Consider the following 55,817-nt stretch of genomic DNA (forward strand, 5'->3'; position numbering starts at 1 on the left):
CCCGCCCGCCCGCCCCGCCGAGGGAAGGGCACGCAGCCACACCCAGCCCCGCCGGCGATTGAGGCGCGGGGTCTGGGGCAGAGCCCCAGCACCACCGGCCGGAGCCCGCCCCCCGCCGCGGGAGCGGAACGGCGTGGCGGGAACTCCACCGGCCTCCCAAGAGTCGGATGCTATGCAGACAAAACCGGCGCCCCCGGGGGAAGGCAGGACCACGTGGACAACCGCAACCCAGCTGGCGGCACAGCTGGCGGCACAGCCGACCGCACGGCCGGAGGCACCGCCGCGCCGGCGGCACCACCCCCATCGCCCCCCGCCCGCGGAGCGTTCGTGTTCAACGCCGTCGACGAGGAGCGCCGCCGCGGCGTCCGACGGATGAAGACCATCGCGACCGGCCTGCTGCTCCTGGTGGCGCTGGTCTACGTACTGGCCACCTACGCCGAGCACGCCTGGGGCGCCGGCGCCTGGGCCGGCTACGTCGCCGCCGCCGCGGAGGCCGGCATGGTCGGCGCGCTCGCGGACTGGTTCGCCGTCACCGCCCTCTTCAAGCGGCCGCTCGGCCTGCCGATCCCGCACACGGCGATCATCCCGACCAAGAAGGACCAGTTCGGCGCCACTCTCGGCGAGTTCGTCGGCGAGAACTTCCTCTCCTCCGACGTGGTCCGTACCCGCCTTCACGCCCTCGGTATCGGCGGCCGCCTGGGCGCCTGGCTGGCCGAGCCCGCGCACGCCGACCGCGTCACGGCCGAACTGGCCACCGCCCTGCGCGGCGCGCTGACCGTCCTGCGCGACTCCGACGTGCAGGCCGTCGTCGGCGAGGCCATCACCCGGCGCGCCGAGTCCGCCGAGATCGCGCCGGGCCTGGGCAAGACCCTGCAGAAGATCGTCGCCGACGGCGGCCACCGCCGCGCCGTCGACCTCGTCTGCGCCAAGGCCCACGACTGGCTGATCACCCACGGGGACTCGATCACGGACGCCGTCCAGGGCGGCGCCCCCGGCTGGACCCCGCGGTTCGTGGACCGCAAGGTGGGCGAGCGCGTCTACAAGGAGCTGCTCCGCTTCGTCACGGAGATGCGGGACATGCCCGAGCATCCGGCGCGGGCGGCGGTGGACCGTTTCCTGCGGGACTTCGCGGCCGACCTCCAGTCGGACACGGCGACGCGCGCACGCGTGGAGCGCCTCAAGTCGGAGATCCTGGCCCGGGACGAGGTCCAGGACGTCATCGCCTCCGCCTGGTCCGCGATCCGCTCGATGATCATCTCGACGGCAGAGGACGAGCAGAGCGAGCTGCGCCTGCGGGTCCGCGCCTCGCTGATCTCGCTGGGCGCGCGCCTGGCCACCGACGGCCGCCTGCAGGCGAAGGTGGAGGGCTGGATCGAGGGCGCGGTCGTCTACGTCGTCACCACCTACCGCAGGGAGATCACCTCGCTGATCACCGACACGGTGGCGGCCTGGGACGCCGAGCACACCTCCCGCAAGATCGAGGCCCACATCGGCCGCGACCTGCAGTTCATCCGAATCAACGGCACGGTGGTCGGCGCCCTGGCCGGCCTACTGATCCACACGGTGTCGCGCGCCCTCGGCGCCTAGAGCCACCCCTACGGCGTCCCGGCGGATCTGGGGAGCGGCAGCTCCAGCTGGGCGTGGCCGCGGGCGGTGACGCGGGGTGGGGCGGGGCGGGCGGCGCCCAGGGCGAGGAGCGCGCGGAGCGCGGCGATCAGGCCGGCCGGTTCCTCTCGCAGGATCCCGGGCGTCGTACTGACCACCAGGACGCCGCGGGCCTCCATGCGCAGTCTCCGGCGCAGCGTGGCCTGCCAGGAGTCGCGCGTGTAGTGGTACTCGGCGGAGTCGATCTCCAGAGCGACGCCCTCCTCCGGCCAGTACGCGTCCGGGCTGGCGAGGAAGGCCCCGTCGGGTCCGTAGAGCCGGGCGTTCCACAGCGGAGCGGGCAGGTCCGTGGCCGTCAGGGTGTCGCGTGCGCGGCCCTCGGCGATCGACCGGACTCCGGCGACCAGCTCGGCGGCCGCCGTTCGGACGGCCGGGCGGTGCCGGACCCGGCCGGCGCGCAGTTCGGCGTGCAGGTCGTGCGGGTGGCACCAGCCGCCCTGGACGACGTTCGCGAGGACGGAGCGCACCAGGTCGGGGTCGTCCGTACGGGCCGCGAAGTCGGTGGCCGCCCGGACCGGTCGGGTGCTGGGCACCCCGGCGATGGTGATGGTCGCGGGCCAACGGGCGGTCGAGAGGGGCCGGACGCGGCCGGTGGCCGCCACCGACCGTGGAGCGCGGACGAGTACGTCCAGTGGTTCGGGTGGCGCGTCGCGGATGCCGAGGAGTGCGAGGGCCGCGCCGCCGGTGAGTGCGGCGGCGGTGCCGGAGAGCGGGTCCGCGGTGGGCGGGGCGGCGTAGAGGACGGTGGCGAGGGCCTGCTGCCGGGTGTCGGGTGGGCCGGTCTGCAGGAGGTACACCCGTGGGAGGAGCCGTTGCCAGGGTCCTCCCCGGCGGCTGCGGCCGCTGATGGTGGCGGCCGGGATGCCGGCCTGGCGGAGCTGGTGGTGGGTGGCCATGTTCAGCTGGCGCTGGGCGATACGAGTGATCATGCCCCCGGTATGCCCGGTGGCGGGCGGCCGACGCTCAGGCCGAAGGGTGGTTCGGGGCGAGGAAGACGACGACGCCGTTCTCCGTGCCGGGCAGCGGCTTGACCTCGTGCCAGCCGAGCCGGTGGTAGGTGGCCACGGTGTCGGTGGCCACGCGGGCGGTCAGCAGCCAGGCCCGGTCGTCGGGGGCGTCGGCGGTGATCTCCGCGAGCAGGGCGCGCCCGGTGCCGTGCCCGCGCGCGTGCGGGCGTACGGCGAGCTCGTCGATCTCCAGGGCGCCGACGAGGAGCTCCCGTACGCGCTGGCGGCCGAGCTGTGCGGTGACCTGTCCGTAGCCGCGGTCCGCGGGGAAGGTGCGGGGTGTCAGCCAGGCGGTGGCGAATCCGTCGACGCCGAGGGGCGACTGCGCGAAGGCGGTGCGGAAGCCGGCGCGCCGGCTGTCGGCCTGCAGTCGGACGGCGAACTGGCGAATGGTTTCTTCATCTTCGTTCCACGGCGGGGCGGAGAAGACCTCGCCGTAGGTGTCGGCGAGCTCGTCCGTCAGGTCGAGGACGGCCGGTCCGTAACAGATCACGTTTGCAGCTCCTTGGGCCGGCTTGGGTGGCTTGGGTCGGATCGCCCCTATCGAAGACCGAATCTACGCCCGTGACGTTCCCCGGAGGGGAGGTCCGCAGATCCGGAGGGTGTGCGACAAATCCGACTTCCGTACGGTGTCGTGGGCCACCCGTATCGACCCGCCCGGCCGGGCGTTGAGCCCGGCGTGCGCAACAACCTCGTGAGCAGAGCCCTGATGGGTCTGGCCGCCTGCGCGGTGGCGTTCTTCGTGATCCTGGGGGTCATGGCCGTGCTCCCGCGGGCCCTGCAGGACGCGCTCCCGGACAACGTCCTGGGCGGGGCCGCCGTCGTGCTGGCAGTGGCGGCCGCACGCCGCTTCGCCCGCCGGGCGCGTTAGCCTCGTCCGGTGACGTTCGAACGGCTGGAGGCCCGCACCATGGCGCAGTTCCCCACCTCGCTCGTAGCCGCGGGCGGTCTCGTCGGCGGATAGGCCGCCGCCCGCTGGACCGGGAAGCGGCCGCTCGGCGGTGTGGTCCTCGCGGCGGCGGGCGCCGTCGCGGCCCGCGAATGGCACCGCCGCACGTCGCCGACGACGACGGCCCTGCTGGGCGCGGCCTACGTCGCCGCCTTCGCGGGCTCCCACCCCCTGGCGAAGAAGATCGGCGCCTGGCCGGCGGTCTTCACGGCAGCCGCCGCAATGGCCGCCACCACCTACGCCACGGCCGACCGCTAGCCCGAGGCTCGCTCGCGCCGAGCAGCGCCTCCAGCGATCGATCCGGCCGGTTCACAATGGTGGCGTGGAGAAGTTGGTTACGACGACGACCGTGCGTGCTCGAATGAGTCGCCAGAAGAGGCGCGACACGGGCGTGGAGATCGCATTGCGCAAGGCGCTGCACGCCAAAGGAGCTCGATACCGGATCCATCGAAGGCCGGTGAAGGGCGTGAGGCGCGAGGCCGACATCGTGTTCGGGCCGACGCGTGTGGCGGTCTTCGTGGACGGCTGCTTCTGGCACGGCTGCCCGCTGCACGCCACGTGGCCGAGGAACAACGCCGAGTTCTGGCGAGCGAAGATCGAGGGCAACCAGCGTAGGGATCGCGACACGGATTGCCGTCTGGCCGAGGCGGGATGGTTCTCCGTGCGCGTCTGGGAGCACGAACAGGTGGACGAAGCGGCGGCGCGAGTGCTCGCCGTGGTCGCGAGCCGTCGGGCCGGCTTGCGGACCAAGTCCCGGATGCAGGGATCCGTCTCGGATATTTGACAACGGCCTACATGTCAAATGACTCCTGTTAAGGTGATCAAGACGTAGGCCTTGCGAGCCGAACAGCGGAGGGCGATGCATGGAGCACCCTGGCGAGGAATTCGGCCCTTGGCTTGCAAGGCAGTTGAACCGTATGGACATGTCCCAGTCGGACCTGGCTGTCCGACTGGGACTGACCCGTGCGGCGGTTTCCGCCTGGGTGAACGGACGAGCAGAACCTCGGGAGGAGACCAAAAGGGCGCTGGCGGAGGTGTTCGGCACCAACCCGGCCTTGGTCGACAGTCGTACCAGCGACGTGGCGTCCGCCCGTCCGTTGCGGTGGCACCATCGCAGGGCTCACGCCGACGGCGGGCGTGAGTACGGTAACGCCGCCGCCTTCGCCTTCGACGCGGACATGTCCGTGCTGGCCAGGGAGGCCACCCAGAACGCGCTTGACGAACGATGCGATGTCGCAGCGCCGGTTCGCATGCACTACACGCTGCACGAGTTGACGGGTGAACACCTCTCCTCGTTCCTAGCCGCACTCCAGTGGGACGAGTTGCGCCCTCACTACGATCGCGCGGCCTCGGCGGAGCAGAAGGTGTCGAGGAGTCTACGGGCGGCGTTGGACGAACTGGAGTCGAGGAACTCGCTGCTCCTCCTCCGGGTGGATGACTTCAACGCCAACGGGCTCACCGGGCCGGAGTACCAAGACGGTCGATTCGCCGCCGTCGTAAGGCGCCAGCTCGACAGTCACAAGCAGTCCGGAGGCCGTGCGGGTGGCTCGTACGGGCTGGGCAAGGCGACTCTGTGGGCAGCCAGCCGGTTCGGTCTCGTTCTCATCAACTCGACCCTCTCCGAGCCTCATGAGGGCAGGACCGAGCGACGCGTCATCGGACGGCTCGACCTGCCGTGGCGGCAGGTCGACGGAGAGGCCTTCGCGGGACCGGCCTGGTTCGGCGAGCCGGACACCGACCCGGCGCACAAGGACGTGTCGCGCTCCTGGTGGGCCGACGAAGAGGCGGTGCGCAGCCTGCACCTCGATCGGTGTACGAACGAGCCGGGCACGTCCTTCCTGGTGGTCGGCGCCCATGATGCGTCGGGGGACGCCGAGGAGTTGCGTGATCTCCACGACAAATTGGTGCGCTCACTGGCCGACGGGTTCTGGGCGGCGATGATCGGAGGCGTCGCTGCAGGCCCGTTGTTGGAGGCGCGCGTTTCCACCTTGCGCGACGGGCAGGTGATCGTCCCCGAAGAGCGGGTCGATCCGTATACCCGCCATCCTGCCCTGAGCCGCGCACTGCAAGCCCACCTCGACGGCCACACGGTCGACAGCCTCACCTCGGAGGATCAGGTGGCGCGTGCCGAGGTGCCGTTGATCGTGACGCCCCTGAAGGGGCATGGAAGGGCGCGGGACAAGGGTCGCGAGCACCTGGCGGTCCTCCTGCTCACTCCTGCCGCGGACGCGGACGAGCGGCACAGCCGGGTCGTGTGCATGCGGGGAAACCGTATGACCATCACGGAGCGCCGCCCCCGCGAACTGCCCTTGGGGACGATGCCGTTCCAGGCCGTGTTGCTGGCCGGCTACGCGACGGACCGGGACGGCGAGGACGTGGCCTTGGCAGAAGAGTTCCTGCGCGCCTCGGAACCGCCCGAGCACGACCGCTGGGACCGGACGGAGGAACTCACTTCGCTCTACGAGCGTGGTGCCGTCACTCGTCTGAAGGAGTTCCGCAGCGATGTCGACAACGCCGTGCGTGCTCTGGTGGGCAGGCGCGAGACAAAGCGCCCAGGCGGCCCTGCCGCGCTGCGCGAGCTCTTGACCTGGGACGCATTCAACGGCCCGACGCGGCGAACCCAGGCGTTCCCGACGGTACGCGGAGTGACGGCACATGTCGTGGAATCAGGCGCCTGGAGCGTGACCGTGGAGGTCAAGCTCCCTGTGACCGAAGACCCTTGGCGACTGACGCCAGTGGCGAAGTTCGACGTTCGGTCGGGCGGTCGTCCGGTGGTCGGATGGGCGGCGCTGGAAGCCGACGAGGACTGCCGAGTGGAAAACGGTGACCTCGTGGTTGAGGCCGGAGTGCGCAGGGCGTTGTTCCGAGGCGTTACGAATCCCGCCACCCACCCGGTGCGCAGTGGGTACGCGCGACTCGTGGTGGAGGTACAGAAGGCTCGCGGAGGTTCGTTGTGACGGCGGTGTTTCCCTATCCGACGATCTTCGGGGACGTGGAGCTGAGGATCCTGTCCGTCTCGGTGGACAACCGGGAACTGCCCTACGCGATGATCTCTGCCAAGGACCGGGCGGTTGCCCTCCACCAGGCCGGGCGGGGTGCCTGGGAGCGGGCACGGCTTCGACTCTCGGTGAGCTTTCCGGAGGCGGAGATCAGTGCGGGACCGTGGTCCGACGTGGTGTTTCTCGCCGTGCTATCGGAAAAGGCGACCAATGCCCGGACGACTGCGGTCCTGTCGCGGTCGGCGGACGGGACGATGCAGGGAACCATCGAGCTGGACAGTGTGGCGCACCTGCGTCGAGCCACGCTCGGAGTCTTGGTGGTGGCGACGGTGGAGGGCGTGGCAGGCCGGCTGGTGGGGTCCGCCACACAGGACTGGTACGTCGACCTGAAGGCTTCGACGCCTGCCCGGCAACGCCAGATCGAGATCGTCGAGGTGGACTTCAAGGAGGGGGAGCACGAGTGGCTTCGGCCCTACAAGGAGTCCGCCTGGATCGTCGAGACTACGGGTGACGTTCCGACCGTTTACCTCAACACCGGAGCCGTCGAGGGCTTGACGGCGGCGCTACGGGTTGCCGGTGGTAGCCCGGCAGAGCGGATGCTGCGGGACCTTGCGGCCACACAGATTGCCCAGGACGCGTGGACCGCGATGTTCCATACGGCTGTGAGCGATCTGGACATGGACGAGGACGGAACCCCGATGCTGCCGAATGGGTGGCGGGAGTCGGTCTTGCGGTCGATGCTCCCGGACGTGTTGCCGGGTCGTCAACCGAGCGATGCGCTCTACGAGATCGTGGAACGGCGCACGAAGGGCTACGGCTGGGCGGAGATCCAGACAGGCGTGCAGTTCGCAGCAGGGCGACGAAGCCGCGCGACGAGGAACCTGACCAATGCGGTGCGTTCCGTGCAGAACCTCGAAGGGGCCGGTGGTACGCAATGAACCATTCGGATGTACAGGAACTCCCGCCGTTCTTGGGAATGTTGACGGATGCGGCGGTGGCCGAGCACATCGGTCGAGCGGTGCAGACCGGGCAGGAGCGGCCGCCTCGGTTGGCGCTGCGGAGGGCGGCCGAAACCCTTGGCGCCGCTCAGCGTTGGCGGACAGAACCGGTGCGCGTGCTGGTGGACGAGGCGATGCGTCGTTTCGAGGATCGCCGCACTGCTGCCGACGCCTGGTTCGCACCTCGGCTGCACGCCACCTTGCGTATGACACGGGCGGAGGCCGCTGACGGGCGCCTGTGGAACTTCATCGCCATGGTGGTCGCCCCTGACTACGTCGTGTGGCGGCATCGGGGCTCGGACACGGACGGCGAGCCAGGCGCAGCGACGGCGGCCCGCTTCTGTGGCCCGCATTACACGCAGGCCTTCTCCCGGCTGTGGTGGGCCGCAGAGTTGTTCCGTGACGGACCCGACTACCGTCCGACCGAGACCGCCTGCCGGGTGCAGGACGTGTTGCAGACCACGATGCGCCTGGACGTGATCGATCACCGCCCGACGGCGCAGGCGATCCTGAGAGTTCTCGAACGGCGACTTGCGGCAGGTGTGTCCCGCCTGGGAGACCAGGCCAACGCGCTCTCGGCGGCTGTGAACGCGGCTGGCAGCACCTTGGTCTACGACGTGCTGGCGCCGGATCAACCGGCCGACACGGACGCGCTCCAGGACTGGATCGACGATGCGGAGGATGCTGCCGCAGCGCCCTGGGACCGCCTTCCGAAGGGCCCCCAGGACGGCGAAGTGAGCCGCGCCGCGATCGATGCCCTGATCCCGATTTTCGAGCAGCTTTTGGCCGAGGCGCCGATTCGAGACCGTTCGGCCCGCAAGGAGGGCGTCCCCGAGCCGCGACTGCCGGAGGGCGTGAGCTTGACCAAGTCGTCGGACCATCTCTGACGGGGTGGGTCAGTTGTGGCGCGCCAGGAAAGTGTGGATGGCCTCAGCTAGAGCCGTGCCCAGGCCCACGGGCACGGCGTTGCCGATCTGACGAGCGATTTCGATCTTGGTTCCATGCCACTTGAACGTCTCGGGGAACCCCTGGATGAGAGCGGCCTCGTAGTGGGTGATCGGTCGGTCCTCGGTCGGGTGCAGGTAGCGCCCCTTCTCGGGCTTGTAAAACTCCGTTCGGATGGTCACGGAAGGAGCGTTTTTCCGCATGCGGCCCATGACGTCGCCGGATCCGGAATTGTGCTTGTCCCAGCTCTCCGTGGAGAGATAGAACTCCTGCCCCTTCAGTCGGCCGTAGTCCTTTTCGGTGGACAGGCGAATCCGGCCTGCCCGGTCGAGACGATAGCTGACCCCGCGCAGGTTCTTCCGGTTTCCGTTCTCGGGAATGGCCATGTACCGCGCGCGGGACAGGTCCTCCGGGTTTCGCCCGAAATGGAGATCCGTCGTGAGGTAGTGCCCGGGAACATGGCTGGCGGAATGCCCGTCGTCACGGGGATCGGGCATGTGCTCCAGCACCGGAAGCTTGGCGGAGACCTCGAATACCTTCGAAACCGGAACCCAGCGCGGCAGACTCGGTTGGCCAGGAAGGGAGTCGAAAAGGACGTCTTGGGTACCGTTCGCCTCGTAACCGTTCTTGGCGTGCGTCGGTGCCGGGTGCCGCAGCGGCTCGGCGAAGTCCTTGTGGGTACAGATGACGATCACGCGCCGTCGTGCCTGTGGCACTCCGTAGTCGGCCGCGTTCATCATGGCGGGCACCACCGTGTAGTCGTGCAGCGGGTGCCCGGGGGTCTCGGAAGCCGAAAGGAGTTCCGCGTACTGCGCGGACTTCAGGAAGCGGTCGACGTTCTCGATTACGAAGACCTTGGGGTGGACCTTCGCCACCACCCGCACGTACTCCTGCCAGAGTTCGTTGCGTGGGTCCGTCGGATCCTCCTTGCCGAGTCCGGAGAAGCCCTGACAAGGGGGGCCACCCATGATCACGTCGACCTGGCCCTTGAAAGGAGTGGGATCGAAGTTCGCGATGTCTCCGGCGAAGACGTGCGAACCGCCGAAGTTGGCTGCATACGTCGCCGCTGCGGCCCGGTCGAACTCGACGGCGGCGATCGAGGCGAACGGGCTGGTCGTCCCCCCGAGGGTGTAGCGACTGAACCCGGAGGAAAAGCCCCCAGCCCCAGCGAACAGATCCATGACACGGATCTGCCCAGGTTGAGACGGCTGAGGCTGCTTTCTGGTCATGAGGGTCAAGTGTAGTCACCGAGTTGTAGACCCATCGCGCCCTTCCCCGGCTCTCAGGATCGCAGCGCGGCAGCGATGGCCGTGCCCAGGGCTCGTCCGACGGGCGGCGGCGAGGCATGGCCCACCTGTCGGTACATCGCAGTCTTGCGCCCCTCGATCCGCCACGACGGCGGGAACCCCTGGAGCAGGGCGGCCTGGGGCACGGTCAGCGGCATCATCCCCGCCCGACCGAGTTGCGGATCCCAGTGGAAGTTGGCGTCCGGTACAGCGTCCGCCACGGTCCCCCCGTCCACTCCCATGCGGGCCCAGGCGCGTTTGGACCCCGTCGGTCCGAGGTCCGCGCCACCGCGTTCCCATGAGCCGCCGACGAGAGTGGGAGCGGGTTGATCGGCCTGTTCCGCCCACTTGTGGGCCCCGGCCCAGCCACCGGCGGCCATCGATTCCAACAGCGCCTCGCCCACCGTGACGTGTACATCAACGCTCGGGGTCGGCTGGACGAAGGCCTCCAGTACGTCGTCCTTGAAAGCCACCAGAATTCCTTGACGGCGAGTTTGCGGGACACCGAAATCCGCCGCGTTCACGACGAACCAGGTGTGTCGATATCCAAGGTGTGCCAGTTCGTCGGCGACGTACGAGCGAATCGCCTCATAGTCCGACTTCGTGACCAGGTCGGGCACGTTTTCGACGAGAAGAGCCCTGGGCTGCACACCGTGGAGGAGCAACATCGTGGCCCGGAGCAGTTCGATTTCGGCCTCGCTGTCCCGGCGGGCCACGGTGGCCGTGGCCTTCACGCGCGGTAGGCCGGCCGACAGCAGGTCCACGTCGTAGCTCTCGGTGTGCTCGGAGGGGTCGAAGTCGAGCAGGTTCGTCTCGAGGACCTTCCACGTGGGGCGGTTGGCGCGCAGGGTTCGGCATGCGACGTCGCGGTTGTCGAGCAGGAGGACGGGGTCGAAACCGGACTGTTCGAGGCCCAAGGCCAGTCCACCGGCGCCCGAGCAGATGTCCAGGGATCGAAGCCGTCCCGTCGTGCCTGTGTTCATGCCGCCCCCGAGATCGCTGTTTGCGAGGAGGCGGTGAGGCGCGTCTGCCCGCTTCACCGCCTCCGTCGACCTACCCGGAGATCAACTCCTGTCGATCTCCGTGACGTCGATGATCGCATTGGGCTTGGAAGAGATCGTCGTGAATTGGACGACCTGGCCGTTGGCGCTGTGGGCGGAGGCCGGTGCCACGAAGGCGAACGCCATGACGAGTTTGTCCGAATCGATGCGGCCGGATGCGTCGATGGAGCCCTGATATGCCGTCTCCACGACCGGGTACAGAACGATCGCGCCGCGACGTTCGGCCACCAGCTCCTCCGTGGGCACGTCCCACGAGGTCTCCAGGGCACCGGCGATCCGGTGAGCCACTCCGCGGTGCTTCTTGTCACTGATTGCGCCGAAGAGGGGTCCCCGATCCGCGCGGCGGTCACGGGAGAACCACGAGTACTGCCGCCCCGTCGAGCCGAGGGAGATGGTCTTGCCAGCCGAGGCCGTGGCGTGCTGGGGGGCGAGCACGACCCAGTCGTCCACCTTGCCGGCCTCCGTGATCTCCGAGATGTACCGGAGGTGCGGAGGGAACTGCTCTGGCACCTCCCAGCGCAGTTTGCAGAGGGTGTCCAAGACGGCGACTGCCGGGAAAATACCCGCCAGCGAGTTGAAGCGGTGGACGACGCCCTTGTCCTGGAAGTGGTGTTCGTAGGTCCGGGCCTGTGCGCCGAGGGATTCGAGATACGGAAGCCACAGCTCGGTGTTGCGCCGGATCTCTTCGCCCTTCTGCGGGTACGCGGTGGGCTCTTCCCAGCGCCCCGCGGACCGCACGAGTTCCAGTCTCGCGTTGTACATTTTGTTCGGACTGGTCGGCTTCAGCCACGGCAGGTGCTGGGAGACCAACGGAGGGATCTGCGCGGGCGTGATCTGTGGCCGACCGTCCACCATCACGGAATACCGTTGCAGTTCCGCACGGAAGGCCTCCTCATCGAGGCAGATGGCCTGGAATGCGTCGTACAGGTCTACCTCGGTACGCCCCATGGTCTCCCTGCGGCCGAGGTAGAGGCGCACCAGATCGCGATACCCCTTGCGGAATCCGAACCATCGTCCCATCTGCATGAGCGTGGAGGCGTTTCCGGCCCGGCGGCGGAAGAAGGACACGGTCAGCCCCTCGACGGTGAAGCCGCGGGCCAGCTTCTGGCCTCCGATGAGGATCTTCCAAATCGGGCGCTTGTCGAAGTCTGCCTCGCCCGTTTCCAGGTCCTTGTCGCCGTTCACGACGATGATCGGCTGCTCGTCACCGCCGATACGCACGCTCGCCGGCCCGACGAATCGCATCAACTCGTCGTAGGAGGCGGGAACGGCCTGCCCGTCGGCCCGCACCTCCGACACCGGGGCGACGTCGTTCTCGAAGAGTTTGCGCAATCTCTCATGGCCGCGAGGACCGGAATATCCGGCGTTGTCCCACAGGGCCCGAACCCGGTCGTGCAGCTCTCGGTGGACTCCGGTGCGTACCGACTCGTGGACGAGCATCGTGTGGTGCTCAAAGTAGCCGTCGCCGAGCCCGCCTACCTCTTCCCGGTACAACTTCATGGCGGCCGTCAGCACGAACATGTCCATGGCCTGCCGGAGGCAGGTGTCATCCTCCGCGTCGTCGACGATGTCGCGGACATGAGCCATCTCATTGGAGTTGGCGACGGTGCGCTCGTGCTCCTCCACCTCGCCGTCCAGGTCGTGGAAGTCGCGTGCCCCCATGTATCCCTCCGGGCGGGGAAGGGATATGAGGAAGTCCTTCGGGAAGATGTCCTCGGTGTCGCTCGGGTCCACGAAGACGTTCGCGAAGGGTGTCGCCGTGTAGCCCACGTACTGGGCGCGGGGCAGCATGTTCAGCAGCTTCGAGATCTGCTCGTTGATCGCACTGCGCTGGACGTCCGGCTTCGACGTGTTGACCGAGGCCTCGTCCGATTCGTCGTCGATGATCAGGACAGGGATCTCTGCCAGTGGGGTCTTGATCTTCCCCAGGTCCTTGACGAGCTTGGCCAGTACCGTCTTGTTCTTCTTCACCACCATCAGGCGCGCCGACGAGCGGTGCAGATTCTCCCGGTCGTACAGCGGAAGCGCCGGTTCCCGCTTCTCGAATTCCAGAGCGGTGATGCCCTGCAGCAGACTCTTGTAGTCGTCGTCCCGTGTGGTCATGCGCACGATGTCGAACGCCCCCAGCGCGGAGGGGAGGTTTCCGAAGGACACGAACCTTCCGGCCGTCCAGGCCGGGTCGTCGGCGTAGTCTGATTCCATCTCGCCGGCCCCACGCAGGATGTTCTCCCGCCCGACGAGCTCCATGTCCAGGCGCCGCTGGGTCTGGGCGCGCAGCATGTTGAGTGTTCCCCCGAGAACGATTACCAGCCGATAGCCCGCGTCAACGGCCTTGGCCAGGACGCCCGTGAAATTCGCGGTCTTCCCGGACTGCACGTAGCCGACGACGAGCCCCTTGGACTGGTACACCGCAGAGTCGGTTGGGTCGGCCAGTCGCTCGACCACCTGGTCGGTTGCCACGTCCAACGCGGCCACGGCGTCGGCTGGCCACCCCTTGGCGGCGAGCAAGTTCCGGTAGGCGGGCCAGTAGTGCGGTCGGCTGAGTTGCGATTGAGGCGTATACCAGGGCTTGTGCTCCGGACTGATCACCACAGAGACCGTCGCCTTCGACACGGGAATCAACCCATCGAGCAGGGTGCGGGTGGTTTCCTCGAGCTTCAACAGATCGTGGATCGCGGCCCTGCGCTCGTTCGTGCGCGGAGGAGTGTCGGTCCAAATGGGCTGGTCGGCGTAGTCCCAGCGCGTGAGCTGCTTCCTCCAGAGCTCGACCAGCTGATGTGTCGAGCGGGCTCCCTTAAGTGCTGTCTGAAAGTCGGCTTCGTCGGCACACGGCGCGGCCTCCGGGACCATGTCCTCGGCCTGGTACGCCAGGGCACGAGCCAGGCTCTTCGGCCTGCTGCCGTCGAGATCGGAAAGCACGGCACTGTGCAACGCGAGCCGGAGAGTTTCGATGGTTGTCAATTGAGGTCCTCGTCGGTCACGGAAGACGGAAGTCGGTGAGGTCGACCGGCGGGCCGGGTGCCGAGCTCAAATGGGTTATGTCCATGCGGTAGTCGATTGACGAAACGTGCTCCCTGACGGAGAGGGGAATCATCGACTCGGTCAGTCTCGGCAGCTGCTTGGCTGGAACGAGCAAGGGTGCCGCGCGCAGAGCCCAGCGTTCGTCGTCCGGGTCGCTCTCGCTCCATCCACCCGCCGTCAAGGCGGTCTCCAGCTTCACCGACGCGATGCGGTCCGCGGCTCGGGCGTCCCGGATCACCGCGGTCACCGAATCACGCAGGGAGCGGCCGCCGAGGCCGCCACGCGTCAGCTGGAGAGAGGCGAACCACAAGGGGCGGCCGGAACTCTCCGTGAGCTGGTGTATTCCATGAATGGTGTGCCGTCGCTGTTCCGCGGCAGTGGTTTTCACCTCAAGATCGGACTCGGGCAGCCCGAAGTCGTGCTGTTCCGCCTTCGGCCCGGTCCATGCGTCGATCGCCTGCGCCCACCCGTGGGAGCGGGCAACGGCACGCAGCACCGCGAGTTCACCATGCAGCCCGATGCGACGCTCCACGCCGAGGCCGCGCGGCTGGTCGAGCAGCCGACCCCAGGCGTGCACCGTCTCCTCGAAAGCCTGCCCGAGGTCACGCTCGCCGGTGACGATCCGGTCGGCAACGGCAATGAGCAGGTCGTGGAAATCGCGCATCAACGCCACTTGTGTGGTGTGGATGCGTGCCATCCGCCTCCCTTCACGACGCACCTGGTCGATGGTCACCGCCGGCAGCGACGAGCGGGGTGGCTGCTGGTGGCGGTCGAGTTCCACCTGCAGCGAGATGTCCTGCCCGCCGTCGCCGATCTCGTACCAGACCGCGCGTTCCGATGCCGGTGCGGAGAGCAGATAGCTGGCGGCCTGACGTTCCCCGAGATAGTGCTCGACGGTCGACCAGGGGAGTTCCCGGCAGGCGCCGGCGTCAGTCATCGTCGCCCATGCGTTCCAGTTCCGTGCGTGCAGCAGACACGAGGATCGACTGCCACAATTGAAGGTTGTCCTTCTCCCTGCTCCCGCTGTATTCCTTCTCGAATACCTGATGGAGCAAGAGGTACATGAGGGATTTCAACGTGGGGGCGTCGTTGAGGCCACCGCGCCTTCCGCCGAGAATCGCCGACCGATAGTGGTGATTGAGAACGATGGTTCGGTTCTCTCTGTCGACATCGAAGAACAGGCTGTTGTCCAACGACTGCCACCGGATAGCGATGGGCTCCTCACCCGGCAACAGGGGCAGCTCGTCCTCGATCGCCTCTCGTACGGCGGGGTCGAACCCCTTGCCCGGCCCTATGACGGCCTTCCGGGTCGTTCCCGCCCGCTTGCGTGCCTCGCGGTACACCGACTCGGCATCGGTGACGTAGTCGAGGAAGCGCCGCCCCTCGGCATCTCGAGCCTCCTCCAGAGCGGAGACGAACTCGGGGGAGACTTCCACGCCCTCCTTCTTCACAGTCAGCCGGAACACGTCGCTTCCGTGCGGCGGAAGGTCGATGGCGATGCGGGAAAGCGAGAGGTGCTGATCCGGCTGGCGGAAGTTGTTCCAGCCGCCGGCCTGAACCAGACGGTTGTTTCGATAGAAATAGAAGCCCTGGCGGTCCAGGACGGAGCCGACCGCCTTGTAGCCGTCCAGGGTCGACTTCGCCGGCCAGACATGGGCGTCCAGGGATACGGGGAGGGTCGAAGCGAGGTCCACGGTGAAGCGCCGCGGATAGTCGGCGTGACCCGGAACCGGGTATCCGAACGGGTCGAGAGGCTCGACGCCGAAGTTCATGTACTCGGTCCCCGTGTTCACGTCCTCCACCGCGATCGTGATGTTGAAGTCGTCCCTGGCGAGGAACCTGTGCAGATACAGACCGAGCTGGAGACCTAGGCGGTTGATGGTCCGGTGCAGGTAGCGGTCGGTTTGGCCGCCTCCGCCGTTCCGGGGGAAATTTTTGACCCCGTCCCACCGGATGACGGTTCCCTGCCAGGTGATCGGCCGCTGGGCGTACCGGTCGATCAGGGTCTGGGCGTAGTCGGCGGCCACGATGTCGCACTGGTATCCGTTGACCGCCCGCTCCATCAGCCATCGCCGACCCACGGCCCTGGTCCTGCGCGTCTTGCTCACGACCGTCACCGCTGATGCATGGCTGAGCGATGCGGACTTCAACCCGGTGCCGAACATTCCCAGAGCCTCGGAGGCATAGTCGCGGCGACCCCCGACGGTCATGGCGACATCGAGTTCCTCCTCGGTCATCCCCTTCCCGTCGTCGATGACGAGGAGGCTGACGAGCCGGTCCTCGTCCCGCAGGAAGTGGATCACCACGTCGTGGGCCCCGGCGTCGATGGAATTGTCGACGAGGTCGGCGATGGCCACCTCGAACCCGTATCCCTGGCTGCTGAGAGCCTCCATGTACCGGGCGTCGGGAGGAAGGTGCTTGCTGCCAGTGGTGGGAACCTCGAACTGCCAGTCGTCGCTCATGGCCTGCCTAGGAGATCGTCGAATCGGGGACGAGCCTAATCCGCGACTGTCCCCTGTGGCAGGTCCGGGTGCGTATCTCCGGATCAGGGGCCGCTACCCCCGCCCGCTACCCTCCGTGGCATTCCGAGTACGGCTTGCCCGAGGTGCACCAGCAGGGGGAGGTGGGGGTGGGGGGCCAGGGGGTGGCCTTGCCGCGGGCCGCGAGGGTCGTGGCGTATTCGGCCAGGAGGCTGGGGGAGGCCGGGGAGGTCTTCTCGGAGGCCGCGAAGGCCTCGTACGAGGGGACGCTCGCCGTCACGATGCCGAGGTTGGTGGTGCCCGAGGCGGCGAGGGCGCGCAGGGAGGTCTCGATGTCGCGCAGGTGGGCCTCGTGCGACGCGTACTCCGAGCCGAGCGTCGGGTAGCTGGTCAGCAGCTCGGACAGTTCGCGCTGCGGCCAGTGGAGGACCGCCACCGGGAACGGGCGGGACAGGGCCGCGCGGCGGTCGCCCAGTTCGGCGCGCAGGCGGGCGATCTCGGCGCGCAGCTCGGCCGGGTCGTCGGAGCCCAGGGCCCAGATGCGCTTGGGGTCGTGGAGCTCGTCGAGCGGGATCGGGCCGATGTGGCGGGTGTCGGCGACCATGTCCCAGTCGTCGTGCGGGCGCCCGAGGAGGCGGCGTACCCGGTGGCGACCCGTCAGGAGGGCGGTGGTCGCCGGGGTGAGCGGGGTCGAATCCGCGATCAGGAGGGTGGCGGCCTGGGTGAAGCAGTCCTCGGAGGCTTCCAACTCGTCGTGCGCCTCAAGGGCTTCCGCGATGATCTCCCACGGGGCCGGGTCCTTGGGGGAGGCGGCGCGGATGCCCGAGATGAGGGCGCGGGCCTCGGGCTCGTGGCCGTACTCCCAGAGGTTCGCCGCCTGGAGGGCCTTGATCAGGTGGGGGTCGGAAGGTGAGGAGGAGAGGAGTCGGTCGTAGAGGGCGCTCGCCCGGTCCCGCTCGTCGGCCAGTTCGAGGTGGGCCGCGGCCTGGAGGAGCAAGGGCTCCTGGTCCTCGGGGTAGCGGGTCGCCGTGCGGATGAGGCGCTCGGCTTCGGCGATGTGCTCGGCAGGCGTGTCGGGGCGCATGGTTCACACCGTACTGCCGCTGGTCAGTTGACGGGGGAGGACTTAAGGTGCCGCCCGTGCGGGATCACATGCGTGTGGTGGTTCAGGGGCGGGGCCGGCGGGCGCGCCGGGCCGGTCTCGTGGGGGTCCTGTGGGCGACCGCCGAGTTGACCGTCACCGTGGGCGTGGTGGTGTTGTTACTGGTGGTGCACCAGGTGTGGTGGACCAACCGGCAGGCCGCGGCCGGGGCGCAGGAGCAGGTCCGGGCCCTGGAGCGGGCCTGGGAGGACGATCCCGACTCCGGCCCTCCCCCTTCCGAGGCGCCCCTTACTTCGCGTCCGGCTCCGTCTCCGTCCGCATCGGCCGCCTCCTCCTCTTCCGCTTCCTCGTCCCCCTCGCCTCCCGTGCCTGCGCCCCGGCCCGCCGGCGGGCCCTCGGCGGTGCGGGAGCGGGCGTACGCCGTGCTGCGCATTCCGCGACTCGGCCTGGTCGTGCCCGTCGCGCAGGGCATCGACAAGCGTGCGGTCCTCGACAAGGGCTACGTCGGGCAGTACCCCGGGAGCGCCGGGCCCGGCGCGCAGGGGAACTTCGCGCTGGCCGGGCACCGCAACACCCACGGCGAGCCGTTCCGGTACATCAACCGGCTGCGGGCGGGCGACGAGCTGATCGTCGACATGCGGGGGCGCCGGTACACGTACGTGGTGGGAAAGACCCTGCGCGAGACGACGGAGCGGGACACCGGGGTGATCGCGCCGGTGCCGCGCAGCCTGGTGCAGCCGGGCTACGGCTACAGCGAGCCGGGGGCGTACATCACGCTGACCACCTGCACGCCCGAGTACAGCTCGAAGTACCGGCTGGTGGTCTGGGGGACCCTCAGGTCCTGACCCGGCCCACGCCACCCACCGTTGTCGGAGGGCCCGGCTACCATCGATCGGGAACAGGGTTTCGAGAACGCCGAGCGGAGAGGGGGAGGTTCGTATGGCCAGGCCGCGCCGCGACGCCGTCCCGTTCGCCCGGATCGCCCGGGCCCTCTTCGTGCTGCTCCCGCTCCTGGTGCTGGTCGGGGGAGCCCTCGGCCTGTTCGCCGCGGAGGGCGGGCTGGGCGCCGTGGTGGTCGCCCTCGCCGCGACCGTCGCCGCCGTCTCCGTGGGCGCCGAGGCGCTGGCCGCCGCCGCACGGCTCGTACGGCCCGTGCCGCCGCACCGAATACGCACCGCGATCCGTGATCGCGAGCAGCGCACGGCGTTCCTGCCGCAGCGTGATCCCGATGCTTCGGGCCGGTCGCGGCCCAGGGCGCCCGGCCGTCTCGTCCCGACGGCCGCGTAGGGGCGCGCAGTACCTCTCGCCTTCTCCTGACTGATCACTGTTGTCGCCCCTCGCGGCTCGTCACGCCGAAATGCACACCTCTTTTCGACGTTCGACGAGACTGCCTCGGAGGGCCCACGTGTCCGTCTTCACCCACCTTGTTGCTGAGCTGGGCCGGCTTCTGGAGCCGACGCTGGCCGAGTCCGCGACCGCTGCCGCGATCGTGCTGTTCACCGTGCTCGTACGGCTCGCCCTGCACCCGCTGAGCAGAGCCGCCTTCCGCGGTGCGACCCCGGTGGCCGGCTGCCTGCCCCTGTTGCTGCAGCTGCCGGTGTTCTTCCTCATGTACCAGGCGTTGTCGTCGGGGGGCGAGCTGCTGAGCCACCGGCTGTTCGCCGCGCCGCTGGGGTCGCGGTGGACCGAGGCGCTCGGGGAGGGCGGCCCGTTCGGGGCGCAGGGGCTGGTGTTCCTCGCGCTGTTCGGGGCGATCGCGATGGTGGCCGCATGGAGTGCCGTACGCGGGCGCCGGTCGGCTGCGGTGGCCGCGCGGACGGCCGCGGCTGCCGCTGCCTCCGCCCCGAAGAAGAAGCCCGCCGGGGGTGCGGCGCTGCCCGAGCTGAGCGCCGAGCAGCAGGAGGCCATGCGCAAGCTGGGCGGCGTACTGCCCCTGCTGTCCTTCGGCACGCTGATCACTGCCACCGTGGTGCCGCTGGCAGCCGGGCTCTACCTGCTCACCACCACCGCCTGGTCGGTGGCGGAGCGCGCATGGCTCGAGCACCGCAAGGCGCGCGCCGCCGAACGCGCTGCCGAGGCCGTCGCGCAGCCCCGCCCAGCCCGCCGCTGAGCCCGCCGCCGAGTCCGTCGCCGAGTCAGCCGCCCAGCCCGCCGCCGAGTCCGTCGCTTGGCGGCGGGCCGACGGAGCAGTGCGTTCCACCCTGTGAACAGGGTCTTGCGGATTGGGTGGGCATCTTGGAGGATCGACCAATCCTCCGATGGCCGCAACCCATCGTCCGGCCCGGGGCATGCCCATGGGTCGACCACCCACGACCACGGGAGAATGCCCATGAAGCTGCTGCGTGTCGGACCGGTCGGGTCGGAGCGCCCCGCGCTGCTCGACCAGGACGGGACCCTGCGGGACCTGTCCGGCCTGATCACGGATGTGGACGGCGCGGTGCTCGCCGACGACTCCGTGCTGTCCCGGGTGCGGGACGCGGCCGAGTCGGGTGAGCTTCCGGTCCTGGACGCCGAAGGGCTGCGGATCGGCGCGCCGGTCGGCCGTATCGGCAAGATCGTCGGCATCGGCCTGAACTACTTCGGGCACGCGGCGGAGATCGGCGCGGAGCCGCCGGCCGAGCCGATCCTCTTCCTGAAGGCCGCGGACACCGTGGTCGGCCCCGACGACACCGTCCTGATCCCGCGCGGCAGCGTGAAGACCGACTGGGAGGCCGAGCTCGGCGTCGTCATCGGCAGCACCGCCCGCTACCTCGACTCCGCGGAGCAGGGCCTGGCGCACGTCGGCGGCTACCTGCTGGTCAACGACGTCTCCGAGCGCGAGTTCCAGATCGAGCGCGGCGGCACCTGGGACAAGGGCAAGAACTGCGAGACCTTCACCCCGCTCGGCCCGTGGCTGGTCACCGCCGACGAGATTCCGGACCCGCAGCTCCTGGACGTGAAGCTGTGGGTCAACGGCGAGCTCAAGCAGGACGGCAACACCTCTGACCAGATCTTCCCGGTCGGCGAGGTCGTCCGGTACCTGAGCCGGTTCATGACCCTGTACCCGGGCGACGTCATCGTCACCGGTACGCCAGCCGGTGTGGCGATGGGCCAGCCGGAGCCGAAGCCGTACCTGCGGGCCGGCGACGTCGTGGAGCTGGAGATCGAGGGGCTCGGCCGTCAGCGCCAGGAGTTCAAGAGCGCGTAGCCGCCGTCCAGGAGAAGCAGGGGACGGGCGGGGCCGCCATCGTGGCGGCCCCGCCCGTCACGCGTGCCCGTGCCCGGGGCGTCACGCGTGCTCGTGCCCGGGGCGTTACGCGTGCCCGTGCCCGGGGCGTCACGCGGCCCCGTGCTCCCCGTGCTCCGTGGTGACCGTGGTGACGGGGAGCTCGACCGCCACGCCCTCCTGGGACGACATGCGGGCCGCCTCCAGTACGTCGAGGCAGTGCGCGGCCTCGTGCGCCGTGACCGGGGCCGGCCCGCCCGTGCGCAGGGCCGCCTCCACCGCCGCGTAGTACGCCGGGTAGTCACCCAGCTCCGTCGGTACGGGGGCACCGCCGCCGGTCAGCGGGGACTCGCCCGAGCCCACCCGCCCCCACAGGTGCGGGGGCTCCTCGCCCCAGGGCAGCCGCCCGTCCGGCCGCAACCCCTCGCGCAGGGCGCCCTCCTGGGGGTCCAGGCCGTACTTGACGTAGCCGGCCCGCGAGCCGAGCACGCGGAACCGCGGCCCGAGCTGGGCGGCGGTCGCGCTGACGTAGAGGTGGGAGCGGACCCCGTTCGCGTGGGTGAGGGCGATGAAGGTGTCGTCGTCGGTCTCGGCGCCGGGGCGGCGCGCGTCGGTCTCCGCGTACACCCGTACGGCGGGCCCGAACAGCACGAGGGCCTGGTCGACGACGTGACTGCCGAGGTCGTACAGCAGGCCGCCGATCTCCTCCGGCGCGCCCGACTCGCGCCAGCCGCCCTTCAGCTGCGGGCGCCAGCGCTCGAAGCGGGACTCGAAGCGCTGGATCTCGCCGAGTTCGTCGTCGGCGATGAGACGGCGCAGGGTGAGGAAGTCGTTGTCCCAGCGGCGGTTCTGGAAGACGGAGAGGAAGGTTCCGCGCCGGTCCGCCAGGGCGGCGAGCGCCCGGGCCTCGGCGGCGGTGGCGGCGAGCGGCTTGTCCACGACCACCGGCAGGCCGGCTTCGAGGGCGGTGGTGGCGAGCGGGACGTGCGTCTTGTTGGGCGAGGCGATCACGACGAGGTCGAGGTCGCGCTGCCACAGCTCGTCGGCGGTGGCGGCGGTGTGGACGTCGGGGAATTCGGCGCGCGCCTGGGCCTGCCGGGCCGGGTCGGAGGTGACGACCGTGTCGAGGACGAGTCCGTCCGTGGCGGCCACCAGGGGGGCGTGGAAGACGGAACCGGCGAGTCCGTAGCCGATGACGCCGACGCGGAGCGGGGAGGATGGTGCGGTGGGGGCGGGGGTGCTCATGGGGACTACTTTGGCAACAGTGTTGCCGAAGTGCAAGGAGGGTGGACAATGGGGCGGTGGACAGTGGTAGCGGGAACAGCGGTCACGGTGGTCACAGCGGTCACGGCGGACACGGGGATGCGCACGGTCGGCGTGGCGGGGTGAACCTGCCCGCGCTGCGCGGCCACAACGACGCGCTGGTACTGGAGCTGCTGCGCGGCGCCGGACCGGAGGGCCTGGGCCGCACGGAACTCGCCGTCCGTACGGGACTCACCCCGCAGGCCGTCAGCAAGATCACGGCGCGGCTCGGCGCGGACGGCCTGATCGCGGAGGCGGGCCGCGCCGCGTCCACCGGCGGCAAGCCGCGCACTCTGCTCCGGCTGGTGCCCGATGCGCGGCACTCGGTGGGAGTGCACCTGGACCGCGACGAGCTCAGGGCGGTACGGGTGGACCTGGCGGGCCGCGTCGTCGCCGAGAGCAGCGGCCCGATCGACTTCGCGGCCGGACCGGAGGCGGCGGTGGAGGCGGTCGTACGAGCGGTCGCGCGGGTCGGCGGCCAGGCCGGACCGCCGCTCGTGGGGGTCGGCGTGGCCGCGCCGGGGCCGCTCGACCACCGGGCCGGGGTGATGGGTCGGGTGACGGGTTTCCCGAGCTGGAAGGGCTTCCCGCTCAAGGGGGTGCTGGAGGGGCGGCTGGGCCTGCCGGTGCTGCTGGACAAGGACACGAACGCCGGTGCGGCAGCGGCCGCCGGGGCGTGGCTCCGGGCGACCTGGCCGGAGGCGGGCGCGGAGGCGGGCGTCGCGCTCGGCGCGGATGTCGGCCCGGGTGCGGGTGGCGATGTCCTTGCCGGCGGTGGGCCCCGTACTTGCGTGTACCTGCACGTCGGGACCGGGCTCGGCGCGGGACTGTGGCTGGGCGGCGGGGTCTACCGGGGTGTCCGCTCGGCGGCGGGGGAGTTCGGCCATCAGGTGCTGCTGCTGGACGGCCCGCCGTGCCGGTGCGGGGCGCGTGGCTGCGTGGAGGTGCTGTGCCTGGCGGCGGTGGCCCGAGGCGATCTTCCCGAGGCGGCACGGATCGTGGGCGAGGCCGCGGCCAACCTGGTCGCGCTGCTGGACGTGGACCGTGTGCTGCTCGGTGGGCGGGTGGTGGCGGCGGCGCCGGACGTCTTCGTGGCCGGTGTCGGAGCCGTTCTTGCGGCCCGCGCGCTGGATCCGGCCAGGCCGGTGGTCGCCCTGGCGGGGGCGGGTGTGGCGGAGGGGGCGGCGGAGATGGCGCTGGCGCCGTTGTTCGGGCGGGTGGGGTGAGGGTGGGCGGGGGGCTGGTGCCGGTGCCCGTGCCGGTGCCTATGTCTGTGCCGGGTGCCGCGCCGTTGCGGGGGCGCTGCCCCCGAGCCCCCGCGCCTCAAACGCCGGCGGGGCTGAAGGGCGCGGCGGGGCTGGAGGGTGCGGCGGGGCGGCCGGGCTCGGGCGGGCTGGGGAGGATGGATTTGACCCCTGGGCTGTTCGGGCGTAAACCGGGATGACTCAGGCGTGGTGCGCGGTGAGGGCTCGCGCGTGCGTGGCAGGGTGCGGGCAGGCCGGGGTGATGATCACCTCGTCCGACGATCGTCCTGTCCGGCGAGTAGCGAAGGTCTTCCATGCGACTGCGCAAAGCCCTTGCCCTCACCGCCTTCCTGTCCGCCGCCCTGGCCGCCACCACCGCATCCCCCGCCGGTGCGGACATCGGCACCGGCGGCGGTGCCCGCCCCGCTCCCGCGTTTCCGTCCCGCGTCAAGGCCACCTGCGGGGACGGCAAGAGTTCCGCCTTCCCCATCGGGGCGCGCATCCGCGGCGGTCCGGCCGTGTACCGCACCGGCGGCGAGCCGCAGACCTGGTTCCTGGACCTGACCAACACCACGAACTCCGAGTGCACGGCCATCCACCCCCTCGTCGTCTTCACCGACAAGGCCCGCGCCCTGCGCCCCGCGCACCTGCGGATGGAGTTCGAGGCCCCGGGCGGCACCCTGCCCGCCGGGCTGGAACTCAGCGACCGGGACGAGATCATCGCCGTCTTCGACGGCGGCGACGCCTTCCCCGGCTTCACCGTCGGCCCCGGCGGCACCCGGACCGTCAAGGTCACCCTCGCCTTCGCCCCCGACGCCCCCACCGGTGAGGTCGTCGCCGACGCCGCGCTCGTCCAGCGCAAGGGTGACGACGGGGACTGGGTCGGCGAGGCGGGCGGCTACCGCTTCTCCGTCGAGCAGTCCGAGGATTCCGTCGAGGCGGGCTCCCTCGCCCACACCGGTCCCCGGGAATGGGGGTACGGGGCGGGGGCCGTGGCCGCCCTCACCGCCGGTGGCGGACTCCTGCTCGGTGCGCGCCGGCTCCGCGCCCGTACCCCCTCCCGCAGCGACTGACCTCGGCCGCCCCACCCGTAACCCCGGAGCCCTGTTACCCGGGTACCCCCCAACCAGACAACGGTCCGGCATGCCCGAGCACGGAGGCATCCCCAAGCGTCCCGCCCTCAAGGCCCGGATCGCCGAGGTCCTCGACGGACTCGGCGATCCGGGCCTTGAGGGCGGGACGCTGCCCACCGAGCGGGATCCGGCCGACCGGTACGAGGTGTCCCGCGAGGCCGTCCGGCATGCCCTGCGCGAACTGCTCCTGGAAGGCCGCCTGCGGCGCTCCGGCCGCGGGACCGTCCTCGCCGGGCCCCAGGGAACAGCCGCTCTCCCTCCGCCGGCCACACCGAGGGCGTACGCCGCCAGGGCCACCGACCGGGCCGGAAGCTGATCGGCCGGGAGCAGTTACCCTCCCCGCCCGACCCCGCGCCCGACAAAGGCCTGTCCTGGTCTCCCGCAACGGCGCCGCCGCGACGGTGGTGAAGACCTGCACCGCCGACGCCCTCGCCGGGGCCGAGTCGCTCGCGCTGGTCCGTCCCCGGCCCCCGGAGTCCGGGCTGTGGACGGCAGGGACGGCCGCAGCCCGGCCCGGATAGGGTGGGGAAACAGGTGGTACAGACCAGCAGTCGAGGTCGCAGGTCAGCGAGAGCGGAGAGCAGTCCAGTGGCAGAGCGCAAGCCGATCGAATCGTGGCTCACCGACATGGACGGGGTCCTCATCCACGAGGGGACGCCGATCCCCGGCGCCGATGCCTTCATCAAGCGGCTGCGCGAGTCCGGCAAGCCCTTCCTGGTGCTGACCAACAACTCCATCTACACCCCCCGCGACCTCCAGGCCCGCCTGTCCCGCATGGGCCTGGACGTCCCCGTCGAGAACATCTGGACCTCGGCCCTGGCCACGGCGAAGTTCCTCGACGACCAGCGCCCGGGCGGCACGGCGTACGTCATCGGCGAGGCCGGTCTGACCACCGCCCTGCACGACATCGGCTACGTCCTGACCGACCACGAGCCCGACTACGTGGTGCTCGGCGAGACCCGGACGTACAGCTTCGAGGCCATGACCAAGGCGGTCCGCCTGATCAACGCCGGCGCCCGCTTCATCTGCACCAACCCCGACGAGACCGGCCCCTCCACCGAGGGCCCGCTCCCGGCCACCGGCGCCGTCGCCGCGCTGATCACCAAGGCGACCGGCAAGCAGCCGTACTTCGCGGGCAAGCCGAACCCGCTGATGATGCGGACCGGGCTCAACGCCATCGGCGCGCACTCCGAGACCAGCGCGATGATCGGCGACCGGATGGACACCGACGTGCTGGCCGGTCTGGAGGCGGGCATGCAGACCTTCCTCGTCCTGACCGGTCTGACCACCGAGCGGGACACCGAGAAGTTCCCGTACCGCCCGACCAAGACGGTCGCCTCGATCGCGGATCTGGTCGACCTGGTCTGACGGGTGCGCGCGCCCCGGGTGGTTCGGCCGTCCGGGCGTAGCGCGTTTGGGGCGTACGGCTGACACGTACGGCGCCGCTCCGGATGCGGAGCGCCGCGCCGGGCGTGAATCTCCTTGTCGAGGAGGTTCACCATGCGCAGTGTTCCGATCGCTGTCCGCACCGCCGCCGTGGCCGCCGTCCTGGCGGCGGTCTCCGCGGTGACCGCGCCCACCGCCCTGGCGGGCGAGGAGGACCGCGGAGACCGCAAAGACCGCGGCAGCATCGCCGTCGACCCCAGCCCGGCCCACCCCGGAGCGCAGGTCAAGCTGCGTGTTCAGGGATGTGACAACAACCGCGGAGCGGCCAAGTCCTCCGTCTTCGTGGCCGACGCCGACCTCTACGGGCGGGACGGCGGGCGCCGCAGCCCGCTCTACGGCGACGCGATGATCAGCTCGCACGCCTCGCCCGGATGGCACGCCGTCCGGGTGTACTGCGACGGCGACGAGAAGTTCACCGGTTCGGTCCACATCTCCGAGTACCGGCACCCCTCCCACCACGCCTCGCCGATCTGGCCGGTCCACGCGGGCGGCGGCGGCATGGCCGACCGCCCGGCGCAGGCCCCGGGCCTGGTCACGACCGCGGCGAAGAAGGAGCACGGGGGCGAGGGCCCCGGAATGCCGCACACGGTGATCGGTGCCGTGCTCGCCGCGGTGGCCACGCTGGCCGTCGCCGGCCGGGCGCTGACCCTGCGCCGGCGTCGCAGCGGCGGATGAGGGGACGGGCGTCGCGTGAGCGAGTGGCGGACGGACGAGGCCAAGGCCTCCGCCGGGGGCCGGCTGCTGACCTTCGCGGCCTGGTCGGTGCTGGTGCTGGGCCTGTGGCTGTGGGGCCGTGAGCTCACCGTGGCGCCGGCCCCGCTCTCCGGGCAGGCCGGTGGGGCGGTGGGCGCGGGGCTGCCGGCCGCGCACGCCCCCGTCGCCGGTTCCCTGCCGCAGCGTGTCGACGTGCCGTCCATAGGCATCCAGGCCCCGGTGGTGTCCCGGGGCCTGGACAAGGACGGCGCGATCGATCCGCCGCCGTACGACAGCCCGGGCACGGTGGGCTGGTGGGGTCGGGGCGTGCAGCCGGGGGCGGCGGGCACGGCGCTGATGGTGGGACACGTGGACACGCGGTCCAAGCCGGCGGTCTTCTACGGCCTGAGCTCGGCGCAGGCGGGTGACAAGGTGCGCGTGGCGCGGGCGGACGGCTCCGTCGCCGAGTTCACGATCGAGGACGTACGGGTCTACGAGCGCGCGGCCTTCGACGCGCACAAGGCGTACGGCCCGCGGGTCGCGGGCCGCGCGGAGCTGCGGCTGGTGACCTGCGGAGGCACCTACGACAAGGCGGCCAAGGAGTACACGGCGAACGTGGTGGTCTCCGCCTACCTGACGGGTGTAGGAGTCCGGCCGGGCACGTCGGCGTGACATCGGCAATCCGTGGGAACGAGGAAGCCCCTCACAGCTTTCGCTGTGAGGGGCTTCCTCCGTCTGTGCGCCGCCAGGGACTCGAACCCCGGACCCGCTGATTAAGAGTCAGCTGCTCTAACCAACTGAGCTAGCGGCGCTTGCTGACAGGGAAAACTCTACCCCACCTCTCCGGGTGGTCGTGACCAGCCACGCCCACCTTGTCCGATTAACCCATGTTTGAGGGGTTTATCGTGCACGATATGTCTGCGCCGACCGCATCTGATGCTTTATCAGGTGCGGCCCCGGTCGACCACTGGAACAGCAGGGGAGTGGACGGAACCGCATGACGATGCAGCCCCCGACGCATGTGCAGATGCCGATGCCCGCTTTCGAGGAGTACGAGCCCGCGGGCGACTGCGTGTGCCGGGGATGCGCCCAGCGCCGCCGTGCCCTCGCCCGGACCCGGGCCATACCGCTCCGGGACGGGGGGCACCCCGCCGCGCGCGGGGCGCGGCGGGCGCTGGTCCTGGCCACCGCCGCCGGTGTGGTCCTCGGCGGGGGCGGGGGTACGGCGGTCGCCCTGAGCGCGCCTGCCACCGGGCCGGTGGCCCTCGACGACCCCGGCAGCCCGCAGGGCGGCCGCACCCCCCTGCACGGCCCGAAGGGCAGGCCGGGGAACCCCGGTGCCCCGGGCCGGCCCGGGGCCGTGAACCGGATCGACCGCACGACGATCATCAACCGGGCGAAGCTGTGGCTGGACGCGCAGGTCCCGTACAGCATGTCCGCGTACTGGACGGACGGGTACCGGCAGGACTGCTCCGGCTACGTCTCCATGGCCTGGAACCTCGGCTCGAACGAGTGGACCGGCAGCCTCGACAAGTTCGCCACCAAGATCACGAAGGATGAGCTGCTGCCGGGGGACATGCTGCTCTTCCACAACCCGGCGGACCCCAACAACGGCTCGCACGTGGTCCTCTTCGGCGGCTGGGTCGACCAGACGCGCACGCACTACGTCGCCTACGAGCAGACGCGCCCCACGACGCGGAAGCTGGCCACGCCCTACGGGTACTGGGCCAACGCGGCGAAGTACGTCCCGTACCGGTTCAACGGGGTGACGGGCGGCATCGTCCCGCAGGTCCCGGGCGCCGTCCCCGCCCCCGCGCCCGTCCCCGAAGCGCCGGCGGCGGGACCCAGGCCGGGCGACGCCGCCAAGACCTTCCCCGGCGCGGACAAGTTCGCGCGGGGCGCCACCAACGACCACGTGGCGCAGCTGGGGCGGATGCTGATCGAGCGCGGCGCGTACCGGTTCTACCCCAAGGGGGTGGCCGACCGGACGTGGAGCGATCACGACAGGCTCGCCACCCAGGCCTTCCAGCGCGCGCAGGGCTGGACGGGCGCCGACGCCGACGGCATCCCGGGCGCGCACACCTGGCGCCTGCTCGTCGACAAGCAGGGCAGGAACATCCCGCCGACGGTGGGCGCGGCGCCCGGACCGGGCGGCGTACGGGCCTACCCCGGGGCGGCGGTGTTCCGCCCGGGCCACGCCCACCCGGCCGTAGAGGCCCTCGGCCGGCAGCTGGTGAAGAAGGGCTTCGGCAAGTACTACACGTCCGGCCCGGACGCCCGCTGGAGCGAGGCGGACCGCCGCAACGTCGAGGCCTTCCAGCGCGCGCAGGGCTGGCGCGGGGCCGCGGCCAACGGCTACCCGGGCCCGGAAACCTGGCGCCGGCTTTTCGCATGACGGAGGTAACGATGTTCCCCACGCGCACCACCTCGACGACGGGCACCCTCCATGTGTCCCCCGCCGCCGCCGCAACAGCCGCCACCACCTTCGGCTGGGCGATCGCCGCCCACCCCGCGCCGACCAGGCCCCGGCCCGGGGCGGCGGAGGCGACACCCACCGTCCCCTCCCCGTCCCCGTCGCCGGAACCGTCGCCGCGCGGTGCGGAACCGCCGACCGCGCCCACCCGGCCCTCCGCGCCCCGCGCGACGGACGTGGGTGCCGCCCCGACGGCGGCTCCGGCGTCGCCCGGTGCGGCGCAGGCGTCGGCCGTTGCGGCCCTGCACGCCGTCTCAGGACCGGCCGTGCCCGCTCGGCCCTCCGCGTCCCACGCGGCGTCGGTACCGGCGTCGGCGTCGGCCGGCCGGGCCTCATCCGCCGGGGCGACACCTGCCCCGTACGCCGCCCCGGCCGCGGCCGTGCCCGCCACGCACGGCAGCGCGCCGACGGGGGAGGCCGCCCCGGCTTCCGTCCCGGCGCCGGCCGGAGTGGCACCGCCCCGGGCTGCGGAGCCGCCGGCCGCGCTCGCCCCGCACGCCGTCCCGGCGTCGACGGGGGAGCCGTCGCCCGGAGAGGCGGAGCGGGCGGCCGTCCCGGCCTCCGACCCGCCCGGGCTGTCCGTACCGCACCCCGCGCCGGCGCTGCGCCCCGGGCCGTTCGGCGCGCACGCTTCGCCCCGGCCGGCGGGGTTTCCCGCGCCGCACTCCGAGCCGATGGAACGAGACCGGACGGAGCCCGCGCCCGCGGCGCTCGACGCGCAGCCCTCACCCCGGTCGGCGCAGCCGCAGCCCGGGACGGGCTTCCGTTCGGCGGTCGCACCGGCGAGGTCGCAGGACGGCGGGGCCTCCGGCCCGGTGCCCGGGTCCGCGGCGCGCGCCGCGGACGCCCCGCTTCGGGCGGCCGAGTCGCGGACCGCACCGTTCGGCGGGCAGGCACCGCCGCGGGCGGCGGAGCCGCAGGCCGTGCCTGCTTCGGACTCCGCTTCGGCGGAGCCGGAGGGCGAAGCTGTGTCCGGCCCGGCGGCAGCCCAGGCGGGCTTCCGTTCGGCGGTCGCACCGGCGAGGTCGCAGGACGGCGGGGCCTCCGGCCCGGTGCCCGGGTCCGCGGCGCGCGCCGCGGACGCCCCGCTTCGGGCGGCCGAGTCGCGGACCGCACCGTTCGGCGGGCAGGCACCGCCGCGGGCGGCGGAGCCGGAAGGCGAAGGCGTGTCCGGTCCGTCGGCGGCCGCCGCGCACGCTTCGTCCCCGGCGGCGCAGCCGCAGGCGGTCCCGTCCGCGGAGGCGGAGGGTGTTCCGGCTGAGGCCGGGCCGCGCATCGCCGGGGCTCGGGCCGGCGATCCGGCCGTGCCCGCCGCGCGCGGGCAGGTCGAGCCCGAGCCGGTCCACGCGTCGACCTGGGCCGGGGCCGGGGCGAGCCTCGACATCCCGCACCCGCAGCACGAGGAGCCCGCCACCCCGCGGCCGCGGAACCCCGCCGACGCGGCGCATTCGGGCGTACCCGGGCCCGGCGTGGCCGAGATCGTCGCCCAGGCGGTGGCCCGCGGCATCGGGGAGGACGACACGCTGGATCTGCCGCACGTCGTCGCCCCTCGCCTCGTCGCCCCACACCGCGGTACCGCCGTCACCGACGTACCGGTGCACCTCCCCTTCCGCGGCGACGCGTCCACCCTCCGCCCGGAGCCCGCGCCCAAGCGCAGGCCCACCGCCCCGCCGCACCCCGCCCCCGGCCGCCGGGTCCCCCGTGGCGACGACCGCCTCCGGGAGCACCGCGGCCCGGTGCTGCCCGGCTGGGTCGGCGTCGCCGTCGGCGGCCTCGCCCTCGCCGGCTGCACGGCCGTGCTCTGGCGGGCCGGGGTCGTCCCCGCCCCCCTCGTCGCCGCCTTCGGCGCGGCACCCCGCGCCTACCACGGCCTGCGCGCCACCCACTGGCCCCCGCTCGCCTTCCTCGGCATCGTCGCCCTCGTCGCGCTCGGCGGCCTCGGCCGCGCCCGTACCGGCCACGCCTGGGTGCTCACCCTCTTCGGCCGCTACCGCGGCACGGTCCGCCGTACCGGCCTGACCTGGGTCAGTCCACTCCTGCTGCGCCGCCGGGTCGACGTACGCCTGCGCCACTGGCGCAGCGAACCGATGCCCGCCGTCGACTCCGGCGGCCTCGCCCTCCAGGTCGTCGTCCAGGTCGTCTGGCAGGTCAAGGACACCGCCCGGGCCACGCTCGCCGTCGCGGACCACACCGAGTACCTCGCCGAGCAGGTCGAGTCGGCCATGGCCCGCGTGCTGTCCCAGCTCCCGGCGGACGCCTTCCACGAGGACGCCCCGACCCTGCGCGACGCCGAGGCCGTCGGCGACGCGCTGACCCGGATGCTGGCGGCCGAGACCGAGGCGGTCGGTGTGGAGGTGTACTCGGCCCAGCCGACCCGGATCGAGTACGCGCCCGAGGTCGCCGAGGCCATGCGGCGCCGCCGGGTCGCCGCGATCGACGCCAAGCACCGGGACACCGTGCTGACGTCGGTGGTGGACGCCGTCGACGACACCGTCCACCGGCTGACCTCGCGCGGACTCGTCGAGCTCGACGACTACGAGCGCAAGGCCTTGGTGAAGGACCTCACGGTCGCCTTCTACACGGGGCGCAGCGAGTAACGCGATCCGCATCGCGCAACGGGAACGGGTGGCCGGAAGTGACCGGACCACCCGTTTCCTCATTGGTATGGACATGGCCAACTCTCGTCAATAATCTGGAACTTGGTCTAGACCTGAATCCCCACGCGCGCGCGCTCGACGAACTCCCCCCACGTTCAAGGAGCATCATGCGTCCCATCCGCATGCCCGGAATGCCTGGAATCCCCAGAAGGGCCGGCATCGCCGCGCTCGGCCTCGGCCTCGTCGCCGGCGTCACCCTCCTCGGCGCCCCCACCGCCAGCAGCCACGGCTACACCGACACCCCCATCAGTCGCCAGAAGCTCTGCGCCAACAAGACCGTCTCCGACTGCGGCGCGATCCAGTGGGAGCCGCAGAGCGTCGAAGGCTTCAAGGGCTTCCCGGCCGCCGGCCCCGCCGACGGCAAGATCTGTTCCGGCGGACTCTCGCAGTTCGCCGAGCTCGACAACCCGCGCGCCGGCGCCTGGCCCGCCACCAAGGTGACCAGCGGCCAGAGCTACGCCTTCCAGTGGCAGTTCACCGCCAACCACTCCACCACCGACTTCAAGTACTACGTCACCAAGAACGGCTGGACCGGCACCAAGGCCCTCACCCGCGCCGACCTCGAACCCCAGCCCTTCCTCACCGTCGCCTACAACGGCGCCCGCCCCTCCATGACCACCGTCCACCAGGGCGCCATGCCGGGCGGCAGGACCGGTCGGCACCTGATCCTGGCGGTCTGGACCGTCAACGACACCCCGATGGCCTTCTACGCCTGCTCGGACGTTCAATTCTGACGATGTGTCAGCTAGTCTCCGGCGGCATGCGGACGACGACAGCACCCGAAACCGTCGCGGAGCTCATAGCGCGCCAATGGGGCGACCACCGGCCCGGGCTGATGTACGAGGACGGCGAACGGCACGTCCTCACCCACCACCGGAACGCCCAGGAAGCCGCCGCACGTGCCGCGCTCCTCGTCGACCTCATGCCCGCCGGGGCCGAACCGCACCTCGGGGTCCTGCTCGACAACACCCCCGAGTTCCCGTTCTGGCTCGGCGCGGCGGCCCTCGCCGGGGCCGCCGTGGCCGGGATCAACCCCACCCGGCGCGGTCCCGAACTGGCCCGCGACATCCTGCACACCGACTGCCGTCTCCTGATCACCGAGGCCGCCCACCTGCCGCTGCTGCGCGGCCTCGACCTGCCCGGCATCCGCATCCTGGTCACCGGCACCGAGGAGTACGAGGCCCTCCTCGCGCCCTACGCCGCCGCCGAACCCGGCGAAGCCGCCCTGCGCGCGCCCGCCCCCGACTCCCGCCTCCTCCTCTACTTCACCTCCGGCTCCACCGGCGCCCCCAAGGCCGCCGTCTGCAGCCAGGGCCGGCTCGCGGCAGCCGGCGCCTCACTGGCACGGCAGTTCTCCGTCGGCCCGGACGACGCCCACTACGTCTGCATGCCGCTCTTCCACGGCAACGCCGTCATCGCCGACTGGCTCCCCGCCCTCGTCGGCGGCGCCGCGGTCGCGCTGCGCCGGCGTTTCTCCGCCTCGGCGTTCCTGGACGACGTGCAGGCCTACGGCGCCACCTACTTCACCTACGTCGGCCGGGCGATCCAGTACCTCCTGGCCACCGAGCCCCGCCCCGACGACCGCTCCCACAGCCTGCGGCTCGGATTCGGCACCGAGGCCGGACCCGTGGACGCCGCCCGCTTCGCCGAGCGCTTCGGCGTCCGCCTGGTGGAGGGCTACGGCGCCACCGAGGGCGGCGCCTCTGTCCAGCGCACCCCGGACACCCCGCCGGGCGCCCTGGGTCGGGCCGGCGCGGGCGACGACCTGGCGGTGATCGACCCGGAGACGGGCCGGGAATGCCCTCCGGCCGTCCTGGACGGGGACGGTCGCCTGCTCAACGGCTCCGCCGCGATCGGCGAACTCGTCAACCGGGGCCGCAGCCTGTTCGAGGGCTACTGGCGCAACCCGGACGCGGAAGCCGACCGCACCCGGGACGGCTGGTACTGGACCGGCGACCTCTTCTTCCGCGACCCCGCCGGCTTCCTCTATTTCGCCGGCCGTACCGACGACCGGCTCCGCGTCGACAGCGAGAACCTCGCCGCGGCGGTGATCGAGAACATCCTCGCCCGCTGGCCGGACGTGACGGCGGTCGCCGTCTACGGGGTTCCCGACGAGGTGGCCGGCGACCAGGTGATGGCGGCCCTCTCGCTCCGCGACGGCGCGGTGTTCTCCCCGGAGGCCTTCGACGCCTTCCTCTCCCGCCAGCGGGACCTGGGCACGAAGGGGGCCCCGCGCTACGTCCGCATCGTCCCGGAGCTGCCGGTCACCGCGACGAACAAGGTCCACCGCCTGGCCCTGCGCCGCACCGGCTTCCGCTGCGCCGACCCCGTCTGGCACCGATCCCCTGCCGGGGGCTACACCCCGCTGACCCCGTCGGCGCTGTCGGCCCTCCTGGCGCGGTACGAGGCCCAGGGCCGCCTCGACCTCCTGCACCGCTGAGGCCGCGCCGCCGTTGCGGGGGCGCTGCTCCGAGCCTCCGCGCCAGATCCAGCCCCGCCCAGCGGCCCACCCGCGCCACCGCCGGTAATGGTTTGGAGCACCCCTGCGGACCAGGTAGTATTTTCTCTGTCAGCAGGCGCCGCTAGCTCAGTTGGTTAGAGCAGCTGACTCTTAATCAGCGGGTCCGGGGTTCGAGTCCCTGGCGGCGCACCTGTCCTTCGGGCGGTTTCCGGTTCACCGGGAACCGCCCGAAGTGTTTTCCGGGCCCGCGTCCAGGGCCCGCGTCAGGACCCAGAACCGTCCCGTCCCGCCCCGCTAGAGCGTGAGCGACAGCAGCAGCGGTGCGGCCTTCCGGTTCAGGGTGTCGGCCGCGGCCCGCAGCCGGTGTGCGTGCTCGACCGGCATCGACAGCGCCAGGCAGCCGACCGAGGCGCCCGCCGTGATCGGGACGGCCGCGCAGACCGTGCCCACGGCGTATTCCTGCAGGTCGAGCATGGGAACGGTGGCCGGCTGCGAGTCCAGCTTGGAGAAGAGGATCCGCTCGTTCACGATCGTCTTCGACGTGAGCCGGGCGATCTTGTGCCGGGACAGATGGTCGCGCCTCCCGTTCAGGTCGAGCTGCGTCAGCAGGCACTTGCCGACCGCGCTGGCATGCGCGGCCGACCGGAAGCCGACCCACTCGTGGACCTTCGGGGTGCGCGGGCTGTCCGCGAACTGCGTGATCTTGACCTCGCCGTCCACGTACCGGCTGATGTAGACGGCCGCGCCGACCGAGTCGCGCAGCCTGTCGAGGGTCTCCTGGAGCTTGTCGGTCAGGGCCTGCTGGCGGTCGGTGCCCGACCCGAGCAGGACCAGGGAATCCCCTATGGCGTACGCGCCGTCCGCCACCTGCAGGACATATCCCTCCCGGCGCAGCATGAGCAGCATCGGGGCGAGATGGACTGCGGGCAGGCCGGTCTCACGCGCGATCTGCACGTCGGTCACGCCACCGGTGTGACGTGCGATTGTTTCGAGTACGCGTAGTGCGTACTGCACCGAGTGGAACGGCGCGGTCGGCTCGGGCTTCAGCGCCACGGTTTCCCCCTAGCAGGTTGTTACCGCTTGCCCTACCACGATAGCCATCAAGAGGCCCATGTGGAGCGCCCGTTGGGGAGATTGATTGGCTCGATCACGTCTGTCTGCCTGGATCTACTCCAATGGCATATGCCAGGGGCATGCGTACCGTCCCGCGGTGGCGGGAATGCCCGGCGGCCGCTCACGGTTCGAGTTCTTCGTACGGTGTCGCACGGGCGTCGTGCGGACGTGGAGACGGGACGGGAGCGACGATGAGTGACACCGGGGACGTGAACGGCGTACGGAACGGCGTGCCGAGCGGGGTATCGAGCCGGCCGGCGCAGGAGCCGGCGGACGGCCGGGCCGACGGCACGCAGGAGAGCCGTAGCGGCATCCGGGGCACCGCCCTCGGGCGGGCGCCCGTACCGCTCTCCGTCCTGGACCTCGTCACCGTCGGCGCCGGCAGCACCGCGCACGACTCGCTGCGCACCAGCGTGGCCATCGCCCGCCTCGCCGAGTCCCGCGGCTACCACCGCCACTGGGTCGCCGAGCACCACTCCATGCCCGGCGTAGCCAGCTCCTCACCGGCCGTGATCCTGGCCCACCTCGCTGCGCACACCTCTCGCATCAGGCTCGGCTCCGGCGGCGTGATGCTGCCCAACCACGCCCCGCTCGCCGTCGCCGAGCAGTTCGGCACCCTGGAGGCGCTCGCCCCGGGGCGGATCGACCTCGGGCTCGGCCGCGCCCCCGGCACCGACGGCCGCACGGCCGCCGCGCTCCGCGGGCCGGGACGCCTCGAAGAGGGCGCGGACGAGTTCCCGCGGCGGCTCGCGGAGCTCACCCGCTTCCTCGACGACGACTTCCCCGACGGGCACCCCTACGCCCGCGTGCACGCCGTACCGGGGCCGGTGCAGGGCCCGGCCGGGCGGCCGCCGCTGTGGCTGCTCGGCTCCTCCGGCTTCAGCGCGCAGCTCGCCGGCGAGCTCGGCCTGCCCTTCGCCTACGCCCACCACTTCTCCGCGGCCGGCACCCTGCCCGCGCTGGACCTCTACCGCCACAGCTTCCGGCCCTCGGCGGTCCTCGACGCCCCCTACGCCGTCATCGGGGTCTCGGCGCTCGCCGCCGACACCGACGAGGAGGCGCGCGCCCAGGTGCGCACCGGCGCGCTGTCGATGCTGCGGCTGCGCACCGGGCGCCCGGGACTGGTGCCCACGCCCGAGGAGGCGGCGGCGTACCCGTACACCCCGCTGGAGCGGGAGTTCGTGGACGGCTGGCTCGCGAACATCGTCCACGGCACCTCCGACGCGGTCGCCGAGGGTCTCGACGCCCTCGCGAAGCGCACCGGCGCGGACGAGTTGATGCTGACCGCCAACGCGCACAGCGGGGCGGCCCGGCTGCGTTCCTACGAGCTCGTCGCGGACGCGTACGGCATGCCGACGGAGATACCCGACGCCGACTGACCGCGTGAGAACGGGGTTTGGCTGGTTCCTTGCCGAAACCTTGCGGGAGCGTGTCTCAAGGGAACCTTAAACCGCTCGTCACCCGGGGTGGCGGGCGGTTTCTGATGTGCGCTCAGGTCTCTGACTTGGGGAAATGTGTCGGGAATGGTCTAGTCCTTCTTTGGTCCGAACCATTGACGGGGCGTTGCGGTGATCGCTATCACTGCTTCCACCTGAACTTCCGCACTCTCCTCCCACCCCCCCGGAGGCAGTTCATGCCCATCCGTAAACCCCTCGTCGCGGCCGCCGCCACGGCCGCGCTGGCAGCCGGAGCGCTTGCCTCCTTCGCGGGACTCGGCACGGCCCAGGCCGCCGACACCGCGACCGGAGCGGCGGCGGGCGGCGTCCGTATCGCCTACTACGACCAGTGGAGCGTGTACGGCAACGCCTTCTATCCCAAGCACCTCGACACCCGGGGCATAGCGGGCAAGCTGGACGTCATCAACTACTCGTTCGGCAACATCCACCCCACCGAGCTCACCTGCTTCGAGGCGAACAAGGCGGCCGGCGACGACAACAACCCCAACGCCGGTGACGGCGCGGGCGACTCCTACGCCGACTACCAGAAGTCCTTCAGCGCGGCCGACAGCGTGGACGGCGTCGCCGACACGTGGAACCAGCCGATCGTGGGCGTCTTCAACCAGTTCAAGGAACTGAAGGCCAAGTACCCCCACCTGAAGATCAACATCTCTCTCGGCGGCTGGACGTACTCCAAGTACTTCCACGACGCCGCCAAGACCGACGCCTCCCGCAAGAAGTTCGTCGCCTCCTGCATCAAGCAGTACATCAAGGGCGACCTCCCGGTGGAGGGCGGCTTCGGCGGCCCCGGCACCGCGGCCGGCATCTTCGACGGCATCGACATCGACTGGGAGTACCCGGGCTCCGCCGGCGGCCACCTCGGCAACCACTACGGCCCCGAGGACAAGCAGAACTTCACCCTGCTGCTCCAGGAGTTCCGCAAGCAGCTCGACGCCGAGGGCGCGGCCGCCGGCGGCAAGAAGTACATGCTGACCGCGGCTCTGCCGGCCGGCCAGGACAAGATCAAGTACATCGAGACCGACAAGATCGGCCAGTACTTGGACTACGCCAACATCATGACGTACGACATGCACGGCGCCTGGGACGGCGACGGGCCGACGTACCACCAGTCGCCGCTGTACCCGTCCGCGGCCGACCCGACCGACCCGATCGCGCCGGGCACCGAGAAGTACAGCATCGACAACGCCATCGACTCCTGGATCGACGGCAATCCGGCCTACGGCATCACCGGCGGCTTCCCGGCCAACAAGCTGACGCTGGGCTACGAGTTCTACTACCGCGGCTGGAAGGGCGTCCCGGCCGGCACCACCCACGGCCTCGCCCAGACCGCGACCGGCGGCTCCGCCGCGCGACCGCTCAGCCAGCAGGCGGGCATCGCGCACTACAAGGAGCTCGGCGGCATCGTCGACAACGCGGCGACCACCTTCTGGGACGACCAGTCGAAGTCCTCGTACTTCTACAAGGACGGCGAGTTCTTCACCGGCCTGAACCAGAAGTCCATCCAGGCCCGGGTCGACTACGGCAAGCAGCGCGGCCTGGCCGGCGCGATGATGTACTCCCTGCTCGGCCTGGACAACAACGCCACGCTGCTCGGCCAGATCTCCGACGCCCTGGGCGGCACCACGGTCCCGCCGACCACGCCTCCCACGACGCCGCCGACCACCCCGCCGACGACGCCTCCCACGACGCCGCCCACCACGGGCTGCGGCTCGACCCCGGCCTACGTCGCGGGCACGGTCTACACCGCCGGCAACGAGGTCTCCCACAACGGCCGCAAGTACCGGGCCCAGTGGTGGACGCAGAACGAGACGCCGGGCACCACCGGTGAATGGGGTGTCTGGAAGGACCTCGGCGCCTGCTGATCTCCCCCCACCCCGCGCCGAGCGACGCCCCCGCCCCGTCCCCTCTCCCAGGGGCGGGGCGGAGGTGTGTGACATGGTTGCCGAATTCCGGCACCGGGCCGCAGTGGTGTCGTTACGCTCGGCCACAAGCCCGTTTCCCGCTCGGGGGTGCCGTCCCATGGTCCTGGCCCGCGACATCGATCCCAGCGCCTCGCCGCTGGACTACTACAGCTACGAGCTGCGCCGCCTGAGAGAAGAGGCGGGCCTGAAGCAGGCCGAGCTGGGCGCGATCATCTTCTGCACCGGCTCGCTGATCGGCATGGTCGAAAACGGCCGCCGCGTCCCGACCAGGGATTTCTCGGAACGACTGGACGCCGCCCTCGGTACGGACGGTCACTTCTCCCGCCTGGTCGGCCTCGTCCTGCGCAGCGTCCTGCCGACGTGGTTCCAGGCGTATGCGGAGATGGAGGCGCGGGCCGCGTTCATCTCCACCTTCCAGGCGCAAGTGGTCTACGGGCTGCTCCAGACGGAGGCGTACGCGAAGGCCCTTCTCAGCGTGGAGTACCCGGAGCGGGTCGACGAGATCGTGGCGGCGCGCATGGATCGGCAGCGCATCCTCGCGCGCGCAGTGCCACCCGTACTGCTGGTGGTCCTGGACGAGGCGCTGCTGCACCGCAACGTCGGCGGTCGAGAGGTGATGCGGGAGCAACTGGCGCACCTGCTGACGTTTACCGACCGGTCCTGGATCCAGCTCCAGGTCCTGCCCTTCACGGCCGGTGAACACGCTGCCATGACAGGTTCGTTCACCCTTCTGCGCTTCGACAACGACCCGGATCTCTTCTACACCGAGAGCTACGACTCGGGCCGGATGACCGCCAATCCGCGAGTGATCAGGGAACGTTCCTTCGGATACGCTCGATTGCAAGCCGCAGCCCTCTCACCTGAGGATTCGGCGCTTCTGATCGCACGCGTAATGGAGGAACGCTATGGGGACCAGTGTGAACCTGGGCGTGCAGTGGCGTAAGTCGTCCTACAGCAGCACCAACGGCGGAGAGTGCGTCGAGTGCGCCCCCCTCGACGGCGCCGCCTGGCGCAAGGCTTCGTACAGCGGTAGCCACGACATGCCCGGCAGGGTCGCGGTGCGGGACTCCAAGAATCCCGACGGGCCCACCCTCACCGTCGGGGCGGAGGCCTTCGCCGCCTTCGTCCGGAGCGTCTGACTCACAGCCAGCCCTGCTGGGCCGCCTTGAGGCCCGCTTCGAAGCGGCTCGTGGCGTGGAGGCGTTCCATCAGCGCGGACATCTGCCGTCGGACGGTGCGCAGCGACACCCCGAGCCGCTTGCCGGCGGCTTCGTCGGTCATGCCGGAGGCCAGCAGCTTCAGCAGTTCCAGTTCGGCCGCGCTCGGGCGGGAGCCGTCCGTACGGCCCCGGTCCGCGCCCAGCGGTACGGCCGCCTGCCACGTCTGCTCGAACAGGGTGACCAGGGACGCCACGATCCCCGGGGCGCTCGTGCACAGGGCGCCCAGGCGTGAGTTCGCGGGGTCGATGGGGACGACGGCCACCGTGCGGTCGAAGACCAGCAGGCGCGGCGGCAGCAGCGGGCTCGTGCGGACCTGGCCGCCCTGCTCGGTGAGCCAGCGGGCGTAGGCCAGGGTCGCCGGATCGTTGCGGGCGCTGTCCTGGTAGACCGAGCGCATCTCGATGCCGCGGCCCAGCGCCCGCTCGTCGAGGGGCCGGGAGGACTCCAGGCTGGCCTCGGACAGGGCGCCGCCCGGCAGGATCGCCAAGCACTCGCGCTCCAGCCGGTGGGCGAGCTGTTCGAGCCGGCTCTGGATGGCGTCCATGCCCACCAGGCGTTCCGCGCCGTCGACTTCGGTGTTCGGGCGCAGCTCCGCGAACTCGGAGACGACCTGTGCCGCCGCCGCCTTGCTGCGGGCCAGCTCCTCCTGCTGCCGGGCGAGTTCCTCCTCCTGGCGGCGCAGCAGCAGCTCCAGGCCCAGCTCCGGCCGGACCGCCCTCAGGTCGCCCGGACAGTCGCGGGACGGTCTCAGCAGGTCCAGGTCGACCAGCCGGTCCAAGCCGTCGCGTACCTGCGCCTCGGTGAGGCCGAGACGGGCGGCCAGCTCGGCGACCCCGCCCGACGGGTCGGCCAGCATCCCCCGGTACACGGCTTCCACCTCGGCCCCGAGCCCCAATGCCTGCAGCAAGTCCACGCCCCCCAGCGCTACTTCGGCCGCCCCTGCGGGCTGCCGCCACCGTGATCGTAGGCGATGCCTGGCACCAAGGTGCCAGGCCTTTTGGTGCCAGGCGGAAACCCTTCTGCACCGCCCGCCCGGGCAGCAACATGGTGATCACCGGAACGGCGGGGGCAAGAGCCCCCGGCTCGGGCCAGAGCCTCAAGGACGATCCGGTACAGCGCGCAGCACACCGCACCGCCCGGACCACCACCAGCACCTGACCTCGGGGGAAACCATGTCCCGCACCGCCCGCCTCGCCGCTGTCGCCGCCGCCTTCGCCGCCCTCTGCGCCGCCGCTGTCACCACCGCGACGGCCCCCGCCCCCGCCGAAGACCACCACATCAGCGCCAGCATCAACTGGGACACGCCCCCCGCGGGCGCCGACGGCAGCATCAACTGGGACTGACCGAGGTGCGCATCGTCCGGGCCGTCCTGTCGGGGCCCCGACAGGACCCCGACCGCCCCGGCGTGCTCGCGCTCCTCTCCGACCTGATCTGGGCCCACGCCGAGGCCGCGCACGGCCTCGAACACGTCCGGGCCAAGGACGCCGGCCAAGGCGTCGACCTCTACCTCTTCCTGCGTGCCGTCTCCGAGGCCGCCGCCCTGGACCAGGCCCGCGCGCTCCTCGACGGAGCCCGCGCCCCCCTGTGCGCCCACGGCTACCGCACCGCCGAACCACGTCGCTGACGCCCTCACGAAGGAACACCGTGACCACCACCCTCCGCCGGGCTGCCCGCAAGACCGCGGTCGCCGCCCTTTCCGGCGCCCTCGGAGCCGGACTCCTGACCGCTGCGGCCGTCGCCGCCGCCCCCGTCGCCCAGGCCGCGACCACGTGCAGCGGGACCGCCTCCCTCTACGGGGTCCTCCCCGACGGCCGCCTCACCTTCAGCACCATCACGCCCGCCACCGGCGAGCTGAAGAAGGTGCTGGTCGGTGCCGACCTGGGCTTCGAGCCCAAGGCGATGGCCACCCTGAACTTCAACACGATCCTCGTCACGTCGACGACCGGCGCGCTCTACCGCCTCGACGTGCTCACCAACAACACCTCCCTCGTGCTGGAGCGTCCGCCCGTCAAGCTCTTCGACAGCGGCTGGACCCACGACAAGCTCACCTACGACGGCCACGGCCACCTGTACGGCACGGCCGGGGGAGTCCTGCTCCAGTACCTGGTCTCGCAGCCCAAGCCGACCGGATCGGCGCACATCGGGCAGCGCAAGGAGATCGGCACCGGCTTCGTCCTGAAGACCCTCACGGCCGCCGGGGACGACCGCCTGCTCGCCACCACCGCGGCCGGCGCCCTCTACTCGTACAAGGTCAACAGTGACGGCACCTGGGACCGGGACGACCTCAAGGCCTCGGGCTGGTCGGCCTTCGACCAGGTCGTCTCACCCGGCGGCGGCCTCTACTACGGCCGCATCGCCGCCACCGGCGCCATGTACTGGTACAAGGACGCCAACCCGGCCGACGGATCCGGCGCCGACATCGCCTACCACAACGACACCCCCGTCAACGCGGGCGGTTGGACGCAGCAGTTGCTCTCGGCGCAGCCGGCGACCTTCAGCTGCACCACCATCGCGGACCCGCTCGACGGCAGGGACATACCCGCCGTGAAGGCGGCCGGGCGCGATCTCATGAACAAGCACGACGGCGGCGCCTGGAACAGCTCGACCCAGTGGAACTGCCTGGAACAGCTGTGGGACAAGGAGAGCGGCTGGCGCTACTGGGCCGACAACCCGAGCTCCACCGCCTACGGCATCCCGCAGGCCCTGCCCGGCTCCAAGATGGACGCCTTCGGCGACGACTGGCGCACCAACCCAGTCACGCAGATCAAGTGGGGCCTGTCCTACATCGACGGCCGGTACGGCACGCCCTGCGCGGCCTGGAACCACTTCCTGAACAACAACTGGTACTGAACCGCAGTCTTCCCTTCTCCTGTCCCCTTCCCCAGCCCGACGCGCGTACGTCAGGGCTGCCCGAATCCGGAGACACCCATGATCTCGTCGTCCCTCAAGCGCCGCCTCGCCGCCACCCTCGCCGTCGGCGCCACGACCCTCGGCCTGGTCACCGTCACCTCGGCCCCGGCCCAGGCCGCCGCCATCTGCGGCGGCAACGTGTCCGTCTACGGCACGCTCCCCGACGGACGCCTCACCTACACGGCGATAGCCCCCAACACCGGAGACCGCGTCAAGACGCTGATCGGCGCGAACCTCGGCTTCACGCCCAAGGCGATGGCCACCCTCAACTTCAACACCGTCCTCGTGACGTCGACGGCCGGCGAGCTGTACCGCGTCGACATCCAGACCAACGACAACGCCCTGGCCCTGGCCGGAGTCACCAGGATCTGGGACAGCGGCTGGACGTTCGACAAGATGACCTACGACGGTGCGGGCCACCTCTACGGCACCGTCGCAGGCCAGCTCCACCGGTACAACGTCTCCCAGGCCAAGCCCAGCGGTCCCGCCCACATCGCCAAGCACGTCGTCATCGACGAGGGCTTCGTCCTCAAGACCCTCGCCGCCGTCGGCGACGACATCCTCCTCGCCAGCACGGCCGACGGCAGGCTGCTCTCGTACCAGATCAACGGTGTCGGGGACTGGGAGAGCTCGGTCCTCAAGAGCAGCGGGTGGTCGGCGGTCGACAGCCTGGTCTCGCCCGGCGGCGGCCTCTACTACGGCCGGACGAACGGCGGTATGTACTGGTACCACGACGCCGACCCCACCGACGGCAAGGGCGACGACATCGCCTACCACCCCTCCGACCCGGTCGACGCGAGCGGCTGGACGCAGACCCTGCTCTCCGCCTTCGCCAATGACTGCACCTACCAGCAGCCCGCGCCCCCCACCCCCACCCCCTCCACCAAGGGCGGGCAGATCGCCCGCAGCGAGATCATGAGCCGCGCCGTGAACTGGCTGAACCGCGACATCCCCTACAGCCAGAGCGCGTACGCCTCCGACCCGGACGGCGACCACACCTACCGCACCGACTGCTCGGGCTTCGTCTCCATGGCCTGGCACGCCTCCGCCAGTTACACGACCGCCAGCCTTCCGAGCGTCAGCACCACCATCTCCAAGTCCGACCTCCAGCCCGGCGACGCGCTGAACACCTCGGACGGGCACGTGGTGCTCTTCGAGAAGTGGGTCGACAAGGGTGCCGGGAAGTTCTCGTACATCCACGAGTCCAACCCCAACGACGACATGATGCGCGGCCAGGACTACCTCAACGGAGGCAGCGACGGACGCATCGCCGGGCACGCCGCCTCCGGCTACGTCGCCCTGCGCTACGACAAGACCGTCAACGGCTAGGACACCGCCCCGCACCCCCTGTCAGAACAGGGGGTGCGGGGCCGGTTCGTCGGGCGTGGAGGCCGCGGTCGCCTCGGCTTCCACCCGGTGGCCGATCATGCGGGCGATCACGTCCGGGGCCACCGCGCGGGAGTACAGCCAGCCCTGGCCCGTGTCGCAGCCCACGCGCCGCAGCCGGGCCGCCTGGCCCGCGGTCTCCACGCATTCCGCGGTCACCGTGAGGCCCAGCCGGTGCGCGAGCTGGACCAGGGCTTCGACGATGGTCTCGTCGGCCGGGTTCGGGTGCGCGCCCTCGTCGTAGCGGAAGCCCCGCACGAAGGATCCGTCCAGCTTCAGCACCGAGACCGGCAGCCGGCTCAGGTAGGCCAGGTTCGAGTAGCCGGTGCCGAAGTCGTCGATGGCGATGCGGACGCCCATGTCGCTCAGCGCCTGGAGGGCCTGGAGCGGCCTCCCGGCCGAACCCATCACTGCCGACTCGGTCAGCTCCAGCTGGAGCAGCTGCGGCGCCAGGCCCGTCTCCGCGAGGATCTCCGCGACGTCGCCCACCAGGTCCGAGTCCCACACCTGCCGCACGGCGACGTTGACGGACACGAAGACCGGCATGTCGCTGGGCTGTTCGATCTGCCAGCGGCGTGCCTGCCGGCACGCGGTGCGCAGCACCCACTGCCCCAGCTGGACGATGGACCCGTCCTCCTCGGCGATACCGATGAACCGATTCGGCGTGAGCGTGCCGAACTGCGGGTGGTTCCAGCGCACCAGGGCCTCGACCCCGCGCAGCGCGCCGCTCTCCAGGTCCACCAGCGGCTGGTACTCCAGCGCGAACTCGCCCCGCTCCACGGCCGGCCGCAGGGTCGAGGACAGTGCCTGTCGGGTCATGCGGTGCGCGTTGCGCTCCGGGTCGAAGAGGGTCCAGCGGGCCTTGCCGTCCGCCTTGGCCCAGTACAGCGTCGTGTCGGCGGCCTGCATCAGGCCGGTCGCCGAGGTGCCGTCCGTGGCCCGTTCCACCACGCCGATGGACGCGGAGACCGACAGCCGCTGCCCGGCCAGGTCGAACGGCTCCTGTACGGCGGTCAGTACGCTGCGCGCCAGGTCCGCCAACTGCTCGGTGCCGGTGGAGTCCTCCACGAGCAGGGCGAACTCGTCGCCGCCGAGCCGTGCGACCAGGTGCCCGCCCGTGCGCCCGTAGCCGGACTGGTCGGCGCACTGGGTCAGCCGGGCGGCGACGGCCGTCAGCAGCCGGTCGCCGACGCGGTGGCCGAGGGTGTCGTTGACGGCCTTGAAGCCGTCGAGGTCCAGGTAGCACAGGCCGATCCGCCCGGTACCGCCCCCGTGGTCGTAGGAGGACGCCTCCAAGGCGGCGGAGAGCCGCTCGAAGAACAGCGCCCGGTTGGGCAGCCGCGTGACCGGGTCGTGCATCTGGAGGTGGCGCAGCCGCGCCTGGAGGTCGCGCCGGTCGCTGATGTCGGAGACGGACAGCAGGACGTTCCCGGTGCCCGGCACCGGCCCCAGCGTGACCTCGGTCCACAGCGAATGCCCGTCGGGGTGCTTGAGCCGGCGGGTGCAGCGCAGCCGGGCCTGACGGCCGCGCAGGACCTCCTGGTACGCGGCCCACGTGCGGGCCTCCGCTGCCAGGTCCACCAGGTCGGCGGCGCAGCGGTGGACGAGCGCGTGCGGCTCGCTGCCGAGCAGGCCGGCGAAGGCCTGGTTGGCGGTCACGACGTAGCCCTCGCGGTCCACGACCGCCATGGCGAGGTGGGCCGCGTTGAACGCGGCCCGGTAGTCGCGCAGATCGGAATCGGCGCGATGGGATGCCGACGGCACTGCCGGCACTGACGGGTGACGCTCCGTAATGGCCGATCGGATGCTGTCGGCCGCCGAACCGGTTCCTTCTGAGGTTCCGCTCACCGTTGGCCCCGCAGTGTTCGTGAGTGTCCGTGCAGGAAAGTGTGCCGATCATAGAGGCTGCCGGGAGGCCCTATCCAGCGGCGTCACCGGTTGAGACGCGGGAGTTCGGCGTGATGACGGATCGTCGGACCAAGATCGCTTGATCGTTTCTGCGCAGCTGTGAGCGGGAGAAGGCTCCTGCTGATCCCGGGTGATCGGTCGTGACGTTCTGTAGGCACCCGCGTGAAGTCCGGGGGTCACCGTCTTGCCGCATCGCTCACTCGTGTGGGGCAGCGGAACAGGGCATTAGTAAGACAATCGCCTCAAGGTGGCTAAACAGGTACGAATCCACCACCGGAGGTCGATGTGACGCGACAGCAGACACCCGGGGGAGTGGACCGCTCTCGCGTCCGAAGTACCGCCGCGGCGCTCACTTCCCTGATGGCGCTCGCCGCCATGTCGCTCGTCGCGGGTCCCGCGGTGGCCGATCCCGGCGCCGGGCCCTGCGCGCTGACCCGTACGGGGGCGCACCACTCCCTGGGGCTGGACACCTGGAACGGGGCCTACCCCAAGCCCGAACGCACGCTCGACGCGGTCATGGTCTTCCTCTCCTTCCCCGACCACCGGAGCACCGTGACGCCCGAGCTGCTCACCCGCGACTACTTCCCCGCCACCAGCGACTTCTTCGAGCAGGCCTCGTACGGGCGGTTCCGCCTGGCCCCGCACCCGCAGAAGCAGTGGATCCGGATGCCCAAGCCGTCCACCGCGTACGGGATAAGGCGTGACTGGGCCCCCGGCGACCGGGCCGCCTACCTGCGCGACGCCGTCGCCGCCACCGACGCCCGGGTGGACTTCGGCAAGTACGACGTCGTCTACTTCGTCGCCGACCCGGACGCGCCCGGGGTGGACTCGGACGCCACCAAGGTCGTGAACTTCGACCGCCCGATCGTCGCGGACGGCGCGGAACTGCGGCGGATCGTCACCGTCTTCGAGCGCCACCCGCCGGACCGCAACGTGCTGGCCCACGAGACCGGACACGTCTTCGACCTGCCGGACCTCTACCACCGGCCCACCGACGGCAAGGGCGACTGGGACACCTACGTCGGCGACTGGGACGTCATGGGCAGCCAGTTCGGCATGTCCCCCGACCTCTTCGCCTGGCACAAGTGGAAGCTGGGCTGGCTGGACCCCTCCCAGGTGGACTGCGTGCAGTCGGGCTCGTCGCTGCACACCCTGCAGCCGCTGGGGCAGGCCCCGCCGAGCGGCGGCACGGGCGGCACCCGGCTCGCGGTCGTCCGTACGGGGCCCGGCAGCGCGATCGCCGTCGAGGCGCGGGGATCGTCCGGCAACGACGGCGACACCTGCACCGAAGGGGTCCTCGTCTACCGGGTGCGCAACGAGGCGGCGTCCGGCGGCGGCCCCATCGAGGTGCTGGACGCGCACCCGGCGACGGAAGCCTGCTGGGACCGCTCGGTGTACCCGCCGCTGGCGGACGCGCCGCTGGAGGTGGGCGAGACGTACACGGTGCCCGGGGAGCGGATCACCATCGAGGTGGCCGACCGCACCAGGTCCGGCGCGTACACGGTCAAGATCACGACGTGACGGATGACGGCATGATGCCGTGACGGTGACACTGACGGTGACACGAAGAAGGCCCCCCACTCGCGTGGGGGGCCTTCCTCCGTCTGTGCGCCGCCAGGGACTCGAACCCCGGACCCGCTGATTAAGAGTCAGCTGCTCTAACCAACTGAGCTAGCGGCGCTTGCTGACGAGGAAGACATTAGCAGGAGGATCCGCGGAACGAAAAATCGATATCCCCAGGTCCCGTCGGTGCGGCGGTCCGGGCCGCCCGCACGAAGGCCCAGAGCAGGGCGTCCGGCCCCGGGAGCCAGGGCTCCCGGGCGTCGGGGGCCACCAGCCACCGCGACGGGCCCGGGCCGGCGGCGAGCGGAGGCACGGTGACGGCGTCGCCGCGGCCGTGGCACAGGGGCGCCGGGGCGGGCCGGGAGGCCCCCCATTCCTCCCATGCCAGCAGTACGGGCAGCCGGTGCGCGGTGCCCGGGGCGGCGAAGAGCAGCATCCGGCCGCGGTGCACGGCGACCGGGCCGGACCCGGGGCCCTCGGCCCACAACAGGTCCAGGACCCGGCGCCCGAGGACGAGCGGGACGTTGACGACGTCGAAGGCGCTGCCGCAGGGCAGCGTCGCCGGGAGGCCGGGGCGGGCCTCCCACAGCGCGAGGGTGCGGCGGGGGTGCGCGGAGGCCGAGGCGAGCCAGGCGGCGCCCTGCGGGGTGACGTGCGTGGCGGGCGCGGTGCGCGTGCGCTCGCCGCGGGCATGGAGGGCGGTGCATCCGTGGGCCGTCGTCAGCGTCGTCATATGCCAAGGTCTACCCGCCGTAGCGGCCGGATCTCACGGAGTCACCGAAATCGGGACAGGGAGGCCGGGCCTGGAGTATGGTGCCCCCCGCATATGACGCACCGCGATGATCCCCGGCCCCGCCCCACCGCCTACGTGAGGTCGGCGCGCCCGCGCTGGAGGGTCTCGCCGAATTCGATCATCTTGCGGGCGTAGTCCTCGGTCCACTCCGCCTGTTCGGCGATGGACGCGGGGGTGAGCCGGTCGAAGCGCCGCGGATCCGCCAGCTGGGCCGCGGCCAGGGCCTGGAACTCCACCGCCCGCTCCTGCGCCGCCCGGAAGGCCAGGGTCAGTTCGGTCGCACGGGCCAGCAGCTCCTGCGGGTCCTCGATCGACTCCAGGTCGAAGAAGTGCTCCGGGTCCGCCGCGGCCTCCGAGGGCTCGAAGAGCAGCGGCGCCGGCCGCAGCCGCCGCTCGGTCCGCTCGGGCTCTGCCATCCCTGTCCTCCTGCTGCGCGTGCGAAAACCTTCCGGGCCACCGTCCATTGTCCAACGCCCCGCAAGAGCGCGCCCCGACGGGTTGGAACACCTGTACGGCCGGTGAGGCGCACGAGCAGCCCGGGGACCTCCGTGACGGGGGAGTCGCTCGGGCGATCGACCGACCGCCGGTATCCGCCCCGCATCGTGCTGACCGGCCGTCAACCGCACCCGCGTGCGCCCCTCTGGCCGGGAGCCCGCTCAGGCGGTGACGGCCTCCGCGTCGAGCTCCGCCGCGCGCTTCGCCGCCAGCTCGGCCACGTCGGCCAGGACGGCGGCCAGCTCGCCCGCGAGCGCCCCGGGGGCCTCGAAGCCCTCGGCCCCGATCAGCTTCGGGATGCCCGGGACCGCGACGGAGTGCTCGGCGGGCAGCATGCCGAGGCGGGTCAGGACCGGCAGCAGCATCTCGGCGGCCGGGGCGCCGCCGGTGGGGCCGGCGCTGTAGCTGACGATGCCGACCGGCTTGCCCTTCCACTCGTTGTAGAGGAAGTCGATGGCGTTCTTGAAGGGCGCGGTGAAGCCGCCGTTGTACATCGGCAGGACGAAGAGGAAGGCGTCGGCGGAGTCGACCAGCGCGCTCCAGTCGCGGGTGTGCTGGTGGGCGTAGTTCCCGGTGGAGGCGTACTCGGGCTCGTCCAGGAAGGGCAGTGCGATCTCGGCGAGGTCGACGGGGGTGACGTCGAAGCCGCCGTGCGCGCGGGCCTGGGCGGTGACCCACTGGGCGAGCGGGCGGCCGGAGGAGGTGGGGCGGGTGGCGGCGGAGACGACGTGCAGGCGGGTCATGGAGTGGGCTCTCCCGATCGGTGCGGTTGTTGATGTGTCACCTAATGAAAGCGTTGTGTGAGTGACGTGTCAACCAGGTAGATGATGTGTCACCGACCTGGCTAAAGTGGAAGGCATGACCCCCGCATCCGAGCCCCGCTGGCTCACCGAGGCCGAGCAGGACGCCTGGTACGCGTGGCGGCGGATGTTCCCACTGGTCAACGCGGAGATCGCACGCGACCTGAGCCAGGACAGCGGGCTCTCCGAAGCCGACTACGACGTCCTGTCCGTGCTCGGCTCCACGGAAGGCCACCGCATGCGCATCAGCGCACTGGCCGAGCTGATGCGCTGGTCGCGCAGCCGGCTGTCCCACCAGCTCACGCGCATGGAACAGCGCGGGATCGTCCGCCGCGAGGAAGTCGCCACCGACGGCCGGGGCGCCGAGGTGGTCCTCACCGAGACCGGGGTGGCCGCGATCACGGACGCCGCTCCGCTCCATGTGGAATCGGTCCGCCGCCACCTGATCGACATCCTGACCCCCGCGCAGCTCCAGGCCCTGGCCGAGGTGGGCGAAGTGCTCCGCCACCGGTTCGGCGCCGCCCGCAAGGGCAGGGACTGACCGGCGCCCGCGAACCCGCTCTCCCCAGGCCCGCAGGGCCGAGGGGAAGCCCCGCAAGGCGGAGGGCCGCCCGGATCCCGGACTACCCGGGCGCGCCCGACACCGCGCCGCGGGGCAAGCGGGACTGCGCGGACACGCTCTAAGGCCGCCAGGACACCCGGTGCTCCGCCAGGTGCGCCAGGACCGAGTGGTTCGCCTCCCAGCCGTCCGGGAACTTCACCGTCACGCCCAGCTGCACCGGCTCCGTCGACGGATGGTCGTCCAGCAGCTCCGCTATGCCCGCCCGGGCCACCACCACGCACGCGTGCCGGTGCCGCGACGCCAGCACGCACAGCCGGCCCGTCTCCAGGTGGAAGGCCGTCGCGTCCGGCCGTCCCGACAGCGGGTGCAGGACCACCGTCAGGTCGTACTCGCGGCCCTGCAGCCGGTTCGCCGTGTCCACCGTGACCCCGGAGACCCCCAGCGAGGCCAGCGCCGCGCGGACCGCGGCCGCCTGGTCCCGGTGGGCCGTGCCGACGGCGATCCGGTCCGGCGTCAGCGGAGCCGGCCCCGGGGACTGCTCGTCGGACGTCACCGCGCCCCGGTCCAGGGCCCGGCGCACCACCAGGGCCACCGCACCCACCGCCTCCGGGTCGGTGCGCGGCGTGTGCCGCGCCGGCAGCTCCAGCAGGCCCCAGCCCGCCTCGGCGGCCTCGTCCAGCACCCGGTCCGGGCCAGACCCGTCCGAGGCCACCCCGTACGACAGCTTCCGCTCGCCCGGGCCCGTACCGCTGCGGAACTGCGTGTACGGGTAGAACGCGCGGGACACCAGCGGCGCCGCCGTCGCCGGGAGCCGCCACGACACCGGCAACCGGTGCTGCGGCAGCTGCGGATTGTGTGCCAGCAGCGTGCTCACCGCCGACGCCGAAGGGTCGTAGGACAGCCCCGCCCATTGCTCCGCCCCGACCACGCTGAAAGGGTCCAGCTGCCCCGGGTCGCCCACGAACAGCGCCCGCTCGAACAGCCCGGCCACGGCCAGCAGCGCGTCGGAGCGCATCTGGTACGCCTCGTCGACGATCGCGTGCTGCCACGGCTCGACGTCCTTCACGAACGCCCACTTCGCCGCCGTGGAGACCGTGATCGGGAGTTCCGCGAGGTCCCCCGGCTTCGCCGACAGGGTCACCGACGGCAGTTCCCGCAGCGCCGGGTCGTAGGCGTCCCCGTCGCTGCTGTGCAGCCGGCCGACCTTCAGCTCCGGGTCCTTGTCGGCCAGACGCAGCACCAGGTCGTCGACCTGCGCGTTCGTCTGCGCCACCACCATCAGCCGGCGCCCCGCCGCGGCCAGCTCCCGCGACGCGCGGACGACGAGCGTGGACTTGCCGGCCCCCGGCGGGGAGTCGACGACGACGCCCCGCTCCGTCCCGTGCAGGGTGTCGTGCAGGATCGCCGCGGTCGCCCGGGCGGCCGCGGCACCCGGGTCGAAGGCGGCCGGTGCGGGCACAGCGGTCACAGGATGTCCTCGTCGGTGACGGCGTCGGGAAGGTGGACGGCGGCCCCGGACCCCGGCGGGCCGCCATGGGTCCACGGCGTCCGCTCCGGGTCCGGGAGCTTCGGACCGCCGCGCGCGTCGTGCTCGAAGAGCGTCCAGCACACGCGGTCGCCCTTCTCCGGCACGGAACCCGGCTCCGGCTCCCGGCCGCGCCCCATCTTGTCGAGGAGCCGCAGCACCACCTGACCCTCCTCCTCGCAGCGGACGAACTGCGCGCTCTGCGGCCGCCCGTCCAGTGAGCGGTACACCTTCGCGCCACTGCCGTCCGCGAGCTGCGGCCGGTCCTCCGTGGACACCGTCACCAGCGGCCGCGGACTGGGCCGCTTCGACTCCGTCCACTCCATCACCACCTCGGTGACCTCGCCGGCGAAGGCCTCGCCCGCCAGCCGCCGGCCCGCCATGACCAGGGGGTCGTCCAGCGCCTCCTGCGCGTCGAGGCGCACCTGCTCGGTCTCCCGCGTGGCCAGCTTCTGCGCCGCCGTCACCGCGTCGTCACGGCGCGGCTGCGGCGGCTCGCCCGCCCGTACGCGGTCCCGGTGCCCGGTGTACGACCAGCGGTCGCGCGTCCATCGCTCCTCCGCCCGCTCGCCCGCCGGCAGCGCGCGGACCAGATCGATCGCCTCCCAGGTGGCCCACCAGGTGCTCGACATCTGGTCCACCACCAGCCGGCGCACGACCCGCTCCGCGGTGCGGACCTCGCGGTCGTCGTCCCCGGGCCCGGCCGCCAGGGCCGCGCGCGCCGCGTCGTAGCGGGCGATCGCGGGAGCCAGCAGCTTGTTGTCGAAGGCCGGGTCGGTGGCCGGACCGGCCGGCGGGCACAGCAACTGGCCGTGCTCGTCGCGGCCCAGCTCCGCACGCAGGGCCGCCTCGGCCCCCGACCCGCCGCCGGACGGCGCGATCCAGGCCAGGAGCGCGCCCAGGTGCTGGTCCTCCAGGTTGCTCTGGCCGGTCGCCCAGTGCCGCGACAGCAGGTCCGTCGCCGACAGCAGCATCGAGGAACCGGGCACCCGCGCCCGCTCGCCGAGGTGCGTGAACCAGCGGCCCAGCAGCGGCACCCGCGACGGTGCCGGATAGGGATTGTCCGGATCCTCCTCCGCGGTGCGCCGGAACCTCATCGACCGCCCCAGCAGCCGCACGTACTCGATGCCCGCCCGGCTCGGCACGATCAACTGCGGGGCGTCCACGCACAGCTCGGTCTCGACCTTGACCCGCTTGCCCGTCTCCGGGTCGGTCTCGCTGCGCTCGGCCGGCTCCACGGCATCGGCGTAGGCGTCGATGTGGGCCAGCACGTGGACCGCGAGGTCCGCGAGGAACGCCCACCGAAGGTCCCGGTCGCGGGGCTGGGGTATCACGAAGACCCGCGGCTCGTTCCGGTCGGTGCCGACCATCGCTCCCAGCGGGGCGCCGGCCTCACCGGCCGTGGTCAGCGGTACGAAGACCATCGGGTTGTCGCTCAGATGGCGGTGGCGCACCGTCGCGAGCGGCTGGGCGCGGCCCGCGCGGACGGCCTCCAGCCGGGCCAGGGTGCTCAGCAGGGGCATTCGGGGGACTCCGGGACGTGGCGACGTGGACGGGCGGCGGCGAGTTCCAGCGCCTCGGCGCGCAACCGGGCCGCGCGGCGCAGGGCGGCGGCCGTGGGGTCCTCGGCACAGCCGGCCCCCGAAGCCGCCGCGAGGGCCTCCTCGACGGTGGTCAGCGCGCCCAGCTCACCCCGTACGGAACGGCCCAGCGCCGTCACCTCGTCGGCGGCGCGGGCCCGCTCCCGGCAGTGGAAGGCCAGCTCGCAGGCGGCCAGGCACTCGGGGGCGTAGGCGGCGTCCACCGCCGACACGGCCTCGGCCAGCTCCTCGGCGGTCCGCTCCGGGTCGAAGGTCAGCCCCTCGGGCAGCGCGGCGGCCAGCTCCTCGACCCGGGTCAGCCGCTCCAGCTGGCGCCGGGTCACCGCGCGCTCGCGGCGGATGTCGACGGGGGCGGCGGTGGGCAGGTTGGAGAAGTCCTTGGGGCACACCAGCAGCACGGTGTGCCCGACCTCGGCGCCGGCCAGCTTCTCGGCGGTCCGCTCCAGGGCCAGGACGTAGACGGCGGCCTGGCGGGCCGCCGCGCCCACCTTCGCGGCGTCCGCGGCCGCGTCGATCATGGGGAACGACTTGATCTCCACCACGGTCCAGCGGCCGTCGGGGTGCACGACGACGGCGTCCGGCTCCAGATAGGCCGGCGAACCGGCCACCTCCAGGGCCAGCATCGGGTGGTCCAGCAGGGTCCAGTCCTTCGCCGCGGTCGCCTCGCGCAGGGCGAGCGCGGTCCGGGCGGCGCGGCCCTCGGGCCCGGCCGCCGTGAGATCGGGGACGCGGGCGCCGGGCCCCGGCGGCTCGGCGGCCGGATCGAGGTGCCCGTGGACCAGCCGCAGCAGCTCGGCTCCGCCGTCGCCCTTGACCTTCGCCTCGAAGGAGTTCCCGCGGACGATGGCGAACTGCGACTGCCCGAAGGCGGCCGGCGACCCGAGGGCCGTGGCGAGGGCGTTCTTGTCCACACCGGCGCCGTCGAGCAGTGCGCGTCTACCGCACCCGGGGTTGGCGGCGAGGGCCGCCAGCGCCCGGGCGTCGAGCGGTCGGGGCTGCACGGCGGGGCCTCGCAGGCCGGCGAGCCGCTGACGCAGCGTGGTGGGCTGCGTGGGGCTGCTGGGCGGGTAAGAGCTCACCCGCGGAAGTGTCCCATCCGCCACTGACAATCGTGTGCGGAGCGCGGAAACGGGCCGGTGAGAGAGTCGGCGGGGGGCGTGATGGATGATGGACGCACGAGGAAAACATCGTAAAAACGTACAACCTTGCACCGATCGGGAGATTCGCATGGCCCCCCGCATCCTGCTGGCCCGTCACGGCCAGACGGCGTGGTCCCAGCTCGGCAAGCACACCGGACGCACGGACGTGCCGCTGCTGGAGGAGGGCAAGCAGGGGGCGAAACTGCTCGGCGAACGCCTCGCCCGCGACCCCTGGAAGGGCCTGCCGGGCCTTGAGGTGCGCACCAGCCCGCTGGTCCGCGCGAGCGAGAGCTGCGAGCTGGCGGGCTTCGGGGTGCGGGCGGAGCCGTGGGACTCCCTGATGGAATGGGACTACGGCGACTACGAGGGCATGACCCCCGCCGAGATCCAGGCGGTCCGGCCGGGCTGGCTGATCTGGCGCGACGGCGTCCCGGGCGGCGAGTCGGTCGCCGACGTCTCGGCACGCGCCGACGAGGTGGTGGCGTGGGCGCGCTCGGCGGAGCGGGACGTGCTGGTGTTCGCCCACGGCCATATCCTGCGCACGCTCGCCGCGCGCTGGCTGGGCTTCGACGCGTCCTTCGGCGCCCGCGTCCGTCTGGAACCGACGTCCCTGTCGGTCCTGGGCTGGGCCTACGGGGCCCCGGCACTGGAACGCTGGAACGACACGGGCCACCTGGACGTGTAGCACTGGGCTCGGCTGACCGGGCCGGTGGTGCTGGGGCTCTGCCCCAGACCCCGCGCCTCAATCGCCGGCGGGGCTGGGTGTGGCTGCGTGCCCTTCCCGCGGCGGGGCGGGCGGGTCCGGACCGTTTTCCGCGGGTCGGGATCCGGGTGCGGTGGGGGCGGGTCCGCGGGGCCCTTCCCGCGGCGGAGCGGGCGGGTTCGGATCGTCCTGCGGGCCGGTTCGCGGGTCGGGATACGGGCGCGGTGCGGGCCGGTTCGCGGGGCCCTTCCCGCGGCGGAGCGGGCGGGTTCGGATCGTCCTGCGGGCCGGTTCGCGGGTCGGGATACGGGCGCGGCGCGGGCCGGTTCGCGGGGCCGGGCAGGGGTGTCTCCTCGGCTCGGCGCCTGCGAGCCATCGCGGCAGTACCCGGTGGTTGCGCGCTCGTCCTGCGGGGACACCCCTCCCCGTCCCCGCTCCCCACGCGTCGGGTCCCGCTCCGGGACCCGCCCAGTCGGCCCGGGCGTCTCCGGGGCACTCTCGGAGCCCTGCCGTGGGGCGGGGACACGGCGGAGTGTCCCCGCAGGACGAGGCGCGACCACCGGGTACCACCGCGACATGCCCGCGGGCGCCGA

Annotated in this window: 47 protein-coding genes, 3 tRNA genes and 3 pseudogenes; 33 read left to right on the forward strand and 20 right to left on the reverse strand. The window is 71.6% G+C overall.

What is annotated here, in order from left to right:
* Positions 1 to 72: 72 nt before the first annotated feature.
* Positions 73 to 1,587 (forward strand): DUF445 domain-containing protein, encoded by a 1,515-nt coding sequence (locus ACZ3X1_RS35305; protein WP_467283465.1) that lies wholly within the window; start codon positions 73 to 75, stop codon positions 1,585 to 1,587.
* Between the two features lie 8 nt (positions 1,588 to 1,595).
* Here the strand turns inward: ACZ3X1_RS35305 and ACZ3X1_RS35310 are convergent, their stop codons facing one another.
* Positions 1,596 to 2,594 (reverse strand): hypothetical protein, encoded by a 999-nt coding sequence (locus ACZ3X1_RS35310; protein WP_467283400.1) that lies wholly within the window; start codon positions 2,592 to 2,594, stop codon positions 1,596 to 1,598.
* A 34-nt stretch (positions 2,595 to 2,628) separates the two neighbouring features.
* Positions 2,629 to 3,165 (reverse strand): GNAT family N-acetyltransferase, encoded by a 537-nt coding sequence (locus tag ACZ3X1_RS35315; protein WP_356813905.1) that lies wholly within the window; start codon positions 3,163 to 3,165, stop codon positions 2,629 to 2,631.
* 186 nt (positions 3,166 to 3,351) lie between these two features.
* Here ACZ3X1_RS35315 and ACZ3X1_RS35320 point away from each other — a divergent pair, with 186 nt between their 5' ends.
* From ACZ3X1_RS35320 to ACZ3X1_RS35345, 6 genes and pseudogenes are all read left to right on the forward strand, one after another.
* Entirely contained in the window at positions 3,352 to 3,543 is a 192-nt protein-coding gene (locus tag ACZ3X1_RS35320) for a hypothetical protein (protein ID WP_356813904.1), read from the forward strand.
* Positions 3,544 to 3,582: 39 nt separating this feature from the next.
* Positions 3,583 to 3,879: pseudogene (locus ACZ3X1_RS35325) on the forward strand (hypothetical protein).
* A 64-nt stretch (positions 3,880 to 3,943) separates the two neighbouring features.
* Positions 3,944 to 4,405, forward strand: coding sequence for a very short patch repair endonuclease (locus ACZ3X1_RS35330; RefSeq protein WP_467283403.1), 462 nt, complete (start codon positions 3,944 to 3,946; stop codon positions 4,403 to 4,405).
* Between the two features lie 79 nt (positions 4,406 to 4,484).
* Complete coding sequence (locus ACZ3X1_RS35335; protein WP_467283405.1) at positions 4,485 to 6,578, forward strand: helix-turn-helix domain-containing protein; 2,094 nt, start codon at positions 4,485 to 4,487, stop codon at positions 6,576 to 6,578.
* Entirely contained in the window at positions 6,575 to 7,558 is a 984-nt protein-coding gene (locus ACZ3X1_RS35340) for a hypothetical protein (protein WP_467283408.1), read from the forward strand. The genes ACZ3X1_RS35335 and ACZ3X1_RS35340 overlap by 4 nt, the downstream gene beginning before the upstream one ends.
* Entirely contained in the window at positions 7,555 to 8,505 is a 951-nt protein-coding gene (locus ACZ3X1_RS35345) for a DUF6339 family protein (protein ID WP_467283412.1), read from the forward strand. Before ACZ3X1_RS35340 ends, ACZ3X1_RS35345 begins: the two co-directional genes overlap by 4 nt.
* 9 nt (positions 8,506 to 8,514) lie before the next feature.
* On the opposite strand, the gene ACZ3X1_RS35350 is transcribed toward ACZ3X1_RS35345, so the two are convergent.
* The 6 genes from ACZ3X1_RS35350 to ACZ3X1_RS35375 form a co-directional block, all read right to left on the reverse strand.
* Entirely contained in the window at positions 8,515 to 9,792 is a 1,278-nt protein-coding gene (locus ACZ3X1_RS35350; RefSeq protein WP_467283414.1) for a DNA cytosine methyltransferase, read from the reverse strand.
* 53 nt (positions 9,793 to 9,845) lie between these two features.
* Positions 9,846 to 10,832 carry a DNA cytosine methyltransferase gene (locus ACZ3X1_RS35355; RefSeq protein ID WP_467283416.1) on the reverse strand — a complete coding sequence of 329 codons (987 nt, stop codon included), beginning with the start codon at positions 10,830 to 10,832 and terminating at the stop codon, positions 9,846 to 9,848.
* 81 nt (positions 10,833 to 10,913) lie between these two features.
* Positions 10,914 to 13,871: a Z1 domain-containing protein gene (locus ACZ3X1_RS35360; RefSeq protein WP_467283418.1), complete on the reverse strand. Its 2,958-nt coding sequence runs from the start codon at positions 13,869 to 13,871 to the stop codon at positions 10,914 to 10,916.
* Positions 13,872 to 13,887: 16 nt separating this feature from the next.
* Positions 13,888 to 14,868 carry a PD-(D/E)XK motif protein gene (locus ACZ3X1_RS35365; RefSeq protein WP_467283420.1) on the reverse strand — a complete coding sequence of 327 codons (981 nt, stop codon included), beginning with the start codon at positions 14,866 to 14,868 and terminating at the stop codon, positions 13,888 to 13,890.
* On the reverse strand, positions 14,861 to 16,393 hold the full coding sequence (locus ACZ3X1_RS35370; RefSeq protein WP_467283422.1) for an ATP-binding protein: 1,533 nt from the start codon (positions 16,391 to 16,393) through the stop codon (positions 14,861 to 14,863). The genes ACZ3X1_RS35365 and ACZ3X1_RS35370 overlap by 8 nt, the downstream gene beginning before the upstream one ends.
* A 106-nt stretch (positions 16,394 to 16,499) precedes the next feature.
* Positions 16,500 to 17,495: an SEC-C domain-containing protein gene (locus tag ACZ3X1_RS35375; protein WP_356813902.1), complete on the reverse strand. Its 996-nt coding sequence runs from the start codon at positions 17,493 to 17,495 to the stop codon at positions 16,500 to 16,502.
* A 68-nt stretch (positions 17,496 to 17,563) separates the two neighbouring features.
* Between ACZ3X1_RS35375 and ACZ3X1_RS35380 the strand changes: the two genes are divergently transcribed.
* The 4 genes from ACZ3X1_RS35380 to ACZ3X1_RS35395 all read left to right on the forward strand — a co-directional run bounded on the left by ACZ3X1_RS35380 (position 17,564) and on the right by ACZ3X1_RS35395 (position 20,700).
* Positions 17,564 to 18,358, forward strand: coding sequence for a class E sortase (locus ACZ3X1_RS35380; protein ID WP_390077058.1), 795 nt, complete (start codon positions 17,564 to 17,566; stop codon positions 18,356 to 18,358).
* Between the two features lie 94 nt (positions 18,359 to 18,452).
* Positions 18,453 to 18,800 carry a DUF6412 domain-containing protein gene (locus tag ACZ3X1_RS35385; protein WP_467283427.1) on the forward strand — a complete coding sequence of 116 codons (348 nt, stop codon included), beginning with the start codon at positions 18,453 to 18,455 and terminating at the stop codon, positions 18,798 to 18,800.
* Between the two features lie 118 nt (positions 18,801 to 18,918).
* Positions 18,919 to 19,623 carry a YidC/Oxa1 family membrane protein insertase gene (locus tag ACZ3X1_RS35390; RefSeq protein ID WP_467283429.1) on the forward strand — a complete coding sequence of 235 codons (705 nt, stop codon included), beginning with the start codon at positions 18,919 to 18,921 and terminating at the stop codon, positions 19,621 to 19,623.
* A 219-nt stretch (positions 19,624 to 19,842) separates the two neighbouring features.
* Entirely contained in the window at positions 19,843 to 20,700 is an 858-nt protein-coding gene (locus tag ACZ3X1_RS35395; protein ID WP_362634863.1) for a fumarylacetoacetate hydrolase family protein, read from the forward strand.
* A gap of 129 nt (positions 20,701 to 20,829) precedes the next feature.
* Here ACZ3X1_RS35395 and ACZ3X1_RS35400 read toward each other — a convergent pair whose 3' ends face one another.
* Complete coding sequence (locus tag ACZ3X1_RS35400) at positions 20,830 to 21,963, reverse strand: Gfo/Idh/MocA family protein (RefSeq protein ID WP_356813897.1); 1,134 nt, start codon at positions 21,961 to 21,963, stop codon at positions 20,830 to 20,832.
* Between the two features lie 140 nt (positions 21,964 to 22,103).
* On the opposite strand from ACZ3X1_RS35400, the gene ACZ3X1_RS35405 reads away from it, so the two are divergent.
* From ACZ3X1_RS35405 to ACZ3X1_RS35430, 6 genes and pseudogenes are all read left to right on the forward strand, one after another.
* Positions 22,104 to 23,246, forward strand: a complete 1,143-nt coding sequence (locus ACZ3X1_RS35405; RefSeq protein WP_467283432.1) for an ROK family transcriptional regulator — start codon at positions 22,104 to 22,106, stop codon at positions 23,244 to 23,246.
* Positions 23,247 to 23,578: 332 nt separating this feature from the next.
* Positions 23,579 to 24,337 (forward strand): hypothetical protein, encoded by a 759-nt coding sequence (locus ACZ3X1_RS35410; RefSeq protein WP_356813895.1) that lies wholly within the window; start codon positions 23,579 to 23,581, stop codon positions 24,335 to 24,337.
* 70 nt (positions 24,338 to 24,407) lie between these two features.
* A pseudogene (locus ACZ3X1_RS35415) lies at positions 24,408 to 24,766 on the forward strand (GntR family transcriptional regulator); the annotation flags it as partial.
* A gap of 219 nt (positions 24,767 to 24,985) precedes the next feature.
* A complete protein-coding gene (locus tag ACZ3X1_RS35420) occupies positions 24,986 to 25,765 on the forward strand; it encodes an HAD-IIA family hydrolase (protein WP_356813894.1) in 780 nt (259 codons plus the stop codon).
* A 132-nt stretch (positions 25,766 to 25,897) separates the two neighbouring features.
* Positions 25,898 to 26,518: a hypothetical protein gene (locus ACZ3X1_RS35425; protein ID WP_356813893.1), complete on the forward strand. Its 621-nt coding sequence runs from the start codon at positions 25,898 to 25,900 to the stop codon at positions 26,516 to 26,518.
* Between the two features lie 15 nt (positions 26,519 to 26,533).
* On the forward strand, positions 26,534 to 27,208 hold the full coding sequence (locus tag ACZ3X1_RS35430; RefSeq protein WP_356813892.1) for a class F sortase: 675 nt from the start codon (positions 26,534 to 26,536) through the stop codon (positions 27,206 to 27,208).
* Between the two features lie 66 nt (positions 27,209 to 27,274).
* Here the strand turns inward: ACZ3X1_RS35430 and ACZ3X1_RS35435 are convergent.
* A tRNA-Lys gene (locus ACZ3X1_RS35435) sits at positions 27,275 to 27,348 on the reverse strand.
* A 215-nt stretch (positions 27,349 to 27,563) separates the two neighbouring features.
* On the opposite strand from ACZ3X1_RS35435, the gene ACZ3X1_RS35440 reads away from it, so the two are divergent.
* From ACZ3X1_RS35440 to ACZ3X1_RS35460, 5 genes are all read left to right on the forward strand, one after another.
* Positions 27,564 to 28,931 (forward strand): peptidoglycan-binding protein, encoded by a 1,368-nt coding sequence (locus tag ACZ3X1_RS35440; protein ID WP_467283467.1) that lies wholly within the window; start codon positions 27,564 to 27,566, stop codon positions 28,929 to 28,931.
* Positions 28,928 to 31,606: an SPFH domain-containing protein gene (locus tag ACZ3X1_RS35445; RefSeq protein ID WP_467283436.1), complete on the forward strand. Its 2,679-nt coding sequence runs from the start codon at positions 28,928 to 28,930 to the stop codon at positions 31,604 to 31,606. The genes ACZ3X1_RS35440 and ACZ3X1_RS35445 overlap by 4 nt, the downstream gene beginning before the upstream one ends.
* Before the next feature lie 167 nt (positions 31,607 to 31,773).
* The gene (locus ACZ3X1_RS35450) at positions 31,774 to 32,400 is read left to right on the forward strand and encodes a lytic polysaccharide monooxygenase auxiliary activity family 9 protein (protein ID WP_467283437.1); all 627 of its coding nucleotides are present in this window, start codon (positions 31,774 to 31,776) and stop codon (positions 32,398 to 32,400) included.
* A 26-nt stretch (positions 32,401 to 32,426) separates the two neighbouring features.
* Positions 32,427 to 34,106, forward strand: coding sequence for an AMP-binding protein (locus tag ACZ3X1_RS35455; RefSeq protein ID WP_467283438.1), 1,680 nt, complete (start codon positions 32,427 to 32,429; stop codon positions 34,104 to 34,106).
* A gap of 136 nt (positions 34,107 to 34,242) precedes the next feature.
* Positions 34,243 to 34,316, forward strand: a tRNA-Lys gene (locus tag ACZ3X1_RS35460).
* A 105-nt stretch (positions 34,317 to 34,421) separates the two neighbouring features.
* Here ACZ3X1_RS35460 and ACZ3X1_RS35465 read toward each other — a convergent pair.
* Positions 34,422 to 35,180 (reverse strand): IclR family transcriptional regulator, encoded by a 759-nt coding sequence (locus ACZ3X1_RS35465; protein WP_467283439.1) that lies wholly within the window; start codon positions 35,178 to 35,180, stop codon positions 34,422 to 34,424.
* 251 nt (positions 35,181 to 35,431) lie between these two features.
* Here ACZ3X1_RS35465 and ACZ3X1_RS35470 point away from each other — a divergent pair, with 251 nt between their 5' ends.
* From ACZ3X1_RS35470 to ACZ3X1_RS35485, 4 genes are all read left to right on the forward strand, one after another.
* The gene (locus tag ACZ3X1_RS35470) at positions 35,432 to 36,619 is read left to right on the forward strand and encodes an LLM class flavin-dependent oxidoreductase (protein ID WP_467283442.1); all 1,188 of its coding nucleotides are present in this window, start codon (positions 35,432 to 35,434) and stop codon (positions 36,617 to 36,619) included.
* A gap of 254 nt (positions 36,620 to 36,873) precedes the next feature.
* Complete coding sequence (locus ACZ3X1_RS35475; RefSeq protein WP_467283443.1) at positions 36,874 to 38,559, forward strand: glycosyl hydrolase family 18 protein; 1,686 nt, start codon at positions 36,874 to 36,876, stop codon at positions 38,557 to 38,559.
* Between the two features lie 157 nt (positions 38,560 to 38,716).
* Positions 38,717 to 39,562, forward strand: a complete 846-nt coding sequence (locus ACZ3X1_RS35480) for a helix-turn-helix domain-containing protein (RefSeq protein WP_467283445.1) — start codon at positions 38,717 to 38,719, stop codon at positions 39,560 to 39,562.
* Positions 39,525 to 39,758, forward strand: coding sequence for a DUF397 domain-containing protein (locus tag ACZ3X1_RS35485; protein WP_467283447.1), 234 nt, complete (start codon positions 39,525 to 39,527; stop codon positions 39,756 to 39,758). The genes ACZ3X1_RS35480 and ACZ3X1_RS35485 overlap by 38 nt, the downstream gene beginning before the upstream one ends.
* Position 39,759: 1 nt before the next feature.
* Here ACZ3X1_RS35485 and ACZ3X1_RS35490 read toward each other — a convergent pair whose 3' ends face one another.
* Entirely contained in the window at positions 39,760 to 40,746 is a 987-nt protein-coding gene (locus ACZ3X1_RS35490) for a LuxR C-terminal-related transcriptional regulator (RefSeq protein WP_356813909.1), read from the reverse strand.
* Positions 40,747 to 41,011: 265 nt separating this feature from the next.
* On the opposite strand from ACZ3X1_RS35490, the gene ACZ3X1_RS35495 reads away from it, so the two are divergent.
* The 4 genes from ACZ3X1_RS35495 (at position 41,012) to ACZ3X1_RS35510 (ending at position 44,078) form a co-directional block, all read left to right on the forward strand.
* Positions 41,012 to 41,182, forward strand: coding sequence for a hypothetical protein (locus ACZ3X1_RS35495; RefSeq protein ID WP_467283449.1), 171 nt, complete (start codon positions 41,012 to 41,014; stop codon positions 41,180 to 41,182).
* A 5-nt stretch (positions 41,183 to 41,187) separates the two neighbouring features.
* The gene (locus tag ACZ3X1_RS35500; RefSeq protein ID WP_390077014.1) at positions 41,188 to 41,463 is read left to right on the forward strand and encodes a hypothetical protein; all 276 of its coding nucleotides are present in this window, start codon (positions 41,188 to 41,190) and stop codon (positions 41,461 to 41,463) included.
* Positions 41,464 to 41,483: 20 nt separating this feature from the next.
* Positions 41,484 to 42,689, forward strand: a complete 1,206-nt coding sequence (locus tag ACZ3X1_RS35505) for an aggregation-promoting factor C-terminal-like domain-containing protein (RefSeq protein ID WP_356813881.1) — start codon at positions 41,484 to 41,486, stop codon at positions 42,687 to 42,689.
* A gap of 78 nt (positions 42,690 to 42,767) precedes the next feature.
* Complete coding sequence (locus ACZ3X1_RS35510; RefSeq protein WP_467283450.1) at positions 42,768 to 44,078, forward strand: tachylectin-related carbohydrate-binding protein; 1,311 nt, start codon at positions 42,768 to 42,770, stop codon at positions 44,076 to 44,078.
* A 21-nt stretch (positions 44,079 to 44,099) separates the two neighbouring features.
* Here ACZ3X1_RS35510 and ACZ3X1_RS35515 read toward each other — a convergent pair whose 3' ends face one another.
* Positions 44,100 to 45,983 carry a putative bifunctional diguanylate cyclase/phosphodiesterase gene (locus ACZ3X1_RS35515; RefSeq protein ID WP_467283452.1) on the reverse strand — a complete coding sequence of 628 codons (1,884 nt, stop codon included), beginning with the start codon at positions 45,981 to 45,983 and terminating at the stop codon, positions 44,100 to 44,102.
* A 345-nt stretch (positions 45,984 to 46,328) separates the two neighbouring features.
* On the opposite strand from ACZ3X1_RS35515, the gene ACZ3X1_RS35520 reads away from it, so the two are divergent.
* Positions 46,329 to 47,564, forward strand: coding sequence for a M6 family metalloprotease domain-containing protein (locus ACZ3X1_RS35520; RefSeq protein WP_356813878.1), 1,236 nt, complete (start codon positions 46,329 to 46,331; stop codon positions 47,562 to 47,564).
* Positions 47,565 to 47,650: 86 nt separating this feature from the next.
* On the opposite strand, the gene ACZ3X1_RS35525 is transcribed toward ACZ3X1_RS35520, so the two are convergent.
* The 4 genes and pseudogenes from ACZ3X1_RS35525 to ACZ3X1_RS35540 all read right to left on the reverse strand — a co-directional run bounded on the left by ACZ3X1_RS35525 (position 47,651) and on the right by ACZ3X1_RS35540 (position 49,637).
* A tRNA-Lys gene (locus ACZ3X1_RS35525) sits at positions 47,651 to 47,724 on the reverse strand.
* Positions 47,715 to 48,339, reverse strand: a pseudogene (locus ACZ3X1_RS35530) (bifunctional DNA primase/polymerase). The gene ACZ3X1_RS35525 and the pseudogene ACZ3X1_RS35530 overlap by 10 nt, the downstream one beginning before the upstream one ends.
* A gap of 131 nt (positions 48,340 to 48,470) precedes the next feature.
* Complete coding sequence (locus ACZ3X1_RS35535) at positions 48,471 to 48,815, reverse strand: hypothetical protein (protein ID WP_467283453.1); 345 nt, start codon at positions 48,813 to 48,815, stop codon at positions 48,471 to 48,473.
* A 240-nt stretch (positions 48,816 to 49,055) separates the two neighbouring features.
* Complete coding sequence (locus ACZ3X1_RS35540; protein ID WP_467283456.1) at positions 49,056 to 49,637, reverse strand: NADPH-dependent FMN reductase; 582 nt, start codon at positions 49,635 to 49,637, stop codon at positions 49,056 to 49,058.
* Positions 49,638 to 49,752: 115 nt separating this feature from the next.
* Between ACZ3X1_RS35540 and ACZ3X1_RS35545 the strand changes: the two genes are divergently transcribed.
* Entirely contained in the window at positions 49,753 to 50,235 is a 483-nt protein-coding gene (locus ACZ3X1_RS35545) for a MarR family winged helix-turn-helix transcriptional regulator (protein ID WP_356813874.1), read from the forward strand.
* Positions 50,236 to 50,374: 139 nt separating this feature from the next.
* Here the strand turns inward: ACZ3X1_RS35545 and ACZ3X1_RS35550 are convergent, their stop codons facing one another.
* Genes ACZ3X1_RS35550 through ACZ3X1_RS35560 form a run of 3 tightly spaced genes read right to left on the reverse strand, consistent with a single transcriptional unit; the run spans position 50,375 to position 54,461 of the window.
* Positions 50,375 to 51,724: an AAA domain-containing protein gene (locus ACZ3X1_RS35550; protein ID WP_356813873.1), complete on the reverse strand. Its 1,350-nt coding sequence runs from the start codon at positions 51,722 to 51,724 to the stop codon at positions 50,375 to 50,377.
* Complete coding sequence (locus ACZ3X1_RS35555; protein WP_467283459.1) at positions 51,721 to 53,304, reverse strand: hypothetical protein; 1,584 nt, start codon at positions 53,302 to 53,304, stop codon at positions 51,721 to 51,723. Before ACZ3X1_RS35555 ends, ACZ3X1_RS35550 begins: the two co-directional genes overlap by 4 nt.
* Positions 53,292 to 54,461 (reverse strand): hypothetical protein, encoded by a 1,170-nt coding sequence (locus ACZ3X1_RS35560; protein WP_467283462.1) that lies wholly within the window; start codon positions 54,459 to 54,461, stop codon positions 53,292 to 53,294. The genes ACZ3X1_RS35555 and ACZ3X1_RS35560 overlap by 13 nt, the downstream gene beginning before the upstream one ends.
* Before the next feature lie 148 nt (positions 54,462 to 54,609).
* Here ACZ3X1_RS35560 and ACZ3X1_RS35565 point away from each other — a divergent pair, with 148 nt between their 5' ends.
* Complete coding sequence (locus ACZ3X1_RS35565) at positions 54,610 to 55,206, forward strand: histidine phosphatase family protein (RefSeq protein WP_467283463.1); 597 nt, start codon at positions 54,610 to 54,612, stop codon at positions 55,204 to 55,206.
* The last annotated feature ends 611 nt before the right edge of the window (positions 55,207 to 55,817 follow it).

Source organism: Streptomyces sp. NPDC023541, assembly GCF_055559995.1.

Coding starts and splice junctions, on each gene's coding strand:
- ACZ3X1_RS35385 (WP_467283427.1), top strand. CDS start 18,453: ATGGCCAGGCCGCGCCGCGACGCCGTCCCGTTCGCCCGGATCGCCCGG.
- ACZ3X1_RS35440 (WP_467283467.1), top strand. CDS start 27,564: ATGCCGATGCCCGCTTTCGAGGAGTACGAGCCCGCGGGCGACTGCGTG.
- ACZ3X1_RS35510 (WP_467283450.1), top strand. CDS start 42,768: ATGATCTCGTCGTCCCTCAAGCGCCGCCTCGCCGCCACCCTCGCCGTC.
- ACZ3X1_RS35485 (WP_467283447.1), top strand. CDS start 39,525: ATGGGGACCAGTGTGAACCTGGGCGTGCAGTGGCGTAAGTCGTCCTAC.
- ACZ3X1_RS35470 (WP_467283442.1), top strand. CDS start 35,432: ATGAGTGACACCGGGGACGTGAACGGCGTACGGAACGGCGTGCCGAGC.
- ACZ3X1_RS35450 (WP_467283437.1), top strand. CDS start 31,774: ATGCGTCCCATCCGCATGCCCGGAATGCCTGGAATCCCCAGAAGGGCC.
- ACZ3X1_RS35335 (WP_467283405.1), top strand. CDS start 4,485: ATGGAGCACCCTGGCGAGGAATTCGGCCCTTGGCTTGCAAGGCAGTTG.
- ACZ3X1_RS35535 (WP_467283453.1), bottom strand. CDS start 48,815: ATGGCAGAGCCCGAGCGGACCGAGCGGCGGCTGCGGCCGGCGCCGCTG.
- ACZ3X1_RS35375 (WP_356813902.1), bottom strand. CDS start 17,495: ATGCGCCCCGACACGCCTGCCGAGCACATCGCCGAAGCCGAGCGCCTC.
- ACZ3X1_RS35355 (WP_467283416.1), bottom strand. CDS start 10,832: ATGAACACAGGCACGACGGGACGGCTTCGATCCCTGGACATCTGCTCG.
- ACZ3X1_RS35545 (WP_356813874.1), top strand. CDS start 49,753: ATGACCCCCGCATCCGAGCCCCGCTGGCTCACCGAGGCCGAGCAGGAC.
- ACZ3X1_RS35345 (WP_467283412.1), top strand. CDS start 7,555: ATGAACCATTCGGATGTACAGGAACTCCCGCCGTTCTTGGGAATGTTG.
- ACZ3X1_RS35540 (WP_467283456.1), bottom strand. CDS start 49,637: ATGACCCGCCTGCACGTCGTCTCCGCCGCCACCCGCCCCACCTCCTCC.
- ACZ3X1_RS35350 (WP_467283414.1), bottom strand. CDS start 9,792: ATGACCAGAAAGCAGCCTCAGCCGTCTCAACCTGGGCAGATCCGTGTC.
- ACZ3X1_RS35445 (WP_467283436.1), top strand. CDS start 28,928: ATGACGGAGGTAACGATGTTCCCCACGCGCACCACCTCGACGACGGGC.
- ACZ3X1_RS35310 (WP_467283400.1), bottom strand. CDS start 2,594: ATGATCACTCGTATCGCCCAGCGCCAGCTGAACATGGCCACCCACCAC.
- ACZ3X1_RS35395 (WP_362634863.1), top strand. CDS start 19,843: ATGAAGCTGCTGCGTGTCGGACCGGTCGGGTCGGAGCGCCCCGCGCTG.
- ACZ3X1_RS35475 (WP_467283443.1), top strand. CDS start 36,874: ATGCCCATCCGTAAACCCCTCGTCGCGGCCGCCGCCACGGCCGCGCTG.
- ACZ3X1_RS35410 (WP_356813895.1), top strand. CDS start 23,579: ATGCGACTGCGCAAAGCCCTTGCCCTCACCGCCTTCCTGTCCGCCGCC.
- ACZ3X1_RS35565 (WP_467283463.1), top strand. CDS start 54,610: ATGGCCCCCCGCATCCTGCTGGCCCGTCACGGCCAGACGGCGTGGTCC.
- ACZ3X1_RS35380 (WP_390077058.1), top strand. CDS start 17,564: ATGCGTGTGGTGGTTCAGGGGCGGGGCCGGCGGGCGCGCCGGGCCGGT.
- ACZ3X1_RS35480 (WP_467283445.1), top strand. CDS start 38,717: ATGGTCCTGGCCCGCGACATCGATCCCAGCGCCTCGCCGCTGGACTAC.
- ACZ3X1_RS35400 (WP_356813897.1), bottom strand. CDS start 21,963: ATGAGCACCCCCGCCCCCACCGCACCATCCTCCCCGCTCCGCGTCGGC.
- ACZ3X1_RS35365 (WP_467283420.1), bottom strand. CDS start 14,868: ATGACTGACGCCGGCGCCTGCCGGGAACTCCCCTGGTCGACCGTCGAG.
- ACZ3X1_RS35370 (WP_467283422.1), bottom strand. CDS start 16,393: ATGAGCGACGACTGGCAGTTCGAGGTTCCCACCACTGGCAGCAAGCAC.
- ACZ3X1_RS35455 (WP_467283438.1), top strand. CDS start 32,427: ATGCGGACGACGACAGCACCCGAAACCGTCGCGGAGCTCATAGCGCGC.
- ACZ3X1_RS35555 (WP_467283459.1), bottom strand. CDS start 53,304: ATGCCCCTGCTGAGCACCCTGGCCCGGCTGGAGGCCGTCCGCGCGGGC.
- ACZ3X1_RS35495 (WP_467283449.1), top strand. CDS start 41,012: ATGTCCCGCACCGCCCGCCTCGCCGCTGTCGCCGCCGCCTTCGCCGCC.
- ACZ3X1_RS35425 (WP_356813893.1), top strand. CDS start 25,898: ATGCGCAGTGTTCCGATCGCTGTCCGCACCGCCGCCGTGGCCGCCGTC.